The sequence below is a fragment of the Marinobacter sp. G5_S1_61_S3 genome (genome assembly GCF_054968585.1).
This window is the reverse complement of sequence record NZ_JBQKUK010000019.1, coordinates 1-57,671: the sequence shown is the minus strand read 5'-3', so window position 1 is coordinate 57,671 and position 57,671 is coordinate 1. Positions and strand designations below refer to the sequence as shown.

50 protein-coding genes (1 of these 50 running past the window's edge) are annotated in these 57,671 nt (G+C 58.1%); 32 read left to right on the top strand and 18 right to left on the bottom strand.

All coding sequences use genetic code 11. The features are described 5' to 3' along the window. Positions 1-2,179 carry the 5' portion of a hybrid sensor histidine kinase/response regulator gene (locus tag ACTRWH_RS17680; protein ID WP_007153044.1) on the bottom strand. 1,202 nt of this gene lie to the left of the window's left edge, so the window shows 2,179 of its 3,381 coding nt (coding positions 1-2,179); it begins with the start codon at positions 2,177-2,179; its stop codon lies off the left edge, out of view. 403 nt (positions 2,180-2,582) lie between these two features. Here ACTRWH_RS17680 and urtA point away from each other — a divergent pair, with 403 nt between their 5' ends. From urtA to ACTRWH_RS17615, 13 genes are all read left to right on the top strand, one after another. Further along, positions 2,583-3,761 (top strand): urea ABC transporter substrate-binding protein, encoded by a 1,179-nt coding sequence (gene urtA, locus ACTRWH_RS17675; protein WP_227664931.1) that lies wholly within the window; start codon positions 2,583-2,585, stop codon positions 3,759-3,761. Positions 3,762-3,843: 82 nt separating this feature from the next. Continuing rightward, positions 3,844-4,770, top strand: a complete 927-nt coding sequence (urtB, locus tag ACTRWH_RS17670) for an urea ABC transporter permease subunit UrtB (protein ID WP_007153046.1) — start codon at positions 3,844-3,846, stop codon at positions 4,768-4,770. A gap of 9 nt (positions 4,771-4,779) precedes the next feature. After that, positions 4,780-5,979, top strand: coding sequence for an urea ABC transporter permease subunit UrtC (gene urtC / locus ACTRWH_RS17665; protein WP_305936370.1), 1,200 nt, complete (start codon positions 4,780-4,782; stop codon positions 5,977-5,979). Beyond that, on the top strand, positions 5,979-6,737 hold the full coding sequence (urtD, locus tag ACTRWH_RS17660; RefSeq protein WP_075194622.1) for an urea ABC transporter ATP-binding protein UrtD: 759 nt from the start codon (positions 5,979-5,981) through the stop codon (positions 6,735-6,737). The genes urtC and urtD overlap by 1 nt, the downstream gene beginning before the upstream one ends. 2 nt (positions 6,738-6,739) lie before the next feature. After that, positions 6,740-7,429, top strand: a complete 690-nt coding sequence (urtE, locus tag ACTRWH_RS17655; protein ID WP_127401979.1) for an urea ABC transporter ATP-binding subunit UrtE — start codon at positions 6,740-6,742, stop codon at positions 7,427-7,429. A gap of 14 nt (positions 7,430-7,443) precedes the next feature. Next, entirely contained in the window at positions 7,444-8,490 is a 1,047-nt protein-coding gene (locus ACTRWH_RS17650; RefSeq protein WP_305936371.1) for an aliphatic amidase, read from the top strand. Between the two features lie 15 nt (positions 8,491-8,505). Beyond that, on the top strand, positions 8,506-9,549 hold the full coding sequence (locus tag ACTRWH_RS17645; protein WP_228210597.1) for an AAA family ATPase: 1,044 nt from the start codon (positions 8,506-8,508) through the stop codon (positions 9,547-9,549). A gap of 101 nt (positions 9,550-9,650) precedes the next feature. After that, positions 9,651-10,883 (top strand): formamidase, encoded by a 1,233-nt coding sequence (fmdA, locus tag ACTRWH_RS17640; protein WP_136633470.1) that lies wholly within the window; start codon positions 9,651-9,653, stop codon positions 10,881-10,883. Between the two features lie 5 nt (positions 10,884-10,888). Continuing rightward, positions 10,889-11,242 (top strand): zinc ribbon domain-containing protein, encoded by a 354-nt coding sequence (locus ACTRWH_RS17635; protein ID WP_127401975.1) that lies wholly within the window; start codon positions 10,889-10,891, stop codon positions 11,240-11,242. 367 nt (positions 11,243-11,609) lie between these two features. After that, the gene (locus ACTRWH_RS17630; RefSeq protein ID WP_127401974.1) at positions 11,610-13,757 is read left to right on the top strand and encodes a methyl-accepting chemotaxis protein; all 2,148 of its coding nucleotides are present in this window, start codon (positions 11,610-11,612) and stop codon (positions 13,755-13,757) included. A gap of 269 nt (positions 13,758-14,026) precedes the next feature. Beyond that, positions 14,027-14,644 (top strand): flavin reductase family protein, encoded by a 618-nt coding sequence (locus ACTRWH_RS17625; RefSeq protein WP_136633012.1) that lies wholly within the window; start codon positions 14,027-14,029, stop codon positions 14,642-14,644. 169 nt (positions 14,645-14,813) lie between these two features. Then, positions 14,814-16,340, top strand: a complete 1,527-nt coding sequence (locus tag ACTRWH_RS17620) for a flavin-containing monooxygenase (RefSeq protein WP_136633013.1) — start codon at positions 14,814-14,816, stop codon at positions 16,338-16,340. Positions 16,341-16,434: 94 nt separating this feature from the next. Then, the gene (locus ACTRWH_RS17615) at positions 16,435-17,355 is read left to right on the top strand and encodes a lysophospholipid acyltransferase family protein (RefSeq protein WP_036211605.1); all 921 of its coding nucleotides are present in this window, start codon (positions 16,435-16,437) and stop codon (positions 17,353-17,355) included. A gap of 21 nt (positions 17,356-17,376) precedes the next feature. Here the strand turns inward: ACTRWH_RS17615 and ACTRWH_RS17610 are convergent, their stop codons facing one another. Both ACTRWH_RS17610 and mltF read right to left on the bottom strand, forming a co-directional pair. Then, positions 17,377-18,444, bottom strand: coding sequence for a transporter substrate-binding domain-containing protein (locus tag ACTRWH_RS17610; protein WP_136633571.1), 1,068 nt, complete (start codon positions 18,442-18,444; stop codon positions 17,377-17,379). 24 nt (positions 18,445-18,468) lie between these two features. Further along, a complete protein-coding gene (gene mltF, locus ACTRWH_RS17605; protein WP_428397018.1) occupies positions 18,469-19,845 on the bottom strand; it encodes a membrane-bound lytic murein transglycosylase MltF in 1,377 nt (458 codons plus the stop codon). A gap of 146 nt (positions 19,846-19,991) precedes the next feature. On the opposite strand from mltF, the gene ACTRWH_RS17600 reads away from it, so the two are divergent. Then, the gene (locus ACTRWH_RS17600) at positions 19,992-20,456 is read left to right on the top strand and encodes a DUF302 domain-containing protein (RefSeq protein WP_136633573.1); all 465 of its coding nucleotides are present in this window, start codon (positions 19,992-19,994) and stop codon (positions 20,454-20,456) included. A 43-nt stretch (positions 20,457-20,499) separates the two neighbouring features. Here the strand turns inward: ACTRWH_RS17600 and ACTRWH_RS17595 are convergent, their stop codons facing one another. The 4 genes from ACTRWH_RS17595 to ACTRWH_RS17580 all read right to left on the bottom strand — a co-directional run bounded on the left by ACTRWH_RS17595 (position 20,500) and on the right by ACTRWH_RS17580 (position 23,652). Then, entirely contained in the window at positions 20,500-21,816 is a 1,317-nt protein-coding gene (locus ACTRWH_RS17595; RefSeq protein ID WP_136633574.1) for a tetratricopeptide repeat protein, read from the bottom strand. 102 nt (positions 21,817-21,918) lie between these two features. After that, on the bottom strand, positions 21,919-22,383 hold the full coding sequence (locus tag ACTRWH_RS17590) for a hypothetical protein (protein WP_136633575.1): 465 nt from the start codon (positions 22,381-22,383) through the stop codon (positions 21,919-21,921). Continuing rightward, positions 22,380-23,060, bottom strand: coding sequence for an anti-sigma factor family protein (locus tag ACTRWH_RS17585; RefSeq protein WP_136633576.1), 681 nt, complete (start codon positions 23,058-23,060; stop codon positions 22,380-22,382). Before ACTRWH_RS17585 ends, ACTRWH_RS17590 begins: the two co-directional genes overlap by 4 nt. Before the next feature lie 13 nt (positions 23,061-23,073). Then, a complete protein-coding gene (locus tag ACTRWH_RS17580; protein ID WP_075194718.1) occupies positions 23,074-23,652 on the bottom strand; it encodes an RNA polymerase sigma factor in 579 nt (192 codons plus the stop codon). Between the two features lie 283 nt (positions 23,653-23,935). On the opposite strand from ACTRWH_RS17580, the gene ACTRWH_RS17575 reads away from it, so the two are divergent. The 4 genes from ACTRWH_RS17575 to ACTRWH_RS17560 all read left to right on the top strand — a co-directional run bounded on the left by ACTRWH_RS17575 (position 23,936) and on the right by ACTRWH_RS17560 (position 31,971). After that, on the top strand, positions 23,936-26,911 hold the full coding sequence (locus ACTRWH_RS17575) for a hypothetical protein (protein ID WP_462826690.1): 2,976 nt from the start codon (positions 23,936-23,938) through the stop codon (positions 26,909-26,911). Between the two features lie 130 nt (positions 26,912-27,041). Further along, positions 27,042-28,931 (top strand): DUF1302 family protein, encoded by a 1,890-nt coding sequence (locus ACTRWH_RS17570; RefSeq protein ID WP_462826689.1) that lies wholly within the window; start codon positions 27,042-27,044, stop codon positions 28,929-28,931. A 29-nt stretch (positions 28,932-28,960) separates the two neighbouring features. Continuing rightward, positions 28,961-30,322 (top strand): DUF1329 domain-containing protein, encoded by a 1,362-nt coding sequence (locus ACTRWH_RS17565; protein ID WP_136633164.1) that lies wholly within the window; start codon positions 28,961-28,963, stop codon positions 30,320-30,322. Positions 30,323-30,645: 323 nt separating this feature from the next. Continuing rightward, complete coding sequence (locus tag ACTRWH_RS17560) at positions 30,646-31,971, top strand: DEAD/DEAH box helicase (RefSeq protein ID WP_036211594.1); 1,326 nt, start codon at positions 30,646-30,648, stop codon at positions 31,969-31,971. 53 nt (positions 31,972-32,024) lie between these two features. Here the strand turns inward: ACTRWH_RS17560 and ACTRWH_RS17555 are convergent, their stop codons facing one another. After that, on the bottom strand, positions 32,025-32,513 hold the full coding sequence (locus ACTRWH_RS17555) for a winged helix-turn-helix transcriptional regulator (protein ID WP_462826688.1): 489 nt from the start codon (positions 32,511-32,513) through the stop codon (positions 32,025-32,027). 90 nt (positions 32,514-32,603) lie between these two features. Here ACTRWH_RS17555 and ACTRWH_RS17550 point away from each other — a divergent pair, with 90 nt between their 5' ends. The 5 genes from ACTRWH_RS17550 (at position 32,604) to ACTRWH_RS17530 (ending at position 36,590) form a co-directional block, all read left to right on the top strand. Beyond that, entirely contained in the window at positions 32,604-33,716 is a 1,113-nt protein-coding gene (locus tag ACTRWH_RS17550) for an NADH:flavin oxidoreductase (protein WP_041332930.1), read from the top strand. A gap of 129 nt (positions 33,717-33,845) precedes the next feature. Further along, positions 33,846-34,157 (top strand): outer membrane protein assembly factor BamE domain-containing protein, encoded by a 312-nt coding sequence (gene bamE, locus ACTRWH_RS17545; protein WP_041332932.1) that lies wholly within the window; start codon positions 33,846-33,848, stop codon positions 34,155-34,157. A 25-nt stretch (positions 34,158-34,182) separates the two neighbouring features. After that, positions 34,183-34,776, top strand: coding sequence for an exopolysaccharide biosynthesis protein (locus ACTRWH_RS17540; protein ID WP_075194639.1), 594 nt, complete (start codon positions 34,183-34,185; stop codon positions 34,774-34,776). A gap of 88 nt (positions 34,777-34,864) precedes the next feature. Beyond that, positions 34,865-35,407, top strand: a complete 543-nt coding sequence (locus tag ACTRWH_RS17535) for a hypothetical protein (protein WP_036211583.1) — start codon at positions 34,865-34,867, stop codon at positions 35,405-35,407. A gap of 31 nt (positions 35,408-35,438) precedes the next feature. Then, positions 35,439-36,590 (top strand): patatin-like phospholipase family protein, encoded by a 1,152-nt coding sequence (locus ACTRWH_RS17530; RefSeq protein ID WP_091644050.1) that lies wholly within the window; start codon positions 35,439-35,441, stop codon positions 36,588-36,590. Here the strand turns inward: ACTRWH_RS17530 and pntB are convergent. The 3 genes from pntB to ACTRWH_RS17515 form a co-directional block, all read right to left on the bottom strand. Further along, positions 36,579-37,970: a Re/Si-specific NAD(P)(+) transhydrogenase subunit beta gene (gene pntB / locus ACTRWH_RS17525; RefSeq protein ID WP_091644053.1), complete on the bottom strand. Its 1,392-nt coding sequence runs from the start codon at positions 37,968-37,970 to the stop codon at positions 36,579-36,581. The genes ACTRWH_RS17530 and pntB overlap by 12 nt on opposite strands. Before the next feature lie 12 nt (positions 37,971-37,982). Continuing rightward, on the bottom strand, positions 37,983-39,560 hold the full coding sequence (locus tag ACTRWH_RS17520; RefSeq protein WP_075194642.1) for a Re/Si-specific NAD(P)(+) transhydrogenase subunit alpha: 1,578 nt from the start codon (positions 39,558-39,560) through the stop codon (positions 37,983-37,985). Between the two features lie 144 nt (positions 39,561-39,704). Further along, positions 39,705-40,337 carry a TetR family transcriptional regulator gene (locus ACTRWH_RS17515; RefSeq protein ID WP_075194643.1) on the bottom strand — a complete coding sequence of 211 codons (633 nt, stop codon included), beginning with the start codon at positions 40,335-40,337 and terminating at the stop codon, positions 39,705-39,707. A gap of 315 nt (positions 40,338-40,652) precedes the next feature. On the opposite strand from ACTRWH_RS17515, the gene ACTRWH_RS17510 reads away from it, so the two are divergent. Continuing rightward, complete coding sequence (locus ACTRWH_RS17510) at positions 40,653-42,227, top strand: NAD(P)-binding protein (RefSeq protein ID WP_462826687.1); 1,575 nt, start codon at positions 40,653-40,655, stop codon at positions 42,225-42,227. A gap of 55 nt (positions 42,228-42,282) precedes the next feature. Then, positions 42,283-43,248: a threonine ammonia-lyase gene (locus ACTRWH_RS17505; protein ID WP_136634077.1), complete on the top strand. Its 966-nt coding sequence runs from the start codon at positions 42,283-42,285 to the stop codon at positions 43,246-43,248. Positions 43,249-43,266: 18 nt separating this feature from the next. On the opposite strand, the gene ACTRWH_RS17500 is transcribed toward ACTRWH_RS17505, so the two are convergent. The 5 genes from ACTRWH_RS17500 to ACTRWH_RS17480 form a co-directional block, all read right to left on the bottom strand. Further along, entirely contained in the window at positions 43,267-44,040 is a 774-nt protein-coding gene (locus ACTRWH_RS17500; protein WP_462826686.1) for an SDR family NAD(P)-dependent oxidoreductase, read from the bottom strand. A gap of 29 nt (positions 44,041-44,069) precedes the next feature. Beyond that, a complete protein-coding gene (locus ACTRWH_RS17495) occupies positions 44,070-45,218 on the bottom strand; it encodes an acyl-CoA dehydrogenase family protein (protein ID WP_462826685.1) in 1,149 nt (382 codons plus the stop codon). Positions 45,219-45,230: 12 nt separating this feature from the next. Beyond that, positions 45,231-46,418 carry an acyl-CoA dehydrogenase family protein gene (locus tag ACTRWH_RS17490; protein WP_091644066.1) on the bottom strand — a complete coding sequence of 396 codons (1,188 nt, stop codon included), beginning with the start codon at positions 46,416-46,418 and terminating at the stop codon, positions 45,231-45,233. 442 nt (positions 46,419-46,860) lie between these two features. After that, entirely contained in the window at positions 46,861-48,042 is a 1,182-nt protein-coding gene (locus ACTRWH_RS17485) for an acetyl-CoA C-acyltransferase (RefSeq protein WP_349379866.1), read from the bottom strand. Positions 48,043-48,114: 72 nt separating this feature from the next. Further along, entirely contained in the window at positions 48,115-50,211 is a 2,097-nt protein-coding gene (locus ACTRWH_RS17480) for a 3-hydroxyacyl-CoA dehydrogenase NAD-binding domain-containing protein (RefSeq protein WP_462826684.1), read from the bottom strand. Positions 50,212-50,401: 190 nt separating this feature from the next. On the opposite strand from ACTRWH_RS17480, the gene ACTRWH_RS17475 reads away from it, so the two are divergent. Continuing rightward, positions 50,402-51,022 (top strand): TetR/AcrR family transcriptional regulator, encoded by a 621-nt coding sequence (locus ACTRWH_RS17475; RefSeq protein ID WP_036211544.1) that lies wholly within the window; start codon positions 50,402-50,404, stop codon positions 51,020-51,022. Then, complete coding sequence (locus tag ACTRWH_RS17470; protein ID WP_350035169.1) at positions 51,012-51,830, top strand: hypothetical protein; 819 nt, start codon at positions 51,012-51,014, stop codon at positions 51,828-51,830. The genes ACTRWH_RS17475 and ACTRWH_RS17470 overlap by 11 nt, the downstream gene beginning before the upstream one ends. A 4-nt stretch (positions 51,831-51,834) precedes the next feature. On the opposite strand, the gene ACTRWH_RS17465 is transcribed toward ACTRWH_RS17470, so the two are convergent. Then, on the bottom strand, positions 51,835-52,707 hold the full coding sequence (locus ACTRWH_RS17465; protein WP_041332957.1) for an alpha/beta fold hydrolase: 873 nt from the start codon (positions 52,705-52,707) through the stop codon (positions 51,835-51,837). Between the two features lie 66 nt (positions 52,708-52,773). Continuing rightward, positions 52,774-53,682, bottom strand: coding sequence for an alpha/beta hydrolase (locus tag ACTRWH_RS17460; protein ID WP_041332959.1), 909 nt, complete (start codon positions 53,680-53,682; stop codon positions 52,774-52,776). A gap of 110 nt (positions 53,683-53,792) precedes the next feature. On the opposite strand from ACTRWH_RS17460, the gene ACTRWH_RS17455 reads away from it, so the two are divergent. The 5 genes from ACTRWH_RS17455 (at position 53,793) to ACTRWH_RS17435 (ending at position 57,664) form a co-directional block, all read left to right on the top strand. After that, positions 53,793-54,797 (top strand): GlxA family transcriptional regulator, encoded by a 1,005-nt coding sequence (locus ACTRWH_RS17455; RefSeq protein ID WP_041332961.1) that lies wholly within the window; start codon positions 53,793-53,795, stop codon positions 54,795-54,797. Positions 54,798-54,832: 35 nt separating this feature from the next. Further along, entirely contained in the window at positions 54,833-55,780 is a 948-nt protein-coding gene (gene rluF, locus ACTRWH_RS17450; protein WP_041332963.1) for a 23S rRNA pseudouridine(2604) synthase RluF, read from the top strand. A gap of 79 nt (positions 55,781-55,859) precedes the next feature. Beyond that, positions 55,860-56,492, top strand: a complete 633-nt coding sequence (locus tag ACTRWH_RS17445) for a MarC family protein (protein ID WP_036211528.1) — start codon at positions 55,860-55,862, stop codon at positions 56,490-56,492. Further along, positions 56,492-57,046 carry a gamma-glutamylcyclotransferase gene (locus tag ACTRWH_RS17440; protein WP_036211525.1) on the top strand — a complete coding sequence of 185 codons (555 nt, stop codon included), beginning with the start codon at positions 56,492-56,494 and terminating at the stop codon, positions 57,044-57,046. Before ACTRWH_RS17445 ends, ACTRWH_RS17440 begins: the two co-directional genes overlap by 1 nt. Positions 57,047-57,229: 183 nt before the next feature. After that, the gene (locus ACTRWH_RS17435; protein WP_136634067.1) at positions 57,230-57,664 is read left to right on the top strand and encodes a hypothetical protein; all 435 of its coding nucleotides are present in this window, start codon (positions 57,230-57,232) and stop codon (positions 57,662-57,664) included. The last annotated feature ends 7 nt before the right edge of the window (positions 57,665-57,671 follow it).

The following is a 57,671-nucleotide window of genomic DNA, read 5'->3' as shown; positions in this document are numbered from 1 at the left end:
CGATTAGGTCTGCCAGATACTCACCGCTGCGGCGTATGACACCCAGTGCGTCCTTGCGGTTGTCGGGGATAGCGGTGTCGTTCTCCATCAGCTGGGCGTAACCCAGGATTGCGTTCAGCGGTGAACGCAGCTCGTGGCTGATGCCAGTCAGGTAGCGGCTCTTTGCGCCGTTGGCCGCTTCTGCGTGCTCCTTGGCCTGTTGCAGGGCCTGATCCGTGCGCTCGTGGGCCACGATTTCCTCAGTCAGAAGACGGGTCTGTCGCTGGGACTCCTCCTCGGCCACCACGCGGCTTTCATGGGCCAGCACAAACAGCCAGCACACCACGCCGGTGATAATGATCAGCACGAAGAACACCTTCCACAGGGTGATCGACAGCAGCGCGGCTTCGGTGGGCGAGTTCACCGGTGTCTTGGCGTATATCAGTGCCAGAAGAAGCCCGGACAGACCGTTGATCAGGAACAACAACGTCAGGAAGTGGCCAATGCGCGAGTGTAGTTTTGAGAGCACTGACTCGGGAATAAACAGGCCAAAAAACTGCTGCAGCTGATGCCGATAACCTGCACCGGGTTTACAGAAATCGCCGCAGCGGGCATCAAGGGAGCAGCACAGCGAGCAGATATTGCCGGCATAGGCCGGGCAGCCAGTCACGTCTTCCGGCTCGAATTCGTGTTCGCAGATACAGCAGGCGACAAGTTGTCGGTCAGTGGCGATGGGCACGAATGGGCGTGCGGTATAGAAGCGCCCACGAGTACGCCAGGCAATGACGGGCGCGATCACCAATGCTGAACCCAGGGTAATGAAGTGTGACAGCGCCTGGGGTACGTCGCCAATGGCGCCACCGTGGCACACCATACCAATGACCGAGGCCAGTATCATGGCACCGACACCAACGGGGTTGATGTCGTACAGGTGTGCCCGCTTGAACTCGATGTGCTTCGGGCTGAAGCCCAGTGGTTTGTTGATCACCAGGTCGGCCACCAGGGAGCCCACCCACGCCACCGCTACGACGCCATAGAAGCCCAGAGTCTCTTCCAGGGCGCGATAAACACCCAACTCCATCACCAGCAAGGCAATGGTCACGTTGAAGACCAGCCACACCACACGGCCCGGATGGCTGTGCGTCAGACGTGAGAAAAAATTCGACCAGGCAATGGAGCCTGCATAGGCGTTAGTGACGTTGATCTTGACCTGGCAAAGAATGACAAAGATGCCCGCGATGGCCAGCGCCACTTCCGGAGACGACGAGAGATAGCCGAATGCCACCATGTACATGCGGGTGGGGTCGGAGGCATCCAGTGCCGACACGCCATGGTTCAGGGCCAGTACAGCCAGGAACGAGCCCGCCAGGATTTTCAACGCACCAATGACGATCCATCCAGGCCCACCGGCCATCACCGCCGTCCACCACCGCAAACGCTGCCCTTGCTCAGGCTCAGGCACAAAACGCAGGAAATCGACCTGTTCGCCAATCTGTGCAATCAACGAGAACACCACGGCCGACGCTGCCCCAAAAAGCAGCAGGTTGAACTCGCCGCCCTGATTGGGGGCAGTGCCCTCAAACTGCGTCCAGTCTGACACCGAGCCGGCGTCCATGTAGATGATGAAAACAAACGGCAGCAGCTGCAGCACAATCCACGCCGGTTGGGTCCAGAGCTGGAACTTGCTGATGGCGGTTATGCCGTGGGTGACCAGGGGGATAATCACCACCGAACAAATGAGATAACCGATTACCAACGGTATATCCAGCAGCAGCTCCAGCGCCATGGCCATGATCGCCGCTTCGATTGCGAAAAAGATAAACGTAAATGAGGCGTAGATCAGCGAGGTGATGGTGGAGCCGATGTAGCCGAAGCCGGCGCCTCGAGTAAGCAGGTCTATATCAACACCATAGCGAGCGGCGTAGTAGCTGATGGGTATAGCGGTCAGAAAGATGATCAGCGCTACGGCGCAGATGGCCGCGACTGCGTTGTTGAATCCGTAGTGGATAGTGATGGCCCCACCGATGGCTTCCAGCGCCAGAAAGGAAATCGCTCCCAGAGCCGTATTAGTAACGCGGGCGGCGGACCAGCGCCGGGCACTCTTTGCGGTAAACCGCAAGGCGTAGTCTTCGAGCGTCTGGTTAGCCACCCACTGATTGTAATTGCGCCTTACACGGAAAATGCTTTGTCGTGCGGCCATCGTTGTGTTGCCTGTGTCGCTGGATAAGGAGTGCCCGAAAATAAGTGCGGTTGCGTGGCGCGGTGCACCGGACCTGAAAACACCAACAATTTTCGTGCCATGGACAGGAACGCAAGAAAAAGCGGACACATTTAGATCGTGTACCCGCGTTTTAGCCTGTATTGCCGGAATCAGGAATGCGTCAAATGACGTAGTGTGCTGGGGTGATTGCCGAATGGGCTCCCTTAAAGGGCGCAAGCAGAATGTTTGATGTGGACGCTGTGCTTTCGATGAAAAGCGCGGTACCGGATTTCAAACACTGCGAGGAATCACTATGGGTACGACAGATAAAAACGCCAGCATGCGATCGCCTGGCAAGAGGCCAGGGTTTAGAAAAAGTCTGATGACACTGGCGGCGTCCGTTATGCTGGCTACCTCCGCGCAAGCGGCGACACCCAGTACGGCAGAAGTCAATACAACCGATCTGGCGGTGACGGATGACACCGTTACGGTTGGCATACTGCACTCTATCACCGGCACCATGGCAATCAGTGAGATTGGCTCGGTGCAGGCGGAAAAGCTGGCGATTGAACAGATAAATGCGTCTGGTGGTGTTCTGGGTCGCCAGATAGAGTTTGTTCAGGAAGACGGCGCCAGCGACTGGCCAACGTTTGCCGAAAAGTCCCGCAAGCTTCTGCGTCAGGATAATGTGGCCGCGATCTTTGGCGCGTGGACCTCCGCGTCACGCAAGGCCATCCTGCCGGTGATCGAACAGTACAACGGCATGCTGTATTACCCTACCTTCTATGAAGGTCTTGAGCAGTCCCCGAACGTGGTTTACACCGGCCAGGAAGCTACCCAGCAGATTCTTGCGGGTATCGACTGGGCGGTAAAGGAAAAGGGCGCCAAGAGCTTTTACCTGCTCGGATCCGACTACATCTGGCCGCGAACCTCCAACAAGATCGCCCGCAAGCACATCGATAAGCTGGGCCTGAAAGTTGTGGGTGAAGAGTATTACCCTCTGGGCCACACCCAGTTCAACTCGGTGATCAACAAGATCAAGCTCAAGAAGCCCGACGTGATTTTCGCTTCCGTGGTGGGCGGTTCCAACGTGGCCTTCTACAAGCAGATGAAAGCCGCCGGTGTTGATTTCACCGACGAGAAACCGCTGCTGCTGACGATCTCCGTAACCGAGGACGAAATCCGCGGTATCGGCGGCGACAACGTGGAAGGTATCTACGCCTCCATGAAGTACTTCCAGAGCCTGGACAACCCCAACAACAAGGAGTTTGTTGCGGCCTTCAAGGAAACCTACGGCGATGACATGGTGATCGGCGACGTTACCCAGGCCGCGTATCTCGGTCCCTGGTTGTGGAAAGCGGCGGTTGAAAAGGCCGGCTCTTTCGACATCGACAAGATTCGCGAAGAGTTCGCAGGCATCGAATTCACCAAGGCGCCGGAAGGTTACGTACGCATCCACGAAAACCATCACCTGTGGTCCAAGACCCGGATTGGCCAGGCCCAGCTTGATGGTCAGTACAAGGTGGTTCACGAAACAGAAGAGCTGATGGAGCCAGACCCGTTCCCGGAAGGTTACCAGTAAAACGGAATGGCCGGCGCCACCGCGCGCCGGCCTTCATCGCCTCCGCAACGCAAAGCATGTTGGTTTGAAGGGGAGAAGGGTCATGTTCGATGGCTACACCAGCAGTGAATTGATGTCGATATTTGCCATGCAGGGGTTTGCCGGGCTCTCCCTGTTTTCAGTGTTCGTACTGATGGCAATGGGCCTGGCCATCATTTTTGGTCAGATGGGCGTGATCAACATGGCCCATGGGGAATTCATGATCCTCGGTGCCTACACCACCTACCTGACGTCGAGTTTTTTCCAGTCCTACCTGCCCGGACTGTTTGGCGGTTACTTCTTCTTCGCCATCATCCTGGCCTTTTTGATATGCGCTGCCTTGGGAGCACTCGTTGAGTGGCTGATGATACGGCATCTCTACCACCGGCCACTCGATACCTTGCTGGCCACCTGGGGGTTGAGCCTGATCATGCAGCAGGCCTACCGCTCCATCTTTGGTGCCCGCGAAGTGGGCGTTGATCTTCCTGAATGGATGATGGGCGCCTTCCAGGTGACCGATTTGGTGGAACTGCCGATCAACGGCTTGTTCGTGATGATCATCGCGCTCTCCATTGCAGTCGCCGTTTACTTGCTCATGTACCGCTCCGGCTGGGGCAAGAACGTGCGGGCTGTGGTTCAGAACCGTCCTATGGCTGAGGCTGTTGGTATCAACAGTGCTGGTATCGACCGCGCAACCTTTGCCCTCGGCTGCGGTATCGCCGGGATTGCTGGCGCCGCGTTCACCATGATCGGCTCCACCGGGCCGTCGTCCGGGCAGGCCTACATTGTCGATACCTTCCTGGTGGTGGTCTTCGGCGGCGCCCAAAGCCTGATTGGCACCATTATTTCCGCCTTCGGCATTTCCCAGGCCCAGTCCACCATGGAGTTTTTCCTGAGTGGTTCCATGGCCAAGGTTCTCACCCTGCTGGTTGTCGTCGGCATTCTGATGCTGCGTCCAGAAGGACTCATGGCCCTCAAGGTCCGTCGCTAGGAGATTGTCATGAAGAGTTCATCCCCCCTGAAATGGTTCGGCTCCCGCGAGGGCCTGTATTACCTGGCGCTGGCGTGTCTGCTGGTTGTCATCCTGCCGCTGGCTCTGGACCCGTTCCGGCTGAACATGGTGGGTAAGTACCTGACATACGCCTTCGTGGCGATCGGACTGGTGATGTGCTGGGGTAAAGCCGGCATCCTCAGCCTGGGCCAGGGCGTGTTCTTCGGCCTGGGCGGATACTGCATGGCGATGTTCCTGAAGCTGGAAGCCTCCACGCCAGAGGCGACGGCGATCCAGTCCACCCCGGGCATTCCGGATTTCATGGACTGGAACCAGCTCACCGAGCTGCCGTGGTTCTGGGAACCGTTCCATAGCTTCTCGTTCACGTTGATCGCGGTTATTGGCGTGCCCGTTCTGCTGGCTTTCGTGATCGGTTTTGCAATGTTCACCCGCCGTGTAGGTGGCGTGTACTTTGCCATCATCACCCAGGCCATTGCCGCAATCCTGACCATCCTGATTATCGGACAACAGGGGTACACCGGTGGCGTAAACGGCATTACCGATCTGCAGACCCTGAAGGACTGGGATATCCGCACCGATGAGGCACGGACCGCCCTGTACTTCGTCTGTGTCGGAATGCTGTTCCTTTGCCTGTTCGTGGCACGGCTTGTCCAGAACCGGAAACTGGGCCGCATTCTCGTGGCGATGAATGCCCAGGAAATGCGGGTGCGCTTTTCAGGCTATGACGTGGCTGCCTTCAAGATTTTCGTGTTCTGCCTGGCGGCGGCCTTCGCTGGTATCGGCGGCGCAATGTTCACCCTGATTGTTGGCTTCATGTCGCCGTCCTTCATCGGCATTGTTGCCTCCATCGAGATGGTCATCTTCTGTGCGCTTGGAGGCCGGTTGTCCATTCTCGGAGCGGTTTACGGTGCCTTGTTGGTGAATGCCGCCAAAAGTGGCTTTTCCGAATCCTTCCCGGAACTCTGGCCTTTTGCCATGGGGGCTCTGTTTATTGGTGTGGTGCTGGCATTCCCGAACGGCCTGGCAGGACTTTACCGCAGCTATGTCATGCCCCTGGAAGAGCGCTTGTTCAAACGCAAAGCGCCTGTGGCTAACGCCACCGCCGAGCCTTCGGCCACCAAGCCTGGTGCTGAAAAGTCTGACGATTATGATCCGATGATCAATACCTACAGTCCGGAGAAATCCTGATGAGTGCAGCCAAAAGCAAAGGCACGGATTTTCTGCTGGCGGTTGAGGGCCTGACCGTATCATTCGACGGCTTCAAGGCCGTGGATGACCTGTCTTTCTACCTCGATCCCAAGGAAATCCGGGTCATTATCGGCCCCAATGGTGCTGGCAAAACCACCGTTCTCGATCTGATCTGCGGCAAAACCAAGGCGACTGCCGGTTCGATCAAGTTTGCCGGCAAGGAGCTGACCAAACTCAAGGAACACCAGATCGTTCATTCCGGTGTGGGCCGGAAGTTTCAGACACCATCGGTGTTTGAAGACCTGACTGTGTTTGAAAACCTCGAGGTGTCCTACCCGCAGGGCCACAGCGTGATGGGGGCGCTGGCCTTCAAGAGGGACCGGGCGGTGATAGAGGCCGTGGAAGAGGTGGCAGAAACCATCTTCCTGACGGACGCCCTGAACGAACCGGCAGCCTCGCTCAGCCATGGTCAGAAACAGTGGCTGGAGATCGGCATGCTGCTGATCCAGAAGCCGGATCTGCTGATGCTGGATGAGCCGGTGGCTGGAATGTCGGTGGCCGAGCGCAAGAAAACCGCCGAACTGCTCCGGGTGATCACCCGGGACCACACGGTACTGGTGATCGAGCATGACATGCAGTTCGTTGGTGACATCGCCGACCGGGTGACCGTGATGCACCAGGGCAAGGTTCTTTCGGAAGGGTCCATTGAGCACGTGAAGTCGGACCCGAAAGTCATCGAAGTCTATCTGGGGCACTGAACATGCTAAGCGTCAAACATCATTCGGTGGCCTATGGCCAAAGCACCATCATCGGGGACCTGAACCTTGAGGTGGGAAAAAACGAGATTGTGGCCGTGGTGGGCCGCAACGGCATGGGCAAGACCACGCTGATGAAATCCCTGGTAGGCATGACCCCCACCAAAGGCGGTGAGGTCAGCCTGGATGGTTCCAACATTTCCAACCTGAAGAGCTTCCAGCGGGTAAGGGCTGGCATTGGTTTTGTGCCTCAGGGCCGGATGATTTTTCCAACCCTTACGGTAAGGGAAAACATTGAAACGGCCCTGTCCGCCGTGGGTGAAAAGAAGGTACCGGAGGATCTGTACGAGATGTTTCCGGTACTGAAGGAAATGCAGAACAGGCGCGGCGGTAATCTGTCTGGTGGTCAGCAGCAACAACTCGCCATTGCCCGCGCACTGGCCACGCGGCCCAAGGTGCTGCTGCTTGACGAACCCACCGAAGGCATTCAGCCCAATATCATCAAAGAGATCGCTCAGACACTACGGCGTATCCGCGATGAGCGCGGTTTGTCGATAGTTGTCTCTGAGCAGGTCCTGAGTTTTGTGATGGACGCGGCGGACCGGATTCTGGTGATCGAGAAGGGAGCCATCGTGCACGAAGAGAACAGGGCTGAAGCAGACCAGGAAAAGATTGCCAGTTACCTGGCGGTTTAACGAGGAGCGAATTAATGAGACACGGTGATATTTCCAGCAGTAACGACACCGTCGGTGTGGCGGTGGTGAATTACAAGATGCCCCGGTTGCATACCAAAGCCGAGGTATTGGACAACGCCCGCAAGATTGCCGACATGATCAAGGGTATGAAAGTGGGCCTGCCCGGCATGGACCTCGTGGTGTTTCCGGAATACAGCACCATGGGCATCATGTACGACAATGACGAGATGATGGAGACGGCTGCCACGATTCCCGGCGACGAAACCGCCATCTTCTCTGCCGCCTGCCGTGAGGCCAATACCTGGGGTATCTTCTCACTAACCGGCGAACGGCATGAGGATCACCCCAATAAGGCACCCTATAACACCCTGATTCTCATCAACAATGAAGGTGAGATCGTCCAGAAATACCGCAAATGTATTCCCTGGTGCCCGATTGAAGGCTGGTATCCGGGGGACACCACTTACGTTAGCGAAGGCCCCAAGGGTATGAAGATCAGCCTGATCATCTGCGATGACGGCAACTACCCGGAAATATGGCGGGACTGTGCAATGAAAGGTGCCGAGCTGATCGTTCGCTGCCAGGGCTATATGTATCCGGCCAAGGAGCAGCAGGTGATGATGTCCAAGAGCATGGCGTGGGCCAACAACTGTTATGTGGCCGTGGCTAACGCCTCCGGGTTTGATGGGGTGTATTCCTACTTCGGCCACTCCGCCATTATCGGCTTTGATGGCCGCACTCTCGGAGAGTGTGGCGAGGAAGATATGGGAATTCAGTATGCCCAGCTTTCGATCAGTCAGATCCGCGACGCACGCCAGAATGACCAGTCACAAAACCACCTGTTCAAACTGCTGCACCGGGGCTACACCGGTGTTCACAACTCCGGCGATGGCGACAAGGGCGTAGCCGACTGCCCGTTCGAGTTCTATCGCACCTGGGTGATGGACGCTCAAAAGGCACAGGAAAACGTTGAAGCAATGACTCGCAAAACTGTGGGCACCGCTGAATGTCCGGTGGGTGAGCTGCCATTCGACGGTAAAGAAAAATCTGCAGGCGCTTAATGCCGGGAGTTGCTGATGCCGTTTATCAACGAACGGCTGGAAGCCAACCGGGAATCTATAGAACAGAACCGGGCTGCCTCAGGCCCGGTTCGTGCTTCCCGGTTTCGCTTTGAGCCAGATGCCGTCATGTCCCGCCTGCGGGAGAACATCGTTGGCCAGGACGATGCGCTGACAGCCATGGAATCCATGCTGGTGCGAGTGAAAGCCGACATCGGCGAGGAAAACCGGCCACTCGCGGTGCATCTGTTCCTTGGGCCCACTGGTGTGGGTAAAACCGAAACCGTTCGGCTGATTGCAAAAGCCATTCATGGCAGCCGGGATGGCCTGTGCCGCATCGATATGAACACCCTGGCTCAGGAGCACTATACCGCCGCACTTACCGGCGCGCCGCCGGGCTACGTGGGCAGTAAGGAAGGCCACAGCCTGTTTGATCTGGACAAAGTACAGGGCTCGTTCAGCAAGCCTGGCATTGTGTTGTTTGATGAAATCGAGAAAGCCAGCCGGGAAGTCATCCGCGCCCTGTTGAACGTTCTGGACACTGGCCGGCTGATGTTTCCCTCCGGTAACCGGGAAATCGATTTCAGCAACACTCTGATATTCATGACCAGTAATGCCGGAGCTCTGGATGCTGAGGCGCACCAACAGCGTTATCAGAGAGGTTGGCGCCGCTGGCTCGGGTTATCGGCCGGTGAGGGCGGATACTTGCTAGATGTTGCTCTGCGTCGGCATTTCGACCCTGAATTTCTGAACCGTATTGATCAGATCCTTACCTTCAACAGCCTTGCTGATAACTGGCTCGAAGCACTGTTGGACATCGAGTTAGTGGGGCTCAACCGGCGGCTGGGCAAAAAACACGCAGTGCTGTCACTGTCAACTAAGCTTAGGGGCGAACTGTGCTGTGGCTACGATGCCCGTTATGGAGCCCGGGAGATGTTGCGGGCTTTTCGCCAGCGTCTGGAGCCCGCGGTAGCCAGAGCACTGTTGGCGCATCCTGACTGTCAGCGGTTTGAGGCCGATACTCAGAATGGGGCGGTCACCGTGCACCAATACGTCGAATGACGTAGGTGTGGGGGGCATTTCGCGAATACCTCCGGGGCGCGGGATCTCGGATAGTAAAACCGTTACCTAATTGTGCAAGCCAACACCAAGGAGCGCCCGTTATGGCTGAAACCATTATCAAGATTGATCTGAACAAGTCGGCTTACGACAACGACAAAATCCACAACCGCTGGCACCCGGATATTCCGCTGGTGGCCACCGTTAAACCCGGTGACGACTTCATCGTGGAATGCTATGACTGGACCGGTGGCCAGATCAAGAATGACGACAGCGCAGACGATGTGCGCGATGTAGACCTCAGCCAGGTGCACTTCCTGTCTGGCCCGATCGGGGTGGAAGGCGCCGAGCCGGGTGACCTGCTGGAAGTGGATATTCTCGACATCGGCACCTTTGAAGAAAGCCAGTGGGGGTTCAACGGCTTCTTCTCCAAGCAGAACGGCGGCGGCTTCCTGACCGAACACTTTCCGGACGCCCAGAAGAGCATCTGGGATTTCAATGGAATGTTCACCAAATCGCGCCATATTCCCAACGTGGAATTTGCCGGCCTGATTCACCCGGGGCTGATAGGTTGCCTGCCCTCTAAAGACCTGCTGGATACCTGGAACAAACGTGAAGCAGGACTGGTAGCGACAGATCCGGAGCGGGTGCCGGAACTGGCCACCTTGCCCAACGGTGATACCGCCCACATGGGCCAGCTGAAAGGCGACGCCGCCAAAGCGGCCGGCGCTGAGGGCGCTCGCACTGTACCGCCCCGGGAACATGGTGGTAACTGCGATATCAAAGATCTTTCCCGCGGCTCCAAGGTTTATTTCCCGGTCTACGTGGATGGTGCGGGCCTGTCGGTTGGCGACCTGCACTTCAGCCAGGGCGATGGTGAAATCACCTTCTGTGGTGCCATCGAAATGGCTGGATGGATTCACCTGCGGGTGAACCTGATCAAGGATGGCGTTAAGAAATACGGCATCAAGAACCCGGTGTTCAAACCCAGCCCGATCAAGCCCCGTTACGACGATTACGTGATCTTTGAAGGGATCTCGGTTGATGAAGACGGTGGCCAGCATTACCTGGACGTGCATGTGGCCTATCGCCAGGCCTGCCTGAATGCCATCGAATACATGACCAAGTTCGGCTACACCAAGGCCCAGGCCTACGCGATTCTTGGTTGCGCACCGGTAGAGGGCCACATCAGTGGCGTGGTGGATATTCCAAACGCCTGCGCCACACTCTGGCTGCCCACAGGTATCTTTGATTTCGACATCAATCCATCCGCAGAGGGTCCGAAGAAAATGACCAGTGGCGGAATGGACGTACCTCTGTCGAAAGACAAGGAGTAGTCACCATGCCCGTATACGACTACAAATGCCGGGAACACGGTTTGTTCCACACTCTGGCAACGATGGAAGACAGCGCAAAACCGATGGCATGTCCCACTTGCCAGGTGCTTTCGCCACGAGTGATTGTGCTACCCCCGGAAATCGCAAACATGGACCCTGCCAGGCGCACTGCCCAGGACCGAAACGAAAAGTCCCGCCACGAACCGGTGTTCTCCACCGCCGATCGCCGGGAGCAGGACCCTGAGCACGGCCGCAGTTGCGGCTGTGGCTTGCCAAAACCCGGAAAGTCGATGCTGTTCTATACCGCTGACGGGAAGAAAATGTTCCCCTCCATGCGGCCTTGGATGATCAGCCACTAAGGCTGTGCCAAACCGACAGTCACTGTCACGTGTTTGCCCCCACTTCGGGGGCTTTTTTATAGCCGTTCAACCCAGCGGACTACGAACGCCGGCGACCCCTTGGCCTAGAATGTGTGGCCGCCGTTCAGCGCCCCAAAACGGTGCATGCCTTGTCCTGTGATTGATCGTCGTGCGTTCGCAGGGCGCAATTCTGTGATTTTCCCATTTCCAACTCTATCTTCCGAGTCCAGGCATTCAGCGGAATAATTGGTTTCCTAGCGCCATCAGGTTGATTCGGCCTGAACCTTGCTACAAGCCCTTGTGTTCCGGATTGGCTGCACCGGCATTGTGCCTTGCGGTCCTGGTGTACGGATTGGAGGAGGCGTAAATGACCCTGAAAAGCGAAACTATGAAACTGACCGGTGCAGAGCGAAGCTGGTTACCGGTTTGGGGCGCAACGGGCAAGCTTGCCATGGGCTGGTCCTGTTTTCTGAACAGGAATATGTATGACACCAATGAACAGATTTTCGAGAGTATCGCCCGAACACGGCGTGATGCTCTGATTGCCTGGGCGGATAACAAGTGGTCCTTTCTAGAAACACTGGCAGCCCGGCTTGACGGGCAGGCTGATGAGGGCGTCAGGGAGTTGCTCCAGGCCTCGTCCGGCAGACTCCGGGAGATCTCTGAACTCTTCGTGGTGAACGCGGACGGTGCCGTGCTGGAGTCCTCCGCAACGGGGCGCCGCGGAAAACGGGACCTTCCCCAGAAAGCGGTTGAGGCCGGGGTCCGGTCGCGTTTTCTCCATGGCCCCCACAAGGACCCTGTTACCCTGGCTCTCGGGGCTACGACCTCTCGCTTCCATGATGCCGTGACTCTGATGTTCTACCAGCCCGTGACGTTGAAAGAGGGGCGTCAGGCGGCCATCTGTGCACGTATTCCCAATGACGTGATGAGCGACCTTATTCAGCGCGAAGCAGGGCACGTGTTTGAGGAATCGGGTGACAACTACCTGTTCATGATTGACAGCAAGTTCGACAACACCATCCTGACCGGGACTGCGCTTTCACGGTCCCGCTTCGAAGACGCCACGTTCAGCCACGGTGACAACCTGAAAGATGGCATTCGCACGGGGTTCGGCACGGTGGGTGTACGTGAACACACCGAATTCGAAATTCGCTTCACCGACCCCGCCACGGGGCAACTGCATCCCGGTGTTCGGGAAACCATCGCCAGGGGCGAGAATCTCTACGTGAAGTACCCGGGCTACTCGGATTATCGCCATATTCCAGTAATCGGCAAGGGCGTGACGGTTCAGATGCCTGGCTCACCGGATCGGTGGGGCATGATGTGCGAGGGAGATCTCGAAGAGGTCTACCGTCGGCGTTCTATCTCCTGGAGCCTGACAGCGCGCCTGACCATCTTCATGGGGCTGCTCTGGTCTATCAATTTTGGGCTCGCCTGGAGTGGCGTTCCCCTATGGTTGGAAGGCACCGTGAATGCATTGGCCGCCTTGGTCACGGTGATGCTGTTTCGGGCATCTTCGGCTAAACCTCTCTCGGAAAAGTTGGGCACTATGGCGGATGTGATCAGAAACATTGCAGAAGGGGGAGGCAACCTGCGCCAGCGTATGGACCTGTCCCGTATGCGTCGGGACGAGACCGGGGATCTGGCCCGCTGGATTAACAGTTTCATCGACAGCCTTGATGGCATGGTTGGTCAGGTGCTTTCCCTGGCTGCGGACTCCCGCCAGGCCAGCGATCAATTGATGAACCAGAACCAACTGGCCGACGAGCGGATTCGTGAAGTACTGACGCACATCGAAGATATGGTGCGTGGTGCCACTGAACAGGAGAACGAGATCAAAAATGCTTCTACCACGGCGCAGGAAATGCGCTCGGGAATGGAGGATGTGGTGGAGCGGGCGCGGGAGCAGTTTGCCCTGGTTAGCAAGGAAACCCAGAGTATTCGGGACGTTATCAATCGTTCGGCGGAATGTATTCGGGCGGCCAACGATCGCACAGAGGAAATCAGCAAGACAGCGCTGGTGATCAATGACATCGCGGCTCAGACCAATCTTCTGGCGCTGAACGCCGCCATCGAGGCCGCCCGTGCGGGAGAATCTGGCAGGGGCTTTGCTGTGGTTGCCGATGAGGTCCGACAGCTGGCGAGCCGAACCGCCCAGGCCACCAAAGACATTGGCGAGCGGTTGGACAATGTGCAGGAGGAAACCCGTCGGGCTGTGGTGACGATGGAGGGTGGCATGTCGGAGATGGAGGAGCGACTTCGCAAGGTTGAGGCCGCAGCGGACGATAACTCGGCGCTGCACGACATGGTGGAAAAGCTGTTCCGAGCCATTTCGGGCATTGAGGACACCAATCATCAACAAAGTAGCCAAACGGCGGGTGTGGCTGAAAGTGCAGCCATCATGAATGGGGTTGTCGAGCAGTTGATGCTCAGCTCCGAGCGCACCCAAGCCTCAGCCACCAAGCTGCAAAGACTGACTGGGCAATTTCAGGTGTCGGCCGAGGTGGCCTGACGGGTCAGTTGATGGCCGCGACAAATAATTCTAAGAACCAGGCGCTGGGAAGGGCTTGAGATCTCTCGCATCCTTTTATAGGCTTCCCAAGTGCTGCCCTCAAATACCAGTGATCTCATTCATCTGCGCATCATTGGTGTGTATTCTTGGCCACGGCTGTGAGTTTCGCGCTATCCAGCGCGGCGTGTCACTTTGAGAGGCTCATGCCTAATACATTGCTCATTCGGTAGGCCCCTTTCCCTGCTTTTCACTGCATGAAGGAAACACGAATGCTTATAGACCTTGAGTCGATCGAGGCACAGCACATCCACCCAATCCTGACCCAGACCGTCATCCCGCGGCCGGTGGCGTGGGTGTTGTCGCAGAATCCGGGGGATGACTACAACCTGGCGCCGTATTCGTTCTTTACCGTGGTCACCGGTAAGCCGCCAATCCTGATGGTGTCTGTGGGCAAGAAGCCCAGCGATGGTAGCTTCAAGGACACGCGGGTGAATATTGAGGCTCGTAAGCAGTTTGTGGTGCACATTGGGAGCCGCAGCCAGGCTCAAGCCATGACGGAGTCGTCCCGCCATCTGGACCACGGCCAGTCTGAACTGGACCGACTGGATATGAAGTTGGTGCAGGAAGAAGGCTGGCCGATGCCCCGGGTCGAGGGGTGCCTGGTGGCGTTTTACTGCGAGTTGCGAGAGGTCATTGAAATGGGTGACACGCCGCAGTCGCTGGTGTTTGGCAACATCAAGAAGGTGTTTGTGGATGATCAGGTTGCCAGCATTAACGATCAGGGGCGTTACATTATTGATGCCAAGGGCATCGACCCGATTTCACGTTTGGGGGGCAGCGAATACGGCACGCTAGGCGACATTCTCAACGTGCCGCGCCCGGACTGAGGCAGACTGCAACAGGCTCAAACGAGCTGACAGAACTGACCGAAACGGCGCCGAATTCATCGCATGGGGCCAATTTCGGCGTTTTCCCTCCTGGGCTATTCTCATCCTGTTGGCGTGTGATCCGCGCTGAAATGTTGATAAAACAACGGCAGATGCCGACAGGGTGGTTATGAGCGAACAACATGTAGACGTACTGATTGTCGGCGCCGGCGTTTCCGGCATTGGCATGGCCTGTCACCTCAAACGAGAGTGCCCGGGTAAGTCTTTCACCATCATTGAGCGCCGTGAGTCCCTTGGAGGCACCTGGGATCTGTTCCGCTACCCGGGTATCCGTTCCGATTCCGACATGTACACCTTTGGCTACAACTTCCGCCCCTGGACCGGGGGCAAGGTGTTGGCGGATGGCCCGTCGATCAAGCAGTACGTTCACGATACCGCCAGGGAAAACAACGTTGAACAGCATATCCAGTATGGCCTGGCGGTTGTTTCCGCTGAGTGGTCAGGCACAGACAAGTGCTGGACACTGACGGCCCGCAAGGAAGCCACCGGCGAAACCGTTACCTTTACCGCCAGCTTTCTGGTGGGCTGCACAGGGTATTACAACTACGATGCCGGCTATAAGCCCGACTTCCCTGGCGAGGCCGATTTTGGCGGCCAGATTGTGCATCCGCAGCACTGGCCTGAGGACCTGGACTATACCGGCAAACGTGTGGTGGTGATTGGCAGTGGTGCCACGGCCATCACCCTGGTGCCAACGATGGCGGAGGAAACCGCTCACATAACCATGTTGCAGCGTTCGCCCACCTATCTGATGCCGCTGCCATCCCGGGACGCCGTGGCGCTGGGCCTTCAGAAGGTTCTGCCCGCCAATGTCGCCTATCGGCTGACCCGTGCCCGTAACGTCAGCATTGCACGGCTGCTGTTCAATCGTTCCCGCAAGAACCCCAAGGCCATGCGGCGGTTGTTCCTGGCCATGGTACGCCGGCAACTGGATGGCAAGGTCGATATGCGCCATTTCTCACCCAGCTACAACCCCTGGGATCAGCGCCTGTGTGTGGTGAAGGACGGTGATCTGTTTGAGTCTATCAAGGCGGGCAAGGCATCGGTGGAGACGGACCATATCGAACGCTTTACCAAAAACGGTATTCTGCTGAAATCCGGCAAGGAACTGGAGGCCGACATCATCATTCCGGCGACTGGGCTGGATATCCAGATGCTGGGTGGCATGGACCTGGTGGTGGATGGTCATCCGGTCACGCTGCGGGACAAGGTGATCTACAAGAACGTAATGGTGGAGGGCGTACCCAACGCCGGTATGATTTTCGGGTACACCAACATCTCCTGGACCCTGAAAGCCGATATCGCGGCTGAATACCTGTGCCGCCTGTTCAATCATATGGACAGCAAGGGGCAGAGCGTCTGTATACCCCGTGACACCGGCGACAGTCGCGCCGGAGACACCATGATGGGCGGCCTGGATTCCGGTTATATCCGTCGGGCTGACGACAAGTTGCCAAGGCAGGGAACCCATGGCCCCTGGAAGGTCAGCCAGAACTATCTGGAGGATGTGAAAACTCTCAGGTTTGAGCCTATCGAGGATGGTTACCTGGAGTTCGATGGTCGCCGGCCGGTTCAGCAAACCAAACCAAAACGCGGTTTCATGAGGCCGTTGCGTTCAGCGCTGTTTGGCTCTTGAAGGTGTGACACAGCTCGATCATTGATGAATGCAACTACAAATCTGCCGCAAAATATGGCAGTCTCATTGCCCGTTTTTGAACAGGCAATGATGTATGTCCGGCCGTAAAAATAAGAAGAATATGCCGTTGTGGCATCCGGTTCTCTGGCCTTCGTGGCTTCTGGTCTTCACGCTTTATCTGCTTGCCCTGCTGCCAATGTCGGCCAAGCAGCGTTTTGGCCGGCGGCTGGGCTGTTTTCTGGAAGGCAAGCTGACGTCACGGGCCAAGGTGGCCAATACCAATATTGCGACCTGTTTTCCGGAGCTTGATGACGCCGCTCGTGAGCGATTGGTGCGGGATAACTTTGTGGCCTGTACCCGTGGTTTCCTGGAAAGTATTCACGCCTGGTGGCGGGATATGTCGGGCTTTTGCGAGGGCGCCGAGGTTCAGGGGCTGGAGCACCTGCGAGAAGCCCAGGCCAGAGGTAAAGGTGTGCTGTTAATCGGCGGGCACTACAGTATTTTCGACTTTGCGCTTCCGCTGATTGCCTGTCACCTGAAGAAACCGGGGTATATGTACCGCCCCAACAATAATCCGGTGATTGACCGGATGATTGAAAACGGTCGCCGGCGTCACTTCGGTATCCGCCCGTTCACCAAGCGTGAGTTGAGGCCGTTGGTGTCGTTCCTCAAAAAAGGCGGGGAAGTCTGGTTTGCCTGCGATCAGGACTTTGGCAAGAAAACCGAGCTGTTTGTGCCGTTTTTTGGCACCGAGGCCGGGTGTATTACCTCACCCAGCTACATTGCTCGAGTGTCCGGTGCCTCAGTCATCTGTGTGAGCCATCTGCGGATGCCTGATGGTCGTTACCGGGTGATATTCTCGCCAATCCAGGAGGGATTTGGTGTCTGCAAACAGAGCGATACGGAAACCTGGAGTCGCTACATCGAAGACACCGTTCGTGAACAGCCAGACCAGTACCTATGGCTGCACAAGCGCTTCAAAACCCGGCCCGAGGGGTGTGCCAAGGTCTATTGATGCCTCGGGCTGTTTTCAGGATTACTCGCGGCCCAGGTAGCGCCGGACAATGTCCTTCCAGCCTGATGATTCCGTGACCTCAAGAATCTGCTCGGACACCGGCCCACGCAATGGACTTTCGGACGGCAGGGCCAACCCATAGAGTTGCTGCTGGAAAATACCGGGCAGCAGGGTCAACCTCTTGTCCCCCAGTTGCAGGTTGCGGTATTGCAGCAGGGCCCTGTCGTAGACCACGGCATCGGTTTCACCATTGGCGACTGAGAGCATGGCGCTGGTCAGGTCTGGATAGAGTTGGTGCCGAATGCGCTGATCTTGCAGATACTGCTCGCTGGCGGTGTTAGCGATGGTGGCTACGTTGGCGCGGTTGAGGTCGTCGGGGCCCTGAATATGATATTGCAGGTTGCTGACGGTGAGCGATGAGGTAATCGCTGCGGTAAAGCTTGCCACCATGATCAACCCGGCAAACATCCACACCAACGCAACCATTCGGCCCGCCAGCGACACCGGAGCCTTGTCACCATAACCAACAGTGGTCATTGTCACAGCCGCCCACCAGAAGCTCGCTCCTATTCCCTGTACCGCGGTGCCACCAAACTGCTCCGGATTGCGCCGACGCTCAAACAGCCACAGCACAAATCCCACAGCCAGAAGCAAGCCACCCAGGGCGATAACCACGCTCATAAATTGCCAACTGATCAGCGCGCGAAGGCTGGCGAGCAGCCCCTGCTCAGGCGCCGGAGGTACTGCGATGGACAGGCCTGTCTGGTAGAAGGGGTGGGTGAAGTCGAATGCCGCTTCCCGTTCGGCGGTCATGGTGAGAGCTCCCACCGCCACGTCGACTTGTCCGCTTTCGACCTGCGTCAGTAGATCACTGAAGGAGAGAGGAACGAATGTGTATTCCCGGTTCAGGCCATCGGCAACCTGGCGCCACAGATCGATACTGATGCCTTCCCATTCGCCGCTGTCGGTTTCCATGACAAAGGGCGGGACAGTGGTGATGCCGACTTTGATCGGCTCCGGTTGCCCCGCCGCCTGACTGGTAAACAGCAGCAGGAGGGGCAGGGCAAGCCGTGAGATCCATCGTTTCATGGGTAAGTCCGTGTTGTCAGGAAGTTAGTCAAACGCTGAGCTGATCACATCACGGTAGTTCCGGATGCGCTGTACATAGTGTACTGGTTCGTAGCCACGGGCGTAGCCGTAGCGGGTACTCGGGTAGTAGCGCTTGTCGGCTTTCAGCGGCAGGACTTCTTTCATATCGTCCCAGGAGTCAGGGTTTTTGCCCAGTTCGCGCGCAAGCTGGCGGGCATCCAACAGGTGACCACGGCCAATGTTGTAACTGGCCAGGGCAAGGAAGGTGCGGTCTGGCTCAGGAATGGTTTCGGGTAACCGGCGATGGCGATCCGCCAGGTAGCGGGCACCGCCATCAATGGCCGCCACGGGGTCCAGACGGTCCATTACGCCAAGGGATTCGGCGGTGTTCCGGGTCAGCATCATAATGCCGCGAACGCCGGTGGGTGATACGGCAGCCGGGTCCCAGTGGGACTCCTGATAGGACAGCGCCGCCAGCAAGTCAGCCGGCATGCCGGTTTTGGTTTCTGCTTCGGCGAAGCGATCAATAAAGTTGGGAAGTCGCTCATCTATCCGGCGGTTGAGGGCGCGCAGGTCGACGAAATCGAATTCGCCGATGTACGCGTAATAGCGGCTCTCGATATAGCCGATGGCTTCGTCACCGTCAGTGCTGTTCATCCATTCCCGGGTGGTTCCCGCCAGATCGTCGGAACCGGCTGGTAGGTACCAGCCCAGGTTATTGCCCTGGGTGAGGTTCATGGCCACTTCCAGGTGGGGGAAGTGGCGGCGCATGACCTGAACGATGTTGGAGTCAGCGACGGTGCAGTCGATGTCCTGCTCAGCGACTTCAGAAAGCAGAACTTCGGTCGTTCTGCTGTCATCTTCGGTGAACGTGATACCTTCGTGTTCGCTGGCGAGCTTGTTCAGAGTTTCTACGTAGCTGGAATCGGCGGTGACCGCAATGCTGACCTCAGGCATGCTTTCCGGTTTTCTGGGCATGGGTCGCATGTCGCGATGACACACCAGTTGCTCGGTGATTTCGGTGTGCGCGGGCCCGCGTGTGAACCGTTCTGTCCGTGATGGCAGGTGGGTCAGCCCGGCGGCCGCCAGATGCGTGTTGCCAGCCTCCAGCGCCTGCAAGACCTCGGCGGTTGAATCGTGCATGGTCCAGTTGACGGTCCAGCCTTTGCTCTCGGCGAAGCGTGACACCAGGCTGAACTCTGGGCCAATGGGGTTCTGGTGGCGGTCGAGATAGTAGGTGGTGGCGCCGTTGCGAGTTGCCACCTCCAGTACGCCGGTCTCTTGCGGCGGCGCGAGTTGTTCGGCCGGTTTATGGGTGGATGCGGTTTCAGATTCGCCCTGGCTACAACCAGCCATGATGGCAATGAGCGGAAGCAGGGCTCCCTTCAGCGCATGAGTCATAAAGACCTCGTTTTTTGGATTTATAAAATTATAAGGGTTTCTACGTACTCTGTGTGGAAGCGTATCACTTTGATTTTGAGCGGCCTGTGCAGGCCGGAGTTAACTGGCCTATGCTGGAGTGGTTCGATATTCCAAGGAGATGCGTAATGAAAGTCTGGACCAGAATCCCGATTCTTGCAGCTTTGCTGATTCTGCCACTGGCCGCGATCGGTGCCGATGGGGCTGATGGAATGGTAACGACGCAAAGTAAATACAGCGTTGCGATGACGGCGGACAAGCTGGTCTCGACCCTTAAAAGCAAGGGTATGACGGTGATGAACCGCATTAACCACACGGAGGGTGCCAGCAAGGCGGGGCTGGAACTACGCCCAACCGAGGTGGTGATTTTTGGCAACCCGAAGGTAGGGACGCCCCTGATGCAATGTGCCCAGAGTGTGGCGATTGATTTGCCGCAGAAAGCGCTGATCTGGGAAGACAGTGAGGGAACGGTCTGGTTAGGCTATAACGACCCGGAGTATCTGAAACAGCGTCACGACATTGAAGGCTGTGATCAGGTCATCAAAAAGATAGAGGGAGCACTGGCCGGTTTCGCAAAAGCGGCAACGGAATAACGTTTACTGATGCCCGGCAGTCACGTGTGCACGTGGGTTGGTATCAGAATCCGACGGCCAGGCTGGCGGTGACGGTGTGGCGATCGTAGCTGTAGCGATCGATATTGCTGTTGTTGTCGATACGGTCCAGATCCAGACTGAGAGATGTTCGACGAGAGAAACGATACGTGGTGCCAACGGACAGTGTATGACGCTTGTCTTCACGACGTATCGTTTGTCGGCCCTCGGGAACAATCAGTTGGTGTGGCGTACGATAGTAACTGAAGCGAAAGCCCGCCCCGGCTTCAACACTCAGTTGGTCAGTCAGGTCGTACTCAATGCCTGCATCAAGGCCATGTCGCTCGGGCGACACACTGAAGAACTCCTCTCCGGTATCCAGATTGTCCCGGTCATTGTAGTCAGCCCGGTATTTGAGTTCCGCCGTCCAGTTCCCCGGCCGGAGACGGTAATGGGCATCAAGCCGGTACATCTGGCCCCGATAGGCATCGAATCCAGGTAACGGAAAAATCTGGGTGGCCTCTGCTCTAACCAGGCATCGCGCGCCGGGGCCTGGGCAGTCGAGGGTGGTTATGCCGGCCATCAGGCGAGCGCGACGTTCCCTTGATCGCCGATCCCGCCATATATAGTCGCCGCCAAGGCCTACGCTGATCACTCCCGGTGCGGTTTTCTGAACCCATTTTGCACCCGCCTGAATCACCTGCAGGTCAAACGTGTGCTCGGAAGGGTACTGACGCGAATAGAACTTGATGTCCGAACGCAGTCCCGCCGAAGAGTCGCCATAGAGGTAATAGGAGGCAGCCGCCAGAGTTTCCACAAAGCCGCTGTCGAGCTTTCGGGGGGCGGTATCCGGGAACAGCGCAACGTTGTCTTCATAGCCACCCCCGATGGAAACCAGGCCAGCCCAACGTTTTCTGGGTGAGGCAGCATGCATCGTTGGATCGAGGCGTTCAAGTTGACGGGTGGCGAGCGATATCAGGTTGTCGTCAGGATCGGACGCAAGCACGTTCTGGAACGCTTTTGTTGCGGCGTTCTGATTTTCACGGGCCAGGGCGGTCAACCCGATGTTGTAGTAGGCAAGCGCTTTCTGACGGGTGGGGATAAGGGTCCGGAAGGTTTGCTCCGCCTCCTCGTAAAGCCCGAGCTTGTAATAGACAACGCCCAGGTTGTAATTGAGTGAGCGGGAGCTCAACCCCTTCGAGACGGCGGACTCAAGTAAGCGGCGAGCTTCATCCAGGTCACCGGCGTTAAACGCCTGGATACCCGCACGGAAGAGCGTCTTAGCCTCGGTCGTATGCTCCTGAGCATGGGCGGTTGACAGCGCGAGACACAACACCAGTGCGATGGTCAGAAGACGGCGCAAATACTCTCTCCGGAATAGTCTGAACTCGGACTCAGAGTATAACAGCCATTGGACGGGCGAGCGCCAGTCCTGAAGGGATCAGGTGTGACGTCTGTATCTAATCTACTGCTGTCCGGTTTCCTCCAGATTCAGGCCGTTGTCGTTTAACAGGTCCAGATCGGTATCGCCGGTGCCAGGCAGGTCCAGTCCAGGGTCTTCGATGCCCGGCAGATCCAGTTCTGGTTCGTCTTGGATGATCTCGCCAGGCAGTTCGATGCCGAGCGCGTCACGAGACTCCCGTGACTGTTCGGAGAGAGTGCTCTCGATATCCAGCATGTCTTCCCGGGTATCGGAAGCGAAGTCGCCGGAATCCGTCTGCATATCACCGAACCCGTTTGCGCCGGCGGGCGCGTCCACGGACTCCGGAAGCTCAAGTTGTTGCACAAAGGAATCGTCCAGCTCTTGATCGTCCGCGACCATTCTCATGGTCACATCAAGATCGTCCTGAGCCCAGGACAGAGCCGGTGTAGCAAGCAGAAGGCCGAGCATGGCCGGAGCAAGCCAGCGCATATGGATATGTCTTTTCATGATGAAGGCTCCGTGTTTCCTGGAATGGCGGTGCTGAACGTTTTGCGCCGGGTTCCATCGTCCAGGTGCGCAACCAGTTTGCCGGAACCAGGGAACAGTACGTTGATGGGCAACGCCAATACGTTATCGCCTTGCTTGAGATCCACCGTCCAGCTGATGGTCTGGCGCCCCGGGAAGGGTGCCAGTTCTGCGTTGGGCGGCAGTTCCAGGGTCAGAGTGACGTTGTCCATCGCCTTGCGGGAATTGAACGCCAGCCTGACGGTTTTCAGTTCCGCTCCACTTTCGGGTTCAGCAACGGTTTCTGTTGCTGTCTGCCCGTTAGCATCTGCGATGTCTTCGGGCAATCCCGTATCTGCCGGGCCGACCTGCATACCGATGAAGATACCGAGTGCCAGCACGGCGGCAATTGATGAAGCCCAGAGTGACGTTTTGCGTAACGTGGAATTCCGAGGTGTCTCGCCAGCGAGTGCCATTGCACGAACGCGGGATTCGAAATCGTCGTCGGGCTCTGGAACGGTCTGGGCCATGATGCCTTTTTGCAGGCGTTGTTCATCCTCCCAAAGTTCTGAGCAACTGGCACACGTCGATGCGTGAGCTTGGAGGGCTTCCTGTTCATGCAGCGGAAGATCGCCGCGAACCAGGCTGTCGACCTCCTGATGGAACTGACGACACGTCATGGCATTCACCTCTTCACCCTTCACGTTGTTGCTTTTCGAAAGGTTCCATTTGTTTTTTCAACCGTTCCCGCATAAACGCTCTGCTGCGATGCAGGCGTGATTTTATCGTACCAACAGGCACATCCAGAACCGTTGCAATGTCCTCCTGGCGCCAGCCATCCGCGTCGTGAAGCAATAACAGGGTTCGTTGGTCTGGTGGCAGGGTATTCAGTAACCGCTTGACGGTTTCGCCAATGCGCGTTTGGTCGATACCGGCGGACGCATCCGGGCTTGCCTCGCCGAGGGATTCTATGAAGGCGGTCTGGCTCTCCGCAGCGACCAGTGTACTGACGCTGATTTCTCTTTGGCTGGATTGTTTTCGGGTGAGGTCAACAAAGTGCCGGTACAACACACGGTTGAGCCATGGCTGGGGTTGCTGCACGTTTTCCAGTTCGTCCAGCCGGGGGTACATCTTGACCACGACATCCTGCACCAGATCCTCTGCGTCCTGTTTCTGGCCAGTCAGGCGGTAGGCGAAAATATACATGCCTTTCATGTAAGGCAGAATCAGCCGGTCAAATCGCTTTGACGACGACGAACGAAATGGGAGCAAAGCCAATCTGATTCCCTCGGTCTGTGGTTGGCACGGTTTGGCGGGTGCCCCGTCCTCAGGCCATTCTTGTAGGTGTTCGGATGTCAGATTCTGAACATACCATCATTATTGCCTTTTGTTCGAGACAAATTTCTCGCTACAAGAACCAGTTAGCCCTTCCTTTTGCGATTTCTCGTCTATTCGGGAAAATTTTTTTGGAACCACCGCAATTAGACTTCCGTGTTAGGCCGAAAGACACAGGACGAGTCTCGAACTACAAAAAAACGTACAGAGGTAAACAAGTATGTTCATGCGCCAAACGCGACTGATGTCGATGGTCATTTTGTCGGTCAGCCTGACGGGTTGTTTTGAAAGCAGCAGCCAGACTACAAAGAATGCGGACCCAGACTACGACATTACCAATCCGGCCGTGGAGCGGGGAACTCACCCATTATTTGACCCGTTGACCACCCAATTCCCGATTCCAAGCGATTCCCTTTTCTATCTCAGTGAGGTTGACGACGGCACCATGCTGAATGGCAGTGATCCTGCCAACCCAGTGACCACGGGCATTGGATTTCTCGATGGAAATTCAGTACTGGCACCCATTGATATCAAGATCAGTGGCAGCCTGGACAGCCAGCAGACCCTTGATGCACGTGACTTTGTCTCCGTGGAGGGCGAGGTTGTCCCCAACCCGGATCAGAATGTGTTCCTGATTCCCCTGGAATATGCCGGTGGCGATAGCCTCCGTCAAACCTCCGGAGAGGTCGCCGGAATTTCATCGGCGATTCAGTACCGGCGGGCACTGGCACTTGAGGAAAGCGGTAATACCGCCGAAGCGGATGCAATTTTCGATGCCCTGGTTGAGGACAGACTTCGGGTTGAGCTGCTGGATATCGATGGTGGCCAGAACAATATGATCCGGATTCTGCCGGTCAAGCCACTGGCTGAGAAAACCCGGTACGCCCTGGCCATCACCGACGACATTGTAGACACCAACGGCGACCCGCTCGTTGGCGCTCCGACCTACCAGTCGGTGGCGGACCCGGAAGCGGTACTTTCCAATGTTGCGTTCGAGCCATTCCGCGAGGCGTTGCTGCCTGCCCGCCGACTCGCCTCCGATTATTTTGAGTTCAAGCAGGCGTTTTCCATCGCTGGATTCTCAAAGACGTTCGATGACGTTGTGTTTTCCACAACGATCACCACAACGGCGGTAGACGACGTACTGCTGGCAAACACAGCCCCGGTAACGTTCTTCCGCAACAGCCTGGGTATAGCTGCCCGACAGGAAGGGCTTCAGCAGTTGATCTCCGGATTCTACAACCTGACTCAACAGCCGCTGGAGGGGGCCGCGACGGCGGAACAGCAGAACATCAACGATGAAATCCATGCAACGCTGACGGACACAGATTTCCGCCTCTACGACGCCGAGCTCGCCGGCCTGCTCAGTGAGGCCCGGGACGCTGGCATGGTCGTTCAATATCAGGACCTTGTCAGCAATGATCAGGCGGACCGCAGAGTCGCCTATGCTTTGCAGGCCGCAACAGCGATGGCCGTCGATACTGTCGCCGACAACGAGGGTGAAGCGCAGGCGCTTGCAACCGCCGCTGACAACCTTATTGATGCCCCGAAGCCGCGAACAGTAAGAATGTTCAACCAGCGCGACGGTGGTGAGATAAATCCGGCGTTGGCTCAGGAAGTTCAGGGCACTCCTCTTAATATCCATGTCTATGAGGGCGAGATTACCCTGCCGTATTTTCAGGGCGTGCCGGAGGCGACGGATGGTTCAGCTGTACGCTCGGCCAGTTGGCTCCCGGCGGACTTCAGCGCCGAAGAGTCGCTCGATCAGGCTCCCTCCGATCGGGTGACCTACCGTTTCCCGTTTGTTGAAAAGTCCGGTGAAACAACGGTCCCCATTGTGGTCGCCGCGCCCGACACCAACCAGGCCTTGATTGCCCCGCAGACCCCGGCAAATGGTTTTCCGGTGATCATCTATCAGCATGCCGTGACCACCGACCGTTCGGCGATCCTCCCTCTTGCGACAGCCGCTGGGTTGTCCTGCGCAGACCCTGGCAATACCTTTGACTGCTTCGTCACCATCGGTATCGATCAGCCGCTGCACGGTATTTTCGGAGAGGGCGTGGTTGGTCTTAATCCCATCACCACTCAGGATGGTGCTTCGGCGGACGCCGTCGAGCGTCACTTTGGCTTCGCCGCTGACGCGGATCTTAATCCGGTACCGGCGGGTGAACTGCAGGAGCCCGAATCGGGAAGTCTGTACCTGAATTTCACTAACTACGCCAACACCCGTGACAACATGCGCCAGGGCACCCTCGACCTGCTTAACGTGAACGCCTCGTTGCAGGCGATCGAGGACGCCATCAACGCGTGTCAGGCCGCCGGCGATTGCGCCCAGGGCCTGAGCATTGATCCGAGCCGGGTCTATTTCATGAGCCATTCGCTCAGTGGTATGGGTGGCGCGGCCTTCCCACCGGTTAACAATGCAGCGAGTGCTGCGGGCAACTCCAATCTCAGCCCGGTTCTGGCCTCTAATCTGCTGAACACCGGCGGTCAGTTCACACGTCTGTTCGAAAACTCGCAGTCACTGGCACCACAGCTTCTTCCCGTGCTGGACGCCGCCTCTGATGGCGTGCTGGCGCAGGGACGTACGGAGCTCAACATCTACTTCAATGTGTTCCAGTCGCAGCTGGATTCGGCAGACCCTGTCGCCTATGCCGGCTTTTATCAGAACACCAACACGTTGCTGACTGAAATCGTTGGTGTTGATGATGACCCTGAGCGCCCAACTGACGACACGATTCCCAATGCCGCGGATGATCAGCTTTACGCCATGGGGCCCCTTGAAACCACGGTTCCGGAAACCGGATTTGTGATCAGTAGTGAGCGCGCACCTCTGGCGGGTACGGATCCCCTGGCTGCGGGTATGGGCGCTGAGTCAACGCCGCTGGCAAGTGGCCTCCCAGCTATAACCCGCTATCTGGAAGGGTCACATGGCAACCCCGTGTCTGCCGGTCAGAAAGCGGCGGATGCCTTTTCTTCACGTGCGGTTTTCGACGAGATGATCGCGCAGATGCTGGAGCTGTTCAGTGATGGCACCGTTTCTGTCAGCAACCCCTGTGTCGTAAAGGATGCCGATACCTCAGGTACGGACTGCTCCGCCGAGGGCAACACCGATCCAGGCAGTGAGCCGGACGGCGGCGGAGATGGTGGGGGTGATGGAGGTGATGGTGGCCTGATTGGTGGCGGCCTGATCTAGAAACCCAACGGCCAGACAACCAGCGCTTCGGAGATCCCGGAGCGCCCGTTCCCGATAAACACGTGTATGTCGATGGCGATTCTCTCCATCAATGGGGAAGCTTTGCCTGAAAAACTGGAGCTACAGACCAATGACAACAAAAAACCGAGACCGTAAACGCCTGGCGCTGGCTATCGGCGCAATCGTATCCACTGCCCCGGCGATGGCATTCGATTTTGACATCTACGAGATCGACGCCTCGCTCTCAACGACCCTGACGGCGGGGATTGCCTATCGGTTGGAAGATCAGGACAAAGATCTGATCTCCCAGGGCAACCTGGGTCCGGAATTCGCATTCAGTAACACGGGCGCCTCGTCCAACAACTTCGACGACGGCAACCTGAACTTTGAAAAGAACGAGCCATATTCCCAGATCCTGCGTGGCCGTAGTGAACTGTTCCTGGACTACACCCCCGACAGTGACACGCTGACGCGGGTCGGGGCGCTGGTGCGAGGCACTTATTATTACGACCACGAACTGAAGGATAACCGTCGCGCCAAGGACCCGGTCGGCCAGCGACGTGAATTGAATGATGAGGCCAAAGATAACGCCTCCGGTGTGGATCTTCTCGACGCCTACGTGTTTACGGACTGGTACTTCGGAGATACGCCGGTGTCGATCCGTTACGGCCGTCAGGTGGTGAACTGGGGGGAAAGCACGTTCATCCTGGGCGGTATCAACGCGGTTAATCCGATCGATGTTCCCGCGTTTCGTGCTCCCGGCGCGGAGCTGAAAGACGTATTGTTACCAGTGGAGATGTTGTATACGTCGGTTGGCCTGACGCCTGAAATCACCATGGAGGCGTTTGTTCAGACCGACTGGGAAAGCTTCAGGATTGACGATTGTGGCACCTATTTTTCCTCCGCCGACGTGGCGGCCGATGGCTGTGGCCCGGTATTACTGGCGGGCCAGGTGCCTGACTCCCAAGCGCTGGAAGAGGGATTCGTGTCTCCGCGCCTGGGCGATCGCGAGCCCGGGGACAAGGATCAGTTCGGTGCCGCGTTGCGTTGGTATCTGACCGACCTGGGGGCCGAGCTGGGGTTCTACTACACCCGTTATCACAGCCGTCTTCCGTACATCAGTGGTGTGGTCAACAACCCCTCGGACCCATCGGCAAACCAGAAAAGCGACCCCAACCTGCCCAACTCCAGGTTTCCCAGCTATTTCATCGAGTATCCGGAAGACATTGATCTCTATGGCATCAGTATCAACACCACCCTGCCAACGGGCACTTCGCTGGGGGCGGAATACAGCTTCCGGCCAAACCTTCCCATCCAGTGGAACACGTTTGAGCTGATCTACGGAGGCTTGCAACAGCGTGGTCCGGATGGACAGGTAGTGAGCAAGCTGGAGCAACGCCAGCGTGAGAAGGATCCCAATTTCAACTATGCCGGTAAGGCTGTTGATGGCTACGACCGTTACAACGTTTCCCAGGCCCAGGCCACATTCATTCACTTCATTGACCGGGTAATGGGCGCCGCCCGTTTCATCATTGTTGGTGAGGTCGGTGCCACCTATATCCACGATCTGCCCAGCACCTCGGAAGCCCGCTACGGACGATCGGGCATCTACGGTGTGGGGCCGGTGCCGCTGGAAGGTGACAACTTTACCGGTGATTACTGCAGCCAGGGCACAGACAGTGACCCGCGTTTGAACATCAACCCCAGCAACTGCGGAGGTGATGGGTTTACCACATCCTTCTCCTGGGGCTATCGCACGCTGTTTGTCTGGGACTATCCGGATGCCGTCGCCGGCGTCAACGTGCGCCCCAGGCTCTTTTTCTCTCACGACGTGAAGGGCTACGCACCAGATCCCGGTGGCAACTTCCAGGAAGGCAACAAGTCACTGGGCCTTGCCGTCGAAGCCACCTATCAAAACGCCTACAAAGCCAACCTGAGTTACACCAACTATTTCGGGGGTGATTACAACGTCATCAATGACCGGGATTTCGTGTCGGCCTCAGTGTCCTATTCATTTTGAACCATTGTCTGAAAACCGAGGAGTAATCCATGATTAATCGAAAAAACCTGCTTTACAGTGCATTAGCGTGCTCAATGCTGTATTCCGTATCAGCCGGCGCAGGAGTGTCGGCCCAGGAGGCCGCCAAACTGGGAGATACGCTCACGCCGATGGGTGCCGAGAAGTCCGGTAATGGCGATGAAATTCCTGCCTGGGACGGGGGGCTGCTTCAGGCGCCGGGTGCCTACCAGGGCGACGGCCGATACGTGGACCCGTTTCCCAACGACAAAGAGCTGTTTCGTATCGATCAGAGCAACGTTGACCAGTACGCGGACAACCTGACGCCTGGCCAGATTGCGATGATCAAGACGTACGACAATTATTTTATGCCGGTCTACCAGACTCGGAGAACGGCGACCTATCCTGCCGACGTGCTGGAGAAAACCAAGGCCAATGCCACCGAAGTGGAATTGGTGGAAAGCGGAAACGGTCTCAAGAACTACACGACAGCGACCCCGTTTCCGATCCCCCAAAATGGTCTTGAGGTGATTTTCAACCATATCACCCGCTACCGCGGCGGTTCCTTTACCCGCAATGTGGCACAGGTAACACCGCAACCAAACGGCGATTTCAGCCCAGTCAGGTTCACCGAGTCGTTTACCGAACGGGTGGCGCTGGAGGATTTCGATCCGAGCGAAGATCCCAACGTGATGTTCTATTTCAAGCAGGCCATCACCGCTCCGTCACGCCTCGCCGGCAACGTACTGCTGGTGCACGAGACCATCAACCAGGTTAAGGAACCCCGCCGCGCATGGTTGTACAACTCCGGGCAGCGTCGTGTTCGCCGTGCTCCCAATGTGGCCTACGATGGGCCGGGTACCGCCGCAGATGGTCAGCGCACGTCTGACAACCTGGACCTCTACAATGGCGCGCCAGACCGTTACAACTGGGAACTCAAGGGCAAGAAAGAGCTGTACATTCCGTACAATTCCTATCGCCTGACCGACGAGAGCCTGAGCTATGACGACATCATAAAGCCCGGCCATGTCGACCAGGGCCTCACGCGTTATGAGCTGCACCGGGTATGGCATGTAACAGCGACACTCAAGGATGGTGAGCGGCATGTCTACGGCAAACGGGACTTCTACATTGATGAGGATACCTGGCAGATTGCAGCGGTGGATCACTACGATGGTCGTGGCAACCTGTGGCGTGTTGCCGAAGCGCACGCGATGCAGATATACGATGCCAACATTCCGGCCTATGCCTTTGAAACCCTGTATGACCTGTTGTCAGGGCGCTATCTGGTGATGGGGCTGACCAACGAGGAAGACGAGCCTTACCAGTATGGTACCGAGCGTCGCTCCCGTGAATACACGCCGGCTGCGTTACGCCGGGACGGCGTGCGTTAATCGTTGATGGCGGACCGATAACCCTGCCTGGCCTGGCAGGGTTATCCCCGACGGGGCACCACATCAAAGATCCCTGCCCGGTAAAGTTCCTTATAGCTATTCCCGAATCACTCTGTTAGTGTTCCCAGCATCCTGCCTCTAGGGATTTCCGCAATTCAAGGCTTCAAGCCCGTGCGAACCATCCATACGACCTGTCAGAGGACGTCACCCCGTTAACGGTGTGTGGCCGTAGTCGTCTTTTATTCCATGAATCTTCATGGCATCTGCCCGCATTCGCCGAGAACGGAGTTCGTGGAGGCAGACTAATCAAGAGTTGATCCACTATGAGTTTTTCTTCACTCGGTTTGTCCGAGCAACTGGTCCGTGCCACTGCCGACCAGGGTTACGAAACCCCATCACCCATCCAGGCCAAGGCCATTCCCGCCGTTTTATCCGGCAGGGACGTGATGGCGGCTGCCCAGACGGGTACCGGTAAAACCGCAGGGTTCACCCTGCCATTGCTGCAGCGCCTGGCGGAAAACCCCCGCACTGGCAAAGGCCCGCGTGTACTGATCCTGGCGCCTACCCGCGAGCTGGCGGCCCAGGTACATGACAGTGTGGCCCTTTACAGCCGATACATGCCGACCAAGTCCGCCGTGGTATTTGGTGGCGTAAAAATCAATCCGCAGATGATGAAGCTGCGTAAGGGCCTGGACGTGCTGGTGGCCACACCCGGCCGTCTGATGGACCTGTATCAGCAGAATGCAGTTCGCTTCAACGAAGTGGAAATCCTGGTGCTGGACGAAGCCGACCGCATGCTGGACATGGGCTTTATCCGTGACATCCGCAAGATTCTTGCGCTGTTGCCCGCCAAGCGCCAGAACCTGTTGTTCTCCGCCACCTTCTCCAATGAAATCCGCACCCTGGCCGAAGGCCTGCTGGATAACCCGGTGCAGGTGGAAGTGGCAGCCCGAAACACTGCTGCGGAAAGCATCAAGCAGTCGGTCTATCCGGTTGATCAGAGCCAAAAAACCGCCTTGCTGAGCAAGCTCGTGCGAGACAATGGTTGGGAGCAGGTGCTGGTGTTCACCCGTACCAAACACGGTGCCAACCGCCTGACCCAGAAGCTGGAGCGTGACGGTATTACCGCTGCTGCGATCCATGGCAACAAGTCACAGGGTGCTCGTACCCGCGCCCTGGCTGATTTCAAACAGGGTGAAGTGCGTGTACTGGTCGCAACCGACATCGCAGCCCGTGGCCTGGACATCAAACAGCTGCCCCAGGTGGTGAACTTCGAATTGCCGAACGTGCCGGAAGACTACGTTCACCGCATTGGCCGTACTGGTCGTGCCGGTGAAAGCGGCCATGCACTGTCGCTGGTCAGCGCCGATGAGGGCAAGATGCTTGCCGGGATTGAGAGGCTGATCAAGAAGCAGTTGCCGCGCAAGTCTGTTGAAGGCTTCGAGCCCCAGAACAACCTGCCATTGAAGCCAAAAGCCAAGGCAGACCCCAGCCGGGCCCGTGGTCGCGGCGGTAACGGTGGTGGCAATGGTAAGCCCGGCGGAAATGGCCGTAGTTTTGGCGGCAAGCCGGGTGGTCGCAGTGGCGGCCGTAGCCAGAATGGCAACGGTGGTCAGGCAAGGCGCTCACCCCAGCGCGAAAACGCGTAGTCCTGCCTACTCCACAGAAAACGGGGCCCCAGGGCCCCGTTTTGGGTATTGGCTCAGGCTGACTTTTTGCCGTCCGGTGTCTTTTTCTCGAGGCCGGTGTCGGCGCCTTCCGGCACAAACACATCACGTACGGTCAGCGGCTTGCCGTCGGCATCCTGAACTTCAACCGGTAAAATGGCACGCCCGGTTTCGCGGTCCCTCAGGTCCAGCGGTGTTTGATCTGGCGCCGGATTCCATTTGTCGCCCCACTGGCGAAGGGCGATCACAATCGGAAACAGGTCCCGGCCTTTTTCGGTCAGTCGGTACTCGAATCGTGAGCCGTGTTCGCCCACATCCACCTTCTTCAATACCTCGTTGTCCACCAGCCTCGCTAACCGGTCGCAGAGAATGTTGCGGGCAATACCCAGCTCTTGCTGGAAGTCCACAAAGCGGCGGGTGCCATACATTGCGTGCAGCACTACCAGCAGGGACCACCAGTCACCCACCTCGTCAAGGGCGCGGGCGACGGAGCAATTGGAGTCATCAAAACGTTTTCTGGCCATGTTTCGGAGTGTACCTAATAGGGTTGCATTTTAAAACCAGATTCAATATGGTTGCTTAAAGAAACCAGATTAGTAAGGTTGCGATCTACCATGAGCATGAATCTTGGCCCTTTGTTTGAACCCTTTGAACTCCACAACCTGACCCTGCGCAATCGCGTGGCGATGGCTCCGATGACCCGCAATTTCTCGCCGGGCAACGCCCCGAGCCAGGATGTGGTGGACTATTACCGCCGCCGCGCTGAAGGCGGTGTTGGTTTGCTGATTACCGAAGGCACTACAGTGAATCATCCTGGCGCCAACGGTTATCCGAATGTGCCGTTCTTTCATGGCGACACAGCCCTCGCCGGCTGGAAAGATGTGGTTGATGCGGTCCACGAGGCTGGCGGGGCCATTTTCCCGCAGTTGTGGCACGTGGGTGCCGTACGCAAGGAAGGCACCGAGCCGGACCCATCCGTACCCGGTTACAGCCCTTCCGGCCTGTTTTCACCGGGCAAACCCAACGGCAAGGCGATGAGCAAGGACGACATTGACGACGTCATCACGGCGTTTGCGGACGGTGCTCAGGATGCGAAGGCGTTGGGCTTTGACGGTGTGGAGATTCACGGCGCCCACGGTTATTTGCTGGATCAGTTCCTGTGGGAAGGCACCAACCAGCGTGATGATGAATACGGCGGCAGCATGGAGAACCGTCTGCGCTTCGTGGTTGAGATCGTTGAAGCGGTCCGCCATCGGGTAGGCCCGGACTTCCCCATCATGCTGCGTTTCTCCCAATGGAAACAGCAGGATTACGAAGCGAAGCTGGTGAACACACCCGAGGAACTGGAGCAGTTTCTGAAACCGTTGGTGGATGCCGGTGTGGATATCTTCCACGCCTCCACGCGCCGCTTCTGGGAGCCCGAATTCGAAGGCTCTGACCTGAACCTGGCAGGCTGGACCCAGAAACTGTCTGGCAAGCCGACCATGTCCGTTGGCAGTGTGGGCCTGACGGAGGACTTCATCAGCGGTACTTTCGCCAGTAAGAAGGAAGCGGTGGAGCAGTCCGGCATCGACGAACTGGTTGAGCGCATGAACAACAGCGAGTTCGAATTGATCGCCGTTGGCCGCGCATTGCTGCAGGACCCCGAGTGGCTGGTGAAAGTGAAGGACGGCCGTATTGGCGAGGTCGAGCCGTTCGCGAAAAAGTCGCTGGCAAAGCTCTACTGATCAGACAAGGCGTTGACAACAGGCCCCGGCGAGACACCGGGGCTTTTTTGTGTCTGTCCGGGCTGTAATTTAACCTGTTGCCGAAACCCGTATGATTAATGCTCTTGTTTTCAACTAAAGGGATACACCATGAAGTCTGTAACTTCTCTTTCAGCCATTGTCCTGCTTGCGTTGACTCTGGTTATGGCCGGCTGCGCCACGGTCGGCCAGGACTTTGCCACCCATAACGTTGACCAGATCGAGATCGGCGATACCACCCGCGCCGATATCCAGGAGATGTTTGGTGAGCCCTGGCGCACCGGTATCGAGGACGGCAAGCGCACCTGGACCTACGGCAAGTATCGCTGGTCTGCTTTCGGTGACGCCGAGACAACGGACCTGGTGGTGCGATTCAACGAAGATGGCACAGTGTCTTCCTACGTCTACAACACCACCAAGTAACGATCAGATTTCCGGAGGCTGGTGAATGGATGACCAGGGTGATCCGGCGGATATCGAACAGTTACTGGACCGTATAGAAGCAGGGGCCGCTGGTCGTTCTCACGTTTCCATCGGTGAAATGATGGATGCAGTCGGGCGCCGGACCTTTGGGCCGCTGGTGCTTCTGGTTGGCCTTATTCTGGTGACGCCCCTCAGTGGCGTGCCGGGAATGCCGACCCTGTTGGGCCTGCTCACACTGCTGACGTTGGGGCAGGTTCTGTTGGGTCGGACCCAGTTCTGGCTGCCCAGCTTGTTGCTCCGGCGTCAGGTTCCCCGCCAGAAGCTTGTACAGGGGCTCCATTTACTGCGCCCGGCCGCACGGCGGATCGACCGCCTGATACGCCCAAGATTCACTTTCCTCGTCAAGGGTCCTGGCCTCTACGCCATGGCGCTTGCGTGCATGGTGATTGCGATCGTGATGCCGGCGACGGAGCTCGTGCCATTCAGTGCCAGTATTGCTGGCGTGGCGCTGATGACATTCGGCCTTGCGATGATCTCGAAAGATGGTCTCCTTGCCGTGCTTGCCTGGGGTGTTTCGCTGGCGGGGCCGGTGATGTTGGTGCGAACCATCGGCAGCTGAATAAGGCCAGATTACGTAAAGTCAGGGGTTATGAACTAAATTGTCAGTAGAAGAACGCCTCATTCACAGGCGAAAGAGGAGAAACACCATGATACGTTTATTCTATCTGGTATCTTCGATTGACAGTGCAAAAGAAATCTCCGACGACCTTCACGAGCACGACGTCACTGACTGGCGCTTCCACATTGTCAGCAAGGACGAGGCCGGCCTCTACACTCACCAGTTACACACCGCGTCCATCCTGGACCGAACGGATCTGCCCAGGTACGTGGAGCGCGGCGCCATAGCCGGCTTTGTGCTGGCGCTGGCCTTCCTTGTACCGTTGGCCTTGCTGGAAGTTCTGAACATGCCGGCGGCCGCCTGGATCGCCCTGTTTATCTTTGTGGTGGTAGCGGGCGCCTGGGTTGGTGGCTTTGGTGGTATCCAGAGTGAAAACTACCGTATCGAGCCGTTCCATCATGATATTGAGGCAGGGAAGTACCTGATCATGGTGGATGCCCCGAAGGACCACATTCCCAAGGTCAAGGAACTGATGGCGAAGAACCACCCCGAGGCCAAGTTGCAGGGCAAGGATTCCAGCATTAACAATCCGTTTGCCGGCCGGCGTCGGCATAAGATCAAACAGGCCTGATGCGAGGCACTGTTCAAAACGGAATGGCTTCATGACAAAGAACGGTGTCATTCTCACCGGCGGTGGCGCGCGGGCGGCGTATCAGGTCGGCGTGCTTCGCGCTATCGCTGACATGTATCCGGACTGGAACCACCCGTTCAATGTCATTATCGGTACCTCGGCCGGGGCGATCAATGCCATGGCCCTTGCCGGTAACCGGGGGCTGTTTCGCCACAGTATTGATCATCTCGATAAAGTCTGGTCGGAACTGACCATGGACCGGGTATTCCGGGCGGATACCTTTAGCCTGATGCGCAGCTTCAGCGCCATCGCCCGCAAGATGATCAGTCGCCCCATTGAGAGCGGGCCGGTTTCCTTTCTGGATAATTCGCCACTGCGGGAATTGCTGGAGCGGGAGATCGACCTGCAGAGCATTCGGCAAACCATTCAGGAGGGCCACATCGACGCTGTGGGCCTGAATGCCTGCGGTTACGCGACTGGCCAGAATGTGTGTTTCTTTGAAGGGGCTGAAGGGCTGCAAGGCTGGTCGATCGGACAGCGTGGCGGCACCCGCACAGAGCTGGCAGTGGACCACATCATGGCGTCTGCGGCTATTCCCACTCTGTTTGCGCCGGTGAAGATCAACCGCGAGTACTTTGGTGATGGCGTGACCCGCCAGATGGCCCACATCAGTCCGGCATTGCGACTGGGTGCACGCAAGGTGCTGGTGATCGGGGTTAGTGCCAACGCGATGTGCCCGTCCAGGCGCCCGGAAAAACCCGGTATGCCAACGCTGACTCAGGTACTGGCCCACGTGTTCAACGGCATGTTCCTGGATACGCTGGACTACGACATCGATCGCTCACGGTTGATCAACCAGTTGCTGGAACTGATCCCCGAGAAGAAACTGAAGGAATCCGGGCTGGACCTGAACCCGGTGGATATTCTGGAAATTTCCCCTTCCGAGCCCATCAACGAAATCGCCATGAAATACATTGACGCCATGCCGCTGGTGTTGCGACGGTTGACCGGTGCTTCGGACAACGCGCCTTTTTCCAGCGCCAATCTCGCCAGCTTCCTGCTGTTCGACAAACGCTTCTGTCGCGATTTGATTGAGCTGGGCTACCGGGACGGCCAGAGCCAGTCCCGGCAGATTGAGCGGTTTTTTGAGAAGGAATCCGGGGCTGAAGAATCAGCCCCTTAACCCACCAACCAGCTTGTCGATGCTTTCCTTGGCATCGCCAAACAGCATGCGGGTGTTGTCTTTGAAGAACAGCGGGTTTTCCACGCCTGAGTAACCCGTGGCCATGCCCCGCTTGAGGACAACCACCTGGCGCGCTTTCCACACCTCAAGCACCGGCATACCGGCGATCGGGCTGCCCGGGTCTTCGGCGGCGGCCGGGTTTACGGTGTCGTTGGCACCGATAACCAGCACCACATCGGTACTTGGGAAATCGTCGTTGATTTCGTCCATTTCCAGCACGATGTCATAGGGCACGTGGGCCTCGGCGAGCAACACGTTCATGTGTCCGGGCAGGCGACCCGCCACAGGGTGAATGCCGAAACGCACGTTGACGCCACGGTCCCTCAGGATTTTCGTCATTTCGCTGACGCCGTTCTGGGCCTGCGCCACAGCCATGCCGTAACCCGGCACGATGATCACTGAATCGGCATTGCGCAGTTCCTCGCACACATCATCCGCGGAGGACTCATAGACAGACTGGTCAGTATCGGCCGCGCTTGAGCTGCTGCTGGTCTGGCCGAAGCCGCCCAGGATGACGCTGATAAACGACCGGTTCATAGCCTTGCACATGATGTAGCTGAGGATGGCACCGCTGCTGCCTACCAGGGCACCCACCACAATCAGCAGGTCATTACCCAGCATGAACCCGATAGAGGCCGCCGCCCAACCGGAGTAGCTGTTGAGCATGGACACCACTACCGGCATGTCGGCGCCGCCGATGGCCATGATCAGGTGAATGCCGAGCACCGAGGCGATGACCGTCATGATGACAAGGGATGTAAGCCCCAGCGCCATGCTGTCGGTACCGAGGAACCAGGCACCCAGCAATACGCAGGCAATGATGGCCACCAGGTTCATCAGGTGTCGGCCCGGCAGGGTCAGGGCCTTGCTGTCGATGCGGCCATCCAGTTTGCCGCAGGCCACCAGCGACCCGGTGAAGGTCACGGCGCCGATAAAGATACCGACAAACACTTCCACCAGCTTGATGGTGTGTTCGGCACCCGTGGTGGCTACCAGGGGCTCAATATAGCCCGAGAAGCCGACCAAAACCGCCGCCAGGCCCACGAAACTGTGCAGCAGGGCAACCAGCTGCGGCATCTGGGTCATTTCCACCTTGTTGGCGATGGGGATACCAATACCGGCGCCCAGCAGCACCGCAATCACGATCGCGATAACACCACCGTCCACGCTGGCCAGGGTGGCGCCAACAGCGATGATGATGCCGGCGACACCATAAAGGTTCCCGCGCCGGGCGGATTCCTGATGGCTAAGGCCACCCAGGCTGAGGATAAAACAGATACTTGCGACCACGTAGGCCACGCTCACCAATCCTGTGCTCATATCGGGCGCCTCCTACTTGCGAAACATTTTGAGCATGCGATGGGTGACCCGGAAGCCGCCCCCCACGTTGATGCTGGCAATCAGCACCGCGAAAAAGGCCATGATGCCAACGGCCAGATTCTCCGCCTGGGCCAGGTGGAGAATGGCACCGATCACAATGATGCCGCTGATGGCGTTGGTCACGCTCATCAGAGGCGTATGCAGGGACGGCGTCACGTTCCAGATAACCTGCCAGCCGATAAAGCAGGACAGGACAAACACCGTGAAGTGCTGCAGGAAGCTTTCCGGCGCATGGGCACCAACCCCGTAGAGCGCCAGGGCCGTGACCAGCAGCAGCGCACCCTTGCCAAACTGGCTGCGGCGTTTGGCGTCTTGCCTCGCGGCCTCCTTGTCGGCAGCCGTGGGTTCTTCAGTGCCGGGCGCCGGCTTGGGGCTGACCGGCGCTTCCGGTTGAGGTGGTGGCCAGGTAACGTCGTTCTCTCGCACCACCGTCAGGCCACGGATCACATCGTCTTCCATGTTGACCTGGGGCTGGCCGTCTTTCTCTGGTGTCAGTTCAGTGATCAGGTGTACCAGGTTAGTGGCATAGAGATCGCTGGCCACCTTGGCCATACGGCTGGGCAGATCGGTGTAGCCAATCAGCGTTACGCCATGATGGTGAGCGACCTTGCCGGGCTCCGTCAGCTCGCAGTTGCCCCCGCGTTCCGACGCCAGATCGACAATCACACTGCCGGGTTTCATGGATTTCACCATATCGGCGGTGATCAGCTTGGGCGCAGGCTTGCCGGGAATCAGGGCAGTGGTGATGATGATATCCACCTCTTCGGCCTGTTCCGCGAACAGCGCCATCTCCGCCTTGATGAACTCGTCGCTCATCTGCTTGGCGTAGCCGCCGCCACCGCTGCCGTCCTCGTCGTCGAAATCCAGCACCAGGAACTCGGCGCCCATGCTTTCAACCTGTTCTTTCACTTCCAGACGGGTATCAAACGCCCGCACAATGGCGCCCATGCTGTTTGCGGCGCCGATTGCAGCGAGGCCAGCGACGCCGGCCCCGATCACCATGATCTTCGCCGGTGGTACCTTGCCAGCCGCCGTCACCTGGCCGGTAAAGAACCGCCCGAAGTTATTGGCCGCCTCAATCACCGCGCGGTAGCCGGCAATATTGGCCATGGCGCTCAAGGCGTCCATCTTCTGGGCACGACTGATGCGGGGCAGGCTATCGATGGCGAAGGAAGTAATCTTTTTGGCCGCCAGTTTCTCCAGCAGCTCGGGATTCTGCGCTGGCCACAGGTAGCTGACCAGGAACGCCCCTTCCTTCATCAGATCCACTTCGTGTTTCTTGAGCGAAGGGTTTTTCATCGGCGCGCGAACCTTGAGGATAAAATCCGCGTCCTGCCAAAGCGATTTGGTGTCCGCCGCAATGGTAGCGCCCACTTTTTCGTAGGCGTCGTCCGTGTAATTCGCGGCCTCACCCGCACCGGCTTCGACCATCACCTCATAGCCAAGGCCTATCAGCTTATGCACCGAGGGCGGCGTTGCCGCTACCCGTCGTTCATCCTCGAAAATCTCCCTGGGGATACCGATCTTCATTGTAAGTACGTCCTCCGGAATGACCGATTCACTGAAAATCTCGGTTTTTACTTATAGGTAGACGCTAACAGATTTACAAAGGTTTTCCTAAAAACGAACAAAGCGAAAAAACGGAAAGGTAAAACGAAAAAAATAATAAGCCCGTTAGAGGTCCTTCTCTAACAGTGCCTGTACCTCACTTTCGGCCAGCCCATCCAGCATTGCCCCCCGAAACTGGCGGTTGATAAACCGCTCGGTTTCATGTTGGATCATTGCCCGCTGCGCCGGTTTCTCGATGTAATCCATTGCCCTGAAAAGGATATAGCGAATGGTCATGCGGGAGATCTCATGAATCGTCTCCGTCGGCACAGCACTGACCAGCCGCCGCTCGATAATATCCTCCGCCATCTCGCGCGCGCTGGCATCCAACTGCGCCTCAAGCGCCCTGCGCAACAAAGCCGACGGCCCGTGAAGCTCCCGCACCGCCACGGTCGTCGCTGCCGGGTTGGCCAGGAAGTAGTGGTAAACAAACGTCACCGTATCGTGGGACGCCTGCTCCGACGACTCCGCCATCCGCCGCAACTCCCGCACGCCGGCTTTCATGTCTTCGGCAATGTACCCAAGTACCTGCAGACCGAACTCGTCCAGATTCTTGAAGTGCCGATAAAAAGTATTGGGATTCAGTCCGGCCTCACGGGCCAGTTCCCGGAGACCGAGAGAGGTCAGGCTGCGGCTTTGGGTAATCAACCTGAGCGCCGCCTGAATCAGCTTCAGTTTTCCACCACTTAAAACATTCATGAAGCATCACCAAAGTTCGAAGGGGTAATTGGGAAGGCTTTTCCGAAACTGTGCGGAGCCATGGATGGCGGAGCCCAAGCGCCACATGGATGTGCTCGAGCGTGTTTCGGAAAAGCCTTCCCAATTGCCCCAGCCCCCGAAGTTTGATCTGGGGGACAGTTAGTTATCAAACGAGGCCAAACAGCCAGATCCTGATGTTTGGAAGTATACAACTGTCTACTCTGTTGGGTATACATGTGTCTACCGCCAATCATCATGGCGAAACAGACAACAACAGGCAAGGCCAGAAGGCCAGCGAACAGCGAGGTGGAAAACATGAGTCAGACAGCAAAAATCGCCATCATAGGCACCGGATTCTCCGGCCTGGGCATGGGGATCAAACTCAAAGAAGCCGGATACGACAACTTCGTCATCCTCGAACAAAGCGACGACGTCGGCGGCACCTGGCACGAAAACCACTACCCCGGCTGTGCCTGCGACGTCCAATCCGCCCTCTACTCCTTCTCGTTCGAACAAAACCCCAATTGGACCCGCATGTTCGCCCAGCAGAAAGAAATCCAGGCCTACCTGCGAAGCTGCGCCGAAAAATACGACCTCATGAAACACGTGCGCTTGAACACCCACGTGGCGGGTGCCCGCTTTGACGAGAAAACCCAAAGCTGGACTGTCGAAACCTGCGACAGCCCCAAACTCTGGACCTACATGCAGGACAAGGGCCTGAACCCCGGCGACAAACTCAACCGCAAAGACAAGGGCCTGCCCAAATTCAGCACCTTCAAGGCGGATGTTGTGGTTTCCGGCATGGGCGGCCTTAGCACCCCGGCATACCCCAACATCAAAGGCATCGACACCTTCACCGGCAAAAGCTTCCACTCCCAGGACTGGGACCATGACTACGACTTCAAGGGCAAGCGCGTAGCGGTGATTGGCACCGGCGCCTCAGCCATTCAGTTCGTACCGGAAGTGGCCAAAGACGCAGCTCACCTCGACCTCTACCAGCGGACTCCACCATGGATCGTACCCAAGCCTGACCGCGAGATCCGCTCGCTGGAACGGATGATGTTCCGCAAGTTCCCGCAGACCCTGAACGCCTTTCGCCAGAGCATCTACTGGATGTTGGAAGCACGGGTACTGGGCTTTGTAGGCAATCCGCGAATCCTCAAAATCGGTGAATTACAGGCACGCCGCCATATCCGCAACCAGATCAAGGACAAGGAACTGCGCAGGAAAGTTACCCCGGATTTTCACTTCGGCTGCAAGCGGGTGCTGATTTCAAACAACTATTACCCGGCGCTGGCCCAGGATAACGTCGACGTGCTGACCGACGGCATCCGCGAAGTGCGTGGCAATATGATCGTGGATAACAACGGCCATGAGAGGGAAGTGGACTGCATCATTTATGGCACCGGCTTCAAGGCCCAGGACCCGATACCCGCAGGCATGGTACATGGCCGTGGCGGCCAGGACCTGCTGGATGCATGGAAAGGCGGTGCCGAAGCCTACAAGGGTAGCGCCATTGCCGGCTTCCCCAACTTCTTCATGCTCATGGGCCCCAATACCGGCCTCGGCCACAGCTCCATGGTCTATATGATCGAAAGCCAGATCCAGTATGTGCTGGATGCCCTGAAGAAAATGGACAAGCACGGCTGGAAGAGCGTGGAAGTGAAGGAAGACGCCCAAAGCCAATACAACGCCTCTATTCACGCAAAGCTCGGCGACTCCGTGTGGCAGACCGGCTGCAAGAGCTGGTATGTGAACGAGAACGGCAAGAACACCACGCTGTGGCCGGGCTTCACCTGGCAATTCCGCCAGCAGACGAAGCGGTTTGACGCGGGGCAGTATGTGTGTGAGCCAGAGGCTGTTGAAGCGGGCGAGGCTGTTGTGACTTGATCGCTGGCCCCAATGGGGCCATGGTTTGGTAATGGGAGCAAATGGAGCACGCACCATGACCAAACCAACCCTTCCTGACCTATCCCAAATTCAGGCAGCAGAGCAGCGCATTCGACCGAAGCTGGGCGAAACACCGCTCCTGACTGTGCCTGACCTGAACGCCGCAATCGGCCAGCCACTGGGTCTGAAATGCGAGAGTCTTCAGCGCACCGGCAGCTTCAAGGCCCGGGGTGCCCTGAACTGGCTGCTGACCGCCAGTGCTGACGAACTCAAGTCCGGCCTGGTGACGGTTTCCGCCGGGAATCATGCAATCGGCCTGGCCTGGGCGGCGGCCATGCAGGATGTTCCGCTCACGGTGGTGATGCCGGAAGGTTCCAGCCCGTTGAAGATTCACCGCACCCGGGCGCTGGGTGCCGAGGTTATTGTGCACGGTAATATTCAGCAAGCGGTGGCCCGGTGCCACGAATTACGGGACAACAGCGGGTTAACATTGGTCCACCCTTATAACGACGTTCGAATTATGGCCGGGCAAGGCACCGTTGGTCTGGAATTGCTGCGCCAGCAGCCGGATGTGGATCGGATACTGTGCCCCATCGGAGGCGGCGGTTTGATTTCCGGGCTGGGGCTGGCCATTAAGGCACAAAAGCCGGAGGTGGAACTGATCGGCGTGGAGCCGGAAGGCGCGGCCACCATGTTCAACGCCTGGCATAAGCAGGATGCCAGCGCCAGCCTCGACTCGGTGGATACCTGGGCCGCCAGCCTGGCACCGGCAGTGGTCGGTGACTGCACCTATGCCGCGTCCCGTCAGGTGGTGGACCAGATCGTGACGGTTACCGAGTCGGCTATCCGGGAAGCCACACGTCGCCTGCTGACTGAAGCCAGGCTCTATGTAGAGCCTGGTGCCAGTGTCGGGCTGGCGGCGTTATTGGAAAACCAGGTTGCGCCTGATCCGGACAGGGCCACGGTTCTGATTATTACTGGTGGTAACCTGGACCCGGAGCAGGTTAGTCAGTGCCTTTAACAGACGAGAGGGGCATGCTTAACTAACCAGCGTGCCGCCATCCACTGCCAGGCATTGCCCGGTAATGTGTCGTCCGGCTTCAGACGCCAGCAACACCGCTGCACCTTTCAGATCTTCTTCGCCACCAAAGCGCTTGAGCGGAATACGCTCAAGCATTTTGTCGCCTTGTGCATCCAACAGTCCCTGAGACATCTTGGACGGGAAGAAGCCTGGACAAAGCGCGTTCACATTGATGTTGTAATGACCCCATTCGGACGCCAGGGCGCGGGTGAAGTTCACCATGGCGCCCTTGCTGGTGTTGTAGGCGATGGTCTGCATGCCCTCCGGGTTGCCAGATAGCCCGGCAATGGAGGCGATATTGATCACCTTGCCGGTCTTGCGCGGGATCATGCAGCGCTTGCCGACGGTCTGGGTGAGGAAAAAGCTGGCGTTCACATTCAGGTTCATTACCTTCATCCAACCCTCGGGCGGATAGTCCTCCGCTGGGGCTCCCCAGGTGGCGCCGGCGTTGTTCACCAGAATATCGATGTCGCCGAGCTGCTCGATCACCTGATCCACCACCTTGGGAATACCGTCCAGATCGCCCAGATCGGCCGCGATGGTCACCACCGTCACGCCCTGGCTTTCCAGGTGTTCTTTGGCCGCATCCAGCTCGTGCTGTTTGCGGGCGCTGATGGCGATTTTCGCGCCCAGTTCACCAAGCGCCTCGGCCATTTGCAGTCCCAGGCCGCGGGAGCCGCCCGTGATGAAGGCGACTTTGCCGGACAGGTCCAGTAGTTGTTTTACACTCATAGTCGATTCCTTGTTATCAGTCCGTAGGTTCAGGCGCTGGCGGACAGTAGACCGTCGCTGACCTGGGCCAGATGATGATCCGCGTCGCCGAACAGCAGGTTGATGGTGGTCAGCCGCTTGAACAGGTGCGCCGCGAACATCTCGTCCGTCACGCCCATACCACCGTGCAGCTGAACACCTTCCTGGGCCACATAACGGGCACCCTGGCCGACCAGGGTTTTAGCCATGGACAGCGCGTTGCGGCGCTCGTCGGTGTCGTCGGAATCGGCGGTGTTGGCCGCCAGAATTGCCATGGATTTGGACTGCTCTGCCTGGATAAACATATCCGCCATCCGGTGTTGCAGCACCTGGAATTTGCCGATGGGGACGCCGAACTGTTTACGGGTTTTGATGTAGTCCAGCGTGGTTTCGTTCATGGCTTCCATGGCACCTACCGCTTCGGCACAGACCGCTGCAATGCCCAGATCGATGGCTTTCTCAATGTGCGGGAACGCTTGATCCAGCTCACCCAGCAGATTGTCGGCGCTGACGGCGACATTGGAGAAACTGATGTCTGCGATGCGGTAGCCGTCATGGGCGGCGTAGTCGTCAATTTTCACGCCTTTGGCATTGGCATCGATGACGAACAGGGACAGCCCGGCCTCGTCATTGGCGTTGCCGCTGGTGCGAGCGGAAACCACCAATTGGTCTGCCTGACCGCCATGAATGACGGCCGTTTTCTGGCCGCTGACCATAAAGTGGTCGCCGTCCTTGCGGGCAGTGGTCTGTACCTGGCTCAGGTTGTAGCGCGCGCCGGGTTCGTAATGTGCAAAGGCCATCTTGCGCTCGCCGGAAGCGATCGCCGTCAGGTACTCGTCTTTTTGGGAGTCGTTGCCCACATCACGAATCAGCCCGCCGGCTAGAACGACCGTAGCCAGATAGGGCTCAACCACGAGGCCGCGACCGAAGTTTTCCATCACCACTATGGTGTCGACGGCGTTGCCATCCAGGCCGCCAAAGGCTTCGGGGAAGGTGAACGCCAGCAGGCCCATATCTGCCAGGGCAGCCCAGGTGTTCGGGTCGGTGCCCTTGCCGGATTCGATGAAGGTGCTGCGCTTTTCAAAGCTGTACTCGTTGGTCACAAAGCGGCGCAACGAGTCGTTCAGCATTTGCTGTTCGTCGGTAAGATCGAAATTCATGTTTTCGCCTCCTTATAGACCAAGCACGAGCTGGGCAATGATGTTGCGCTGGATCTCGTTGGACCCGCCAAAGATCGACAGCTTGCGCATGTTGAAGTAATCGCCGGCCGCCGGGGTAGCATCGATGGACCCGGCACGGGGGCCGTTGTAGTCCAGTTCCAGGGCGTCCGGAATGTGCGCAATGGCATCCTGTCCGGTGGCTTCCATCAGCAGTTCAAACAGTTTTTGGCCGATCTCTGTGCCACGGATTTTCAAAATCGATGCCTGGGGGCCGGGGCCGCGCTTGTCGGTCAAAACCCGCAGCACGGTCAGCTCCAGCGCGCGCAGCTCAATATCCAGTTGCGCCAGACGATCGCGGAAACGGGTATTTTCGATCAGCGGCCGCTGGCCGTCCTGTTCCTCGTTGGCCACGACTTTCAGTCGCTTCATCAACGCTTTCCACTGCCCGACGTTCGCCAGGCCTGTGCGCTCATGGCCCAGCAGGAACTTGGCGTAGGTCCAGCCTTGGTTTTCTTCGCCGATCAGGTTTTCGGCGGGTACTTTGACGTTGTCGAAATAGACTTCGTTAATCTCGTGCTCGCCGTCCAGCATGATGATGGGCTTCACATCGATGCCGGGGTCGTTCATGTCGATCAGCAGGAAGGAGATGCCTTGCTGCGGCTTGCCTTCGTTGCTGGTGCGCACCAGGCAGAAGATCCAGTCGGCGTGCTGGCCAAGGGTGGTCCAGGTTTTCTGGCCGTTGACGATGTAGTGATCGCCTTCGCGCTTGGCGGAGCAGCGCAGGGATGCCAGATCGGAACCGGAACCGGGCTCTGAATAACCCTGACACCACCAGTCTTCGCCGCTGAGGATGCCCGGCAGGAAGCGCTTTTTCTGCTCGTCGTTACCAAAGGTCATGATCACCGGGGCGACCATGCGCAGGCCGAAGTCTAGCTGGCGTGGCGCACCGGCGAGGGCACACTCTTCTTCAAAGATGATCTGTTCAATCGGGCTCCAGCCCGGGCCGCCGAATTCTTCCGGCCAGGTGGAGGCGCCCCAGCCTTTTTCATACAGAATTTTCTGCCAGCGCTGGGTCATGTCTTTGTCGTGGCGCAGGCGTTTCTGAACGCGTTCGCGGATGTCGTCCGGGAGGTTGTCCTCCAGGAACTGGCGAACGTCGGCGCGGAAGGCCTCTTGTTCCGGGGTGTAATTCAGGTCCATGTTGCACCTCTTGTCTGGTGGCTGAGGTAGATGGTTTTTACTGTTGGAGCTGTCTGAAACTTTTACTGCCAGGTCTGAAACTTTGGTGTAGGCGTCGAATGGGTATCCCCTTTCAAAACACGCTCCTTCGGCCCATCCATGGGGCGCTTGGACTCCGCCATCCATGGCTCCGTACAGTTTTGAAAGGGGATACCCATCCGACGCTTCGAGTGTGTTCGTGCCTATTCACACAAATTGCTTCGTGCTGTCATGGTCCATTGTGGAACCGCATCACCTATTGGCCGCCGCACAAAATTATGGGCGGCTGTCGGGTAGGGGCATCCAAAACCGTGCGGAGCCATGGATGGCGGAGCTCGAGCGTCACATGGACGTGCCGAAGGAGCGAGTTTTGGATGCCCCTACCCGACAGGCGCTTCCCCCTTAGTCGAAGGCGAAAGAAGCCTTAGGCAACCTCAAATAAGCCGGCAGCACCCATGCCAGTGCCTACGCACATGGTGACGACCACGTATTTGACGCCACGGCGTTTACCTTCGATCAGAGCATGGCCGACCAGACGGGAGCCGGTGGTGCCGTAGGGGTGGCCTACGGCGATGGCGCCACCGTTGACGTTCAGGCGGTCCATGGGGATGCCAAGTTTGCGCTGACAGTACAGAACCTGAACGGCGAAGGCTTCGTTGAGTTCCCACAGGCCGATGTCGTCGACGGTCAGGCCGGCGCGCTTGAGCAGTTTGGGAACCGCGAAGACCGGGCCGATGCCCATTTCGTCTGGCTCACAGCCGGCGACAGCGAAACCACGGAAGATGCCCAGCGGAGTGGCGCCGCGCTGTTCGGCCACTTTGCTGTCCATCAGCACGCAGGCAGAGGCGCCGTCGGAGAACTGGCTGGCGTTGCCGGCGGTGACCACGCCGCCTTCCATTGCTGAGCGGATCTTGCTGACGCCTTCCAGGTTGGTGCCCGGGCGGATGCCTTCGTCCTGGCTGACGGTCACTTCCTGGCTGTTGAGCTGGCCGGTGGCTTTGTCAGCGACGCCCATGGTGGTGGTGATGGGCACGATTTCGTCATCGAACTTGCCGTCTTGGCGAGCCTGATCGGCCAGGTTCTGGCTGCGGACGCCGTATTCGTCCATGTCTTCTTTTTTGATGTCGTAGCGCTTGGCGACGGTTTCGGCGGTGTCCAGCATGGACCAGTAGAGCTCAGGCTTATTCTTCGCCAGCCAGGGTTCCATGAAGTAGTTCTGGTTGACGTTGGCCTGCACGGTGGAGATGGATTCCACGCCGCCGGCGACCATGACCGGTACTTTATCCACAGCAATGTGGTGCGCTGCCATGGCGATGGCCTGCAGGCCAGATGAACAGAAGCGGTTGATGGTGGCGCCGCCAACGGTAACCGGCAGGCCAGCACGGATGGCACCCATGCGGGCCACGTCGTTGCCGGTGGAGCCTTCCGGCAGGGCGCAGCCCATCAGCACGTCTTCGATTTCGTTGGGGTCGACTTTGGAGCGCTCGACTGCATGCTGAATGGCGTGGCCCGCAAGGGTCGCGCCGTGGGTCATGTTCAGGCCGCCGCGCCAGGATTTGGCCAGTGGGGTACGAGCCGTGCTTACGATGACAACATCATTAGACATAACAATTCTCCTTCGTTCGAAGCGCCTGTTGATCGATAAAGGGCAGGCGCCCCGAGGGTATTGGTGGACCGTTTATTTGGCGTCGAAACCTTTGCCTTCTTCGGCACGCTTGGCCAACAGGGCCGCCGGTTCCCAGAAGCCAGGCTGGGTGTGGCGGTCTTCGGTGAAGGCCTGCATGGCGCGCACCACGTTGGGCAGCCCGACTTCCTCGGCGTAGTGCATGGGGCCGCCGCGGAACACGGGGAAGCCGTAGCCGGTCAGGTACACCATGTCGATGTCGGAGGCCCGCTGAGCAATGCCTTCGTCCAGAATCTGCGCGCCTTCATTCACCAGGGCGTACACGCAACGCTCGACGATTTCCTGGTTGCTGATCTTGCGTGGTTTGATGCCCAGTTCAGCACGGACTTCGTCCACCACCTTGTCCACTTCCGGATCGTGCAGGGCGTTGCGGTTGCCTGGCTCGTAGCGATAGAAACCGGCGCCGGTCTTCTGGCCGTAGCGGCCCATTTCACAGATGCGGTCGGCCAGCACCATCTTCACCATGTCCGGGTTTTCCTCGTACTGGCGCTTGCGGATGGCCCAGCCGATATCGCCGCCGGCCAGGTCGGCCATGCGCAGCGGGCCCATGGCAAAGCCGAACTTCTCGATGGCCTTGTCGATCTGCTGCACGCTGGCGCCTTCTTCCAGCATCAGCAGGGCTTCGCGCTGGTACTGGTTGATCATGCGGTTACCGATAAAGCCGTCGCACACGCCGGAAACCACGGCGGTCTTCTTGATGGCCTTGGCCAGCTTCATGGCGGTGGCCAGCACGTCTTTGGCGGTTTTCTCGCCGCGCACTACTTCCAGCAGTTTCATGATGTTGGCCGGGCTGAAGAAGTGCAGGCCGATCACGTCTTCCGGGCGTTTGGTGAAGCTGGCGATCTTGTCCAGGTCCAACGTCGAGGTGTTGGAGGCCAGGATCGCGCCCTGTTTGCACACCTCGTCCAGTTTTTCGAAGACGGACTGTTTCACGCCCATTTCCTCGAACACCGCTTCGATTACCAGGTCGGCGTCTTTCAGATCGTCATAGCTCAGCGACGGCTTCACCAGGTCCATCTTGGCTTTGGCGTCGTCCTCGCTCATGCGGCCTTTCTTCACACGGCCTTCGTAGACTTTGCGAATGGCTTCCACGCCACGGTCCAGGCCTTCCTGTTTCATCTCAACCAGCGTCACCGGGATGCCGGCGTTCAGGAAGTTGATGCTAATGCCAGTACCCATGGTGCCGCCGCCGATCACGCCGACGGATTTAACGTCACGGGTTGGGGTGTCAGACGGCACGTCGGCAATCTTGCTGGTCAGGCGCTCGGAGAAGAACGCGTGACGCAGGGCGCGGGATTCTGGCGTTTGCATCAGGTTGACGAACGCTTCGCGCTCCACTTCCATGCCCTTGTCGAACGGCATGGTGACGGCGGCTTTCACGGCTTCGACGCACTTCAGCGGGGCCGGGTAGTTCTTGGCCATGGCACCCACGGTGTTCTGGGTGAACATGAAGAAGCCTTCCGGGTTCGGGTGCTTGGCTTTCAGGTCGCGCACTTTTTTCAGTGGAAGGTTCTCGCTGACCACCTTGGTGGCGTAGGCAATGGCCGCGTCCAGCAATTCGCCGTCGATAATCTCATCGAACAGGGCGCTGCCCTTGAACTGTTTGGCAGGTACGACGCTGCCGGAGACGATCATATTTACAGCGTGCTCAGCTCCGATGACTCGTGGCAGGCGTTGAGTACCGCCGGCGCCTGGCAGCAGGCCCAATTTTACTTCCGGCAGGGCGATTTGCGCGTCCGGCTTGGCGATGCGGTAGTGGCAACCCAGGGCCAGTTCCAGTCCGCCGCCCATGCAGGCGCCGCTGATGGCCGCGATCACCGGCTTGCGGCTGCTTTCCACGTAGTTGACTACCGTGTTCAGGTTGGGTTCGGCAAAGGCTTTGGGAGAGCCGAACTCGCTGATGTCGGCGCCGCCGGAGAAGGCACGGTCGGAGCCGATCAGTACCACGGCTTTCACTGCATCATCGGCTTCTGCCTGCTGGATACCGTTAACAATACCCCGGCGGAGTTCAAGGCCCAAGCCATTGACGGGCGGGTTGTCGAGTCGGATGACGGCGATGTTGCCGTTCACATCGTAATGGGCAGTACTCATGTAGCAGCTCCCTGATACTGGCATTGGATAGTAGGCGGTGTACGGAAGACCTGTTGAATTATCCATACACTGGTGTATTGTTTGTCCATACACTAATGTATGTTTTGGGCGGGGTCAACGCTTTCAAACATGGCTCCGCTGTTGATGTAGAATTCACACCCAACAGCCAGTAGCAGGACCAGATTCCACCATGACGGATGCCAAACCTCAGAAACGCCGCAGCCGCAAGACGCCGGAAAAAGCGCAGTTGACCCGCGACGACTGGCTGGATGCGGCCGCCGGCGAGGTTGCAGCCGGTGGTTTCAGCAACCTGAGGGTGCTGACCCTGGCAAAAAAGCTCGGTGTGACCCGTGGCAGTTTTTACTGGCACTTCAAGGACCACGAAGACCTGGTGGTGCGTTTCCTCAACCGCTGGCGGGACCGGCGTCTGCACGAGCTTCAGTACTGGAAACCCAAGGGTGGGGATGTCGAAACCGAATTGCGGCAAATTCTGGAACTGTTGCTCACGGATGCGTCCCGTAATATCCGTCGCCTGCAGGTGGAGCTGGCGGTGCGGGATTTTGCCCGCAGAAATGACTACGCGGCTGATCTGGTCACGCAGGTGGACGAAGCGCGCATCAACCAGAACTGCGAGCTATATGAACGGCTGAGCAGCGATCCCCAGCGCATTCGCGATCTGTCGCTGCTGATGTACGTGGCCACCATCGGCTCCCAGGTGGTGCTTACGGGGAAGAAGGGCGATGCTGAAACCATACGCCGGGTGGAAGACTTGATGGCGCGCGTGGCGTTGGGGCAGCGTGATGACGGTTAGATGGCTGGCCCTGGTCCTGCTTGCTCTCTGTGCCGGCGCCGTTCATGCAGCCGGAGATGAATGTATGGACGGCGCCACCACTGAACTGGAACGGATGTATTGTCGCGTAGTGAGCGAAGGGCTTGGCGGGGGCTTGCCGTCCCCCACGGATTTCAAGCGCAACGATCCGCAGGTGCAGGCATTGCTTCTGCGGCGCCCTGCCGGGCGACTGGGCCTGGAAGTGCCTGAGCCGGGTGCTCCCGCGCAAGCCGACTCCAGCCCCGGATCGTCTGGCGCGGAACCGGAACCCGTTCGAACCGGGTCTGAAGAAGACCCGCCGCAAAGCGGGTTGCTTTCGGATTGCCAACTGGAAGGCCAGCGCATTGCCTGTCCTCGGCAGCGCTATGATCTGGTCTCAAACCAGCCCAACAGCCAGCTGGCGGAAGGGGCCCTGGCGGAGGATAACCGCCTTGGTCTGCGTCCGTTCGAGGGCAACCGCGATGATTCAGAGGCCGTGCGCCGATACCTCTCCGAGGCCTACGACCGCTACATCCCCAAGATGGTGGACATCGGCCTGGGCGCCAACACCATGAGCTTCACGGCGTTCCACAACGCCTTTCACACCATTGAGGATGGCGGCGTCGACTTTGCCCGGCGTATGGAGCAGACCTTCACCCTGCTCAAGCAGGACAAGAAGAATCTGGCGGTCAAGGCCCGTTACCACAACGAGCTTCCGCAGGACCTGTCCCTGTGCACGGTGATCAACCGCGAGATCGTGGTGTGTGACAACGTCGGCACCAACTGGGTGTACGTCAGCCCGTCGAGGTAATAGCTCAGGCTGTGTCCAGGAAATCGTTGAGATACCCGGCGACGGCTTCGGGTTGCTCTTCCTGCAGGAAGTGGCCAGCCTCCACCTCCTTCACTCGCAGGTCTGCGAAGCATTCCTCAATATGATTGAGGTACTCCGGAATGATCACCTTGTCCTTGTTGCCGTAGATATACAGGGCGGGCATGGGCCACGTATGGTCTGCCGTGGTGGCCCAGCGTTTGGCGTCTTCGTGGAAGGTGCGGTAGTAATTGGAGCTGGTACCCGGCGTTCCCGGAATCCGGAAGGTGCGCACGTATTCGTCGAATGCGTCCCGTGGAAACGGGTCGCGGTTCCAGGTGCGCAGGAAATGCCCCAGCCAGGTCTCTTCGGCGCCCGGAATCATCGCTTCAGGCAGGCCTGGCGTCTGCATGAAGTGCTGATACCAGTAGGCTGCACCGCTGCTGGCGCGGACCTTCTCGATCACTTCCTGGTTGCCCTTGAGGTTGTTGATGATGGCGATGTTCATGATCACCAACCTTTGCACCCGGTCGGGAATGGCCAGTGCGACTTCCTGGGCGACGATGCCGCCCCAGTCGTGGCCCACCAGCTGAAACTCGTCAATACCAAGCTGGTCCAGCAGGCTGATCACATCCTGTGCCATTTCCTGCTTGCGGTAGTGTTCGATGTCCGGGCTGCGTTCACTGTCGCCCAGTCCTCTCAGGTCGGGGGCGATGATGCGAAAACCCGCCTTCAGATACGCTGCCACGTGCTCCCAGCAGTAGGAGCTCTCCGGCCAGCCGTGGATCATCACCAACGCCTTGCCACCGGGTGCCCCGCCTTCTCGCCAGGCGAAGCGTCCCCGGGGCGTTTGTCGCTGTTTTGGTTCAGACAGGTGCATGGCTGGGCTCCGTGAATGCGAATGGTACTGCTGCCAGACCATAAACGGACTGACGCAATCGCGCAATCAGAGGGTGTCCACCGGCCTGCCCAGATCCCGAAGCACCGTGTCCACAACCATGGGGCTCCATAGCAGGCGGTGGTGGCCCAGGCCACGGGTGCGGAGCACGTTGGCGTTTTCCCAGTTGTTGAAAACCCGTTCGCTTTCGTCTGGCGAGATGGAGGTGTCATCGTCATCAATGACCATCAAGCCCCGCTGGGTGAGGGTCCGTGACAGGGCTTCCAGGTCCAGTTGCTCCCAGACGGATTTGCCGAAACGCTCCTCCATCAATTGCAGATGCACCGCCAGAACGTCCTGGCTCAGGCCGAGTTGACGGCCCAGGTTATCCATCACCGCCGTGAGGCTGACAGGGGGCGCCAGCATGACCAGATAATCAGGCTTAAGGCCGTCCGCGATTGCGCGGGCAGCGGCAATGCAGCCAATGGAATGGGCCAGCACCCCGTGGACTCGGCCGACGCTGGCCGCCACCCTGGCAACGACTTCGGCCATTTCGAACAGGTTGGTGCTCTCGCCCTGGGCACGGCCGTGGGCGGGGGCGTCGAACAGCACCACGCGATAGCCGGCTTCCACCAGCGGGTTGACCCAGGCGCCGAACTGGATGCCGGCACCGGCCCAGCCGTGAACGCCCAGAATCACAGGCCCCTGGCCCCAGGAATACACCGGAATGGTCCGAGCGCCGTGCTGCAGCTGGGTATAGCTGTCAGCATTGTCCAGCAGGTATTCATAGCGGGATGGCATGGGCAGGCGCGAGGGCCTGAACGCCATGCGGTTAACCAGCCGGCCGGCTTTCTCAGGGGCCATTCGACCGTAGAGTTGAAGTGCCAGGCGGATGGGCGAAAACCCCTTCGGGCCTTCAACCTTGTGGGTTGTCGGTCGCTCGAAGATCACTGATTGAGTGTTCAGTTGTGAGGTCATGGTGAAAGTCCTTCTTCCAGTGGTAGTGGATGACAGGTTCAGGTTAGGGCTTGCGGGTTGCCAGCAGGAGTGTCATATTTGACATATAAAGTGCTGAAAGGGTCATTTCCATGTTCAATGTTGCCATTGTTGCCTTTCCCAACTGCCATGCCTCCGGTGTGCACGGCATCATGGATTTCTTCACCGTTGCCAACTTCTGCGGCCGCGCTCCGGCTGGCCGCAGCGAGCCCCTGTTTAATTGCCAGGTGGTGACGGTGGACGACCAGCCAGTCCGCGGGTACAGCGGTGCGGTGGTGACGCCAACCTGCAAGCGTGGGGATTTCGAGCCGGACCTGATCGTGGTGGGCTCCTCGGTGGAAGCCGCCGTGGGCGCGGAACGGCTGGAGAAGACGCTCGCACCCTCAAGACCGCTTTACGGCTGGTTGCGGGAAGGCCTGGAGAGGGGCGCCGTGCTGGCGAGCGTCTGCACCGGCAGTTTCGTACTGGCGGAGGCGGGTTTGCTGGACGACCAGGTTGCCACCACCCACTGGCGGGCAGCGCCGCTGTTCCGTGCCCGCTATCCGCACCTGCGCCTGGAGGAAGACCAGTTGCTGGTGGATAACGGCCGCATCATCTGTGCCGGCGGCGCCACTGCGTTTGTGGATCTGTGTAGTTACCTGGTGGAGCGCTTCTCGTCACCGGCGGTTGCCCTGGCCTGCAGCAAGATGCTGGTGCTGGACGGCCGCCGGGCGGAGCAAACGCCCTACATGGCCTTCTACAGCCAGAAAGCCCATCAGGATGACGCTATCCGCAAGGCACAGTCCTGGCTTGAACAGCACTACGCCGATGCACTGACCATCGACGAAGTGGCTGCCGTAGCGGGCCTCGGCACCCGCACCTTCAAGCGTCGTTTCAAGGAAGCCACTGGCGAAACCCCGATCGGCTACCTGCAGCATCTGCGGATCGAGGCGGCCAAGCACCTGCTGGAATCCAGCCGCGAACAGACTGCACGCATCATCTGGAGTGTGGGTTACGAAGATGCCAGTTCGTTCCGGAGGCTGTTTAAACGCACGGTAGGCTGTACCATGGAGCAATACCGCAAGCGTTTCAGCTATGTATCCCCAAAAGTGGCCTGATGCCCCGACGATCCCCGACCGAAGACAGGACTCCCATGCCCGGCAAAAACTCCACCCGCCTCAACAAATACATCAGCGAGAGTGGCATGTGTTCCCGGCGGGAGGCCGACCGCTATATCGAGAACGGCAACGTTGCCATTAATGGCAAGGCGGCCCAGGTGGGTGATCAGGTGCTGCCCGGCGACAAGGTCACGGTGAACGGCCAGTTGATCGAGCCGCGAGACGAAGAGGACCTGATCTTTATCGCCCTCAACAAGCCCGTGGGCGTGGTCAGCACCACCGACCCGGCGGAGCGCCGTAACATCGTCAACCATGTGGGCCATGGTGAGCGGATCTTCCCCATTGGCCGACTGGACAAGGACTCCCAGGGGCTGATTTTCCTCACCAGCAATGGCGATCTGGTGAACAAAATCCTGCGCGCGGGCAACAACCACGAGAAGGAATACCTGGTCACCGTCAACAAGCCGGTGACCGCAGAATTCGTGCAGGGTATGAGCGCCGGGGTACCGATACTGGGCACGGTCACCAAACGCTGCCAGGTCGAAAAGGTGTCCCGTTTCGTGTTCCGTATTACCCTGGTTCAGGGTCTGAACCGACAGATTCGTCGCATGTGCGAGTTCTTTGATTACGAGGTCACGAAGCTCGAGCGTGTGCGCATCATGAATATCAGCCTCAAAGGACTATCAGTCGGAGAGTGGCGGGATCTGGGGCCGAAGGAGCTGGCCGGGTTGTTTGACATGATCCGCGATTCGTCCTCGGAAGTGAGCTCCGATACCCGTAGCGAAACGAAAAAGCCGGCGAGCAAGCGGCCTGGCAAAAAGCCCGGGACATCGCCATCGGGACCGCGTGGAAAGGGCGCAAAGGCAGGACAGTCCGGTAGGCCAGGAAAGCCCGCTGGAAAACACGGCAAACCCTCGCGCCCGGGAAAACCCGGCAAGCCAGGAAAGCCACGCAAACCCAGGCAAAGCAGCGTTAAGCGCTAGGATACGTTCACTTCCGTACGGCACGAAGGCGCCACTGTCGCTATGCTATACCGTTTTTACCCCTGACCGGATATTCTGAATGTTTGAAGCGTTTATCAGTACCTACATCAGCAGCACGATCCGCTTTATGTTCCTGCTGGCGCCGTTTTTCGTGGTCACTATGTTTCTGGCGTTAACCCGGGGGCTGCCGGCGTCTGAAAAGCGTTCGATCATCCGCCGTTCCACCGTATCCGCAATGATTCTGGGGTTGGTACTGTTCTTTGCCGGGCCACTGCTGTTCAGTGCCATTGGCATTACCCTGAACTCGTTCCGGATCGGTGCCGGCAGCCTGCTGTTCCTGACCGCCATCAGCCTGGTCACCAGTGGTACCCGCAACCACGCCACGGGGTTGCCGGATGAAGACCGCGATGACATTGCCGTGGTGCCACTGGCCATTCCGGTGATGATTGGCCCCGCCACCATCGGTGCGATCCTGGTTTACGGTGCCGAGCTGAACGCTGTGCCGGAAGTGGCCGGAGGGCTTCTGGGGCTGGTGTCGGGGCTGGTTATCCTGGCGGTTCTACTGCACTTGTCCGGATACCTGGAAAAGGCGCTGGGTAAGACCGGGCTGAACATACTCTCCAAGATCAGCGGCCTGATTCTGTCTGCCATGGCGGCGGAAATTGTATTAACGGGCATCGCTGGATTTATTGCTTCCACGTCGGCCTCCTGATGTCTTTCGATACCGTAGCGCACAATCGCAGTCGCCAGCAGTTTGACGGAGTGTCCTCCGTGTGGCTGTTCGGCTATGGCTCGCTGATCTACAAGGTGGACTTCCCCTTCCTTGAGCAGCAGCCGGCGACGATTGAAGGCTGGGCCCGGCGTTTCTGGCAGGGCTCCCATGATCATCGCGGTACTCCGGAGGCTCCCGGGCGTGTGGTCACGCTGGTTAGCCAGCCTGGTGCGACATGCAAGGGCATGGCCTATCGGGTATCACCGGACGTGTTTGAGCACCTGGATGTACGTGAGAAGAACGGCTACCTGCGCTTCAGCACGACCATGACATTTGATGACGGTAGCAATGCGGAAGGCCTTGTTTATATTGCCACCGAGGACAACGCCGCTTTTCTGGGGCCCGCTTCGACGCTCGACATCGCCAGCCAGATTGCGCGTTCGTCCGGGCCGAGTGGCCCTAACAGCGAGTATCTGCTGAAGCTGGCGGACGCTTTGCGTACGCTGGGTGATCATGATCCCCACGTGTTTGAGCTGGAATCCCACCTGCGTTGATTCTGTCGTGACGGTCAGCCGGCCACGGCAACTGTAAAGACTGTCCGCGCCTGCGTAAAAGAAGTGCAAAGCCGCCGCCGATCGCCTGACTTTCCCCGGAAGTTCCGTACTCTGAAATTAGGGAGCAGCCACAGAGTGTTCGTGGATGCTAATCCGGGATCTGAAAAGATCGGGAGAAGAACGATGAAAGCATTTCTGATTGGCAGTTGTCTTGTTGGCCTGATAATGGCCACCAGCCCGGCTGTGGCAGATTCTGACAGGCGGGAGAACCACAGGGCAGGGTTCCACCAGAAAGTGGACCACGACAGGGGCATACCCCACCACAAGAAGCTTCTGTCATCCCGGCACCGCGATGCGGATGCACACCACGGCCACCGGGATCGCAAGTATGGCTGGAAAAACAAGGCTCACAACCGACACAAACACGGTTGGAAGCATAAGAAGTACCACCAGAAAAGGCATGGTTACCAGGGCCACAAGCGCCATTGGAACAAACACCGTCACCATTACCGGGATGATCGTGGCACCCGTTTCCGGTTCTACTACAACAACGGCACCTACCCTATGGAGTATCAGGTGCTGCAGGGCGCTCAGCTACTGATTGACGTAACTCGTTGATTGCTTG

Bases quoted from the DNA above. Each gene is read 5' to 3' on its own strand.
- ACTRWH_RS17535 (WP_036211583.1), top strand. From the start codon at position 34,865: ATGATACGTTTATTCTATCTGGTATCTTCGATTGACAGTGCAAAAGAA.
- ACTRWH_RS17460 (WP_041332959.1), bottom strand. From the start codon at position 53,682: ATGACCTCACAACTGAACACTCAATCAGTGATCTTCGAGCGACCGACA.
- ACTRWH_RS17440 (WP_036211525.1), top strand. From the start codon at position 56,492: ATGTCTTTCGATACCGTAGCGCACAATCGCAGTCGCCAGCAGTTTGAC.
- ACTRWH_RS17435 (WP_136634067.1), top strand. From the start codon at position 57,230: ATGAAAGCATTTCTGATTGGCAGTTGTCTTGTTGGCCTGATAATGGCC.
- urtB (WP_007153046.1), top strand. From the start codon at position 3,844: ATGTTCGATGGCTACACCAGCAGTGAATTGATGTCGATATTTGCCATG.
- ACTRWH_RS17510 (WP_462826687.1), top strand. From the start codon at position 40,653: ATGAGTCAGACAGCAAAAATCGCCATCATAGGCACCGGATTCTCCGGC.
- ACTRWH_RS17590 (WP_136633575.1), bottom strand. From the start codon at position 22,383: ATGAAAAGACATATCCATATGCGCTGGCTTGCTCCGGCCATGCTCGGC.
- rluF (WP_041332963.1), top strand. From the start codon at position 54,833: ATGCCCGGCAAAAACTCCACCCGCCTCAACAAATACATCAGCGAGAGT.
- ACTRWH_RS17490 (WP_091644066.1), bottom strand. From the start codon at position 46,418: ATGGACCTGAATTACACCCCGGAACAAGAGGCCTTCCGCGCCGACGTT.
- urtD (WP_075194622.1), top strand. From the start codon at position 5,979: ATGAGTGCAGCCAAAAGCAAAGGCACGGATTTTCTGCTGGCGGTTGAG.
- ACTRWH_RS17625 (WP_136633012.1), top strand. From the start codon at position 14,027: ATGCTTATAGACCTTGAGTCGATCGAGGCACAGCACATCCACCCAATC.
- urtC (WP_305936370.1), top strand. From the start codon at position 4,780: ATGAAGAGTTCATCCCCCCTGAAATGGTTCGGCTCCCGCGAGGGCCTG.
- ACTRWH_RS17565 (WP_136633164.1), top strand. From the start codon at position 28,961: ATGATTAATCGAAAAAACCTGCTTTACAGTGCATTAGCGTGCTCAATG.
- ACTRWH_RS17455 (WP_041332961.1), top strand. From the start codon at position 53,793: ATGTTCAATGTTGCCATTGTTGCCTTTCCCAACTGCCATGCCTCCGGT.
- ACTRWH_RS17610 (WP_136633571.1), bottom strand. From the start codon at position 18,444: ATGAAACGATGGATCTCACGGCTTGCCCTGCCCCTCCTGCTGCTGTTT.
- urtE (WP_127401979.1), top strand. From the start codon at position 6,740: ATGCTAAGCGTCAAACATCATTCGGTGGCCTATGGCCAAAGCACCATC.
- ACTRWH_RS17485 (WP_349379866.1), bottom strand. From the start codon at position 48,042: ATGTCTAATGATGTTGTCATCGTAAGCACGGCTCGTACCCCACTGGCC.
- ACTRWH_RS17445 (WP_036211528.1), top strand. From the start codon at position 55,860: ATGTTTGAAGCGTTTATCAGTACCTACATCAGCAGCACGATCCGCTTT.
- urtA (WP_227664931.1), top strand. From the start codon at position 2,583: ATGCTGGCTACCTCCGCGCAAGCGGCGACACCCAGTACGGCAGAAGTC.
- pntB (WP_091644053.1), bottom strand. From the start codon at position 37,970: ATGAGCACAGGATTGGTGAGCGTGGCCTACGTGGTCGCAAGTATCTGT.
- ACTRWH_RS17465 (WP_041332957.1), bottom strand. From the start codon at position 52,707: ATGCACCTGTCTGAACCAAAACAGCGACAAACGCCCCGGGGACGCTTC.
- ACTRWH_RS17515 (WP_075194643.1), bottom strand. From the start codon at position 40,337: ATGAATGTTTTAAGTGGTGGAAAACTGAAGCTGATTCAGGCGGCGCTC.
- ACTRWH_RS17500 (WP_462826686.1), bottom strand. From the start codon at position 44,040: ATGAGTGTAAAACAACTACTGGACCTGTCCGGCAAAGTCGCCTTCATC.
- ACTRWH_RS17475 (WP_036211544.1), top strand. From the start codon at position 50,402: ATGACGGATGCCAAACCTCAGAAACGCCGCAGCCGCAAGACGCCGGAA.
- ACTRWH_RS17600 (WP_136633573.1), top strand. From the start codon at position 19,992: ATGAAAGTCTGGACCAGAATCCCGATTCTTGCAGCTTTGCTGATTCTG.
- ACTRWH_RS17520 (WP_075194642.1), bottom strand. From the start codon at position 39,560: ATGAAGATCGGTATCCCCAGGGAGATTTTCGAGGATGAACGACGGGTA.
- ACTRWH_RS17480 (WP_462826684.1), bottom strand. From the start codon at position 50,211: ATGAGTACTGCCCATTACGATGTGAACGGCAACATCGCCGTCATCCGA.
- ACTRWH_RS17550 (WP_041332930.1), top strand. From the start codon at position 32,604: ATGAGCATGAATCTTGGCCCTTTGTTTGAACCCTTTGAACTCCACAAC.
- ACTRWH_RS17635 (WP_127401975.1), top strand. From the start codon at position 10,889: ATGCCCGTATACGACTACAAATGCCGGGAACACGGTTTGTTCCACACT.
- ACTRWH_RS17575 (WP_462826690.1), top strand. From the start codon at position 23,936: ATGTTCATGCGCCAAACGCGACTGATGTCGATGGTCATTTTGTCGGTC.
- ACTRWH_RS17615 (WP_036211605.1), top strand. From the start codon at position 16,435: ATGTCCGGCCGTAAAAATAAGAAGAATATGCCGTTGTGGCATCCGGTT.
- ACTRWH_RS17505 (WP_136634077.1), top strand. From the start codon at position 42,283: ATGACCAAACCAACCCTTCCTGACCTATCCCAAATTCAGGCAGCAGAG.
- ACTRWH_RS17620 (WP_136633013.1), top strand. From the start codon at position 14,814: ATGAGCGAACAACATGTAGACGTACTGATTGTCGGCGCCGGCGTTTCC.
- fmdA (WP_136633470.1), top strand. From the start codon at position 9,651: ATGGCTGAAACCATTATCAAGATTGATCTGAACAAGTCGGCTTACGAC.
- ACTRWH_RS17585 (WP_136633576.1), bottom strand. From the start codon at position 23,060: ATGACGTGTCGTCAGTTCCATCAGGAGGTCGACAGCCTGGTTCGCGGC.
- ACTRWH_RS17530 (WP_091644050.1), top strand. From the start codon at position 35,439: ATGACAAAGAACGGTGTCATTCTCACCGGCGGTGGCGCGCGGGCGGCG.
- mltF (WP_428397018.1), bottom strand. From the start codon at position 19,845: ATGACTCATGCGCTGAAGGGAGCCCTGCTTCCGCTCATTGCCATCATG.
- ACTRWH_RS17540 (WP_075194639.1), top strand. From the start codon at position 34,183: ATGGATGACCAGGGTGATCCGGCGGATATCGAACAGTTACTGGACCGT.
- ACTRWH_RS17555 (WP_462826688.1), bottom strand. From the start codon at position 32,513: ATGGCCAGAAAACGTTTTGATGACTCCAATTGCTCCGTCGCCCGCGCC.
- ACTRWH_RS17630 (WP_127401974.1), top strand. From the start codon at position 11,610: ATGACCCTGAAAAGCGAAACTATGAAACTGACCGGTGCAGAGCGAAGC.
- ACTRWH_RS17645 (WP_228210597.1), top strand. From the start codon at position 8,506: ATGCCGTTTATCAACGAACGGCTGGAAGCCAACCGGGAATCTATAGAA.
- ACTRWH_RS17570 (WP_462826689.1), top strand. From the start codon at position 27,042: ATGACAACAAAAAACCGAGACCGTAAACGCCTGGCGCTGGCTATCGGC.
- ACTRWH_RS17470 (WP_350035169.1), top strand. From the start codon at position 51,012: ATGACGGTTAGATGGCTGGCCCTGGTCCTGCTTGCTCTCTGTGCCGGC.
- ACTRWH_RS17560 (WP_036211594.1), top strand. From the start codon at position 30,646: ATGAGTTTTTCTTCACTCGGTTTGTCCGAGCAACTGGTCCGTGCCACT.
- ACTRWH_RS17650 (WP_305936371.1), top strand. From the start codon at position 7,444: ATGAGACACGGTGATATTTCCAGCAGTAACGACACCGTCGGTGTGGCG.
- bamE (WP_041332932.1), top strand. From the start codon at position 33,846: ATGAAGTCTGTAACTTCTCTTTCAGCCATTGTCCTGCTTGCGTTGACT.
- ACTRWH_RS17495 (WP_462826685.1), bottom strand. From the start codon at position 45,218: ATGAATTTCGATCTTACCGACGAACAGCAAATGCTGAACGACTCGTTG.